This is a genomic window from Algoriphagus chordae, assembly GCF_003254055.1.
GTDB classification, from domain to species: Bacteria; Bacteroidota; Bacteroidia; order Cytophagales; family Cyclobacteriaceae; genus Algoriphagus; species Algoriphagus chordae.
Genome location: NZ_QKZT01000009.1, coordinates 1 through 57671, shown reverse-complemented (window position 1 = coordinate 57671; position 57671 = coordinate 1). Strand labels below are relative to the sequence as shown.

Annotated in this window: 43 protein-coding genes and 1 pseudogene (1 of these 44 running past the window's edge); 23 read left to right on the top strand and 21 right to left on the bottom strand. The window is 41.1% G+C overall.

Annotated features, from left to right (window positions below):
* On the bottom strand, positions 1-43 hold the 5' end (the start) of the coding sequence (locus LV85_RS11305; protein WP_245942268.1) for a glycoside hydrolase family 18 protein. Its footprint begins 1175 nt before the window's first position; the window shows 43 of its 1218 coding nt (coding positions 1-43); it begins with the start codon at positions 41-43; its stop codon lies off the left edge, out of view.
* A gap of 141 nt (positions 44-184) precedes the next feature.
* Positions 185-1354 carry an FG-GAP and VCBS repeat-containing protein gene (locus LV85_RS11300; RefSeq protein WP_111319443.1) on the bottom strand — a complete coding sequence of 390 codons (1170 nt, stop codon included), beginning with the start codon at positions 1352-1354 and terminating at the stop codon, positions 185-187.
* Positions 1355-1749: 395 nt separating this feature from the next.
* Here LV85_RS11300 and LV85_RS11295 point away from each other — a divergent pair, with 395 nt between their 5' ends.
* The 3 genes from LV85_RS11295 (at position 1750) to LV85_RS11285 (ending at position 5928) form a co-directional block, all read left to right on the top strand.
* Positions 1750-2436 carry a head GIN domain-containing protein gene (locus tag LV85_RS11295; protein WP_158531173.1) on the top strand — a complete coding sequence of 229 codons (687 nt, stop codon included), beginning with the start codon at positions 1750-1752 and terminating at the stop codon, positions 2434-2436.
* 168 nt (positions 2437-2604) lie between these two features.
* Complete coding sequence (locus LV85_RS11290; RefSeq protein WP_111319439.1) at positions 2605-5031, top strand: ABC transporter permease; 2427 nt, start codon at positions 2605-2607, stop codon at positions 5029-5031.
* Positions 5032-5232: 201 nt separating this feature from the next.
* On the top strand, positions 5233-5928 hold the full coding sequence (locus LV85_RS11285; protein WP_111319437.1) for a head GIN domain-containing protein: 696 nt from the start codon (positions 5233-5235) through the stop codon (positions 5926-5928).
* Between the two features lie 194 nt (positions 5929-6122).
* Here the strand turns inward: LV85_RS11285 and LV85_RS11280 are convergent, their stop codons facing one another.
* The gene (locus LV85_RS11280) at positions 6123-7109 is read right to left on the bottom strand and encodes a bestrophin family protein (protein WP_111319435.1); all 987 of its coding nucleotides are present in this window, start codon (positions 7107-7109) and stop codon (positions 6123-6125) included.
* A gap of 270 nt (positions 7110-7379) precedes the next feature.
* On the opposite strand from LV85_RS11280, the gene LV85_RS11275 reads away from it, so the two are divergent.
* The 9 genes from LV85_RS11275 to LV85_RS11235 all read left to right on the top strand — a co-directional run bounded on the left by LV85_RS11275 (position 7380) and on the right by LV85_RS11235 (position 24906).
* Complete coding sequence (locus LV85_RS11275; RefSeq protein ID WP_111319433.1) at positions 7380-8711, top strand: cytochrome ubiquinol oxidase subunit I; 1332 nt, start codon at positions 7380-7382, stop codon at positions 8709-8711.
* 9 nt (positions 8712-8720) lie between these two features.
* A complete protein-coding gene (locus LV85_RS11270; RefSeq protein WP_111319431.1) occupies positions 8721-9731 on the top strand; it encodes a cytochrome d ubiquinol oxidase subunit II in 1011 nt (336 codons plus the stop codon).
* A gap of 294 nt (positions 9732-10025) precedes the next feature.
* Complete coding sequence (locus LV85_RS11265) at positions 10026-10958, top strand: DUF4097 family beta strand repeat-containing protein (RefSeq protein ID WP_146260468.1); 933 nt, start codon at positions 10026-10028, stop codon at positions 10956-10958.
* Positions 10959-11142: 184 nt separating this feature from the next.
* Positions 11143-13500, top strand: coding sequence for an ABC transporter permease (locus LV85_RS11260; RefSeq protein WP_111319427.1), 2358 nt, complete (start codon positions 11143-11145; stop codon positions 13498-13500).
* 457 nt (positions 13501-13957) lie between these two features.
* Positions 13958-16384 carry an ABC transporter permease gene (locus LV85_RS11255; RefSeq protein WP_111319425.1) on the top strand — a complete coding sequence of 809 codons (2427 nt, stop codon included), beginning with the start codon at positions 13958-13960 and terminating at the stop codon, positions 16382-16384.
* Between the two features lie 123 nt (positions 16385-16507).
* Complete coding sequence (locus tag LV85_RS11250; RefSeq protein ID WP_111319423.1) at positions 16508-18892, top strand: ABC transporter permease; 2385 nt, start codon at positions 16508-16510, stop codon at positions 18890-18892.
* A gap of 133 nt (positions 18893-19025) precedes the next feature.
* The gene (locus LV85_RS11245; RefSeq protein ID WP_111319421.1) at positions 19026-21434 is read left to right on the top strand and encodes an ABC transporter permease; all 2409 of its coding nucleotides are present in this window, start codon (positions 19026-19028) and stop codon (positions 21432-21434) included.
* A 638-nt stretch (positions 21435-22072) separates the two neighbouring features.
* A complete protein-coding gene (locus tag LV85_RS11240; protein WP_086498493.1) occupies positions 22073-22354 on the top strand; it encodes a hypothetical protein in 282 nt (93 codons plus the stop codon).
* A gap of 137 nt (positions 22355-22491) precedes the next feature.
* A complete protein-coding gene (locus tag LV85_RS11235) occupies positions 22492-24906 on the top strand; it encodes an ABC transporter permease (RefSeq protein WP_111319419.1) in 2415 nt (804 codons plus the stop codon).
* Positions 24907-24973: 67 nt separating this feature from the next.
* Here the strand turns inward: LV85_RS11235 and purN are convergent, their stop codons facing one another.
* From purN to LV85_RS11170, 13 genes are all read right to left on the bottom strand, one after another.
* Positions 24974-25531: a phosphoribosylglycinamide formyltransferase gene (gene purN / locus LV85_RS11230; RefSeq protein ID WP_111319417.1), complete on the bottom strand. Its 558-nt coding sequence runs from the start codon at positions 25529-25531 to the stop codon at positions 24974-24976.
* Positions 25532-25851: 320 nt separating this feature from the next.
* A complete protein-coding gene (locus LV85_RS11225; protein WP_111319415.1) occupies positions 25852-27093 on the bottom strand; it encodes a glutamate-5-semialdehyde dehydrogenase in 1242 nt (413 codons plus the stop codon).
* On the bottom strand, positions 27086-28168 hold the full coding sequence (proB, locus tag LV85_RS11220) for a glutamate 5-kinase (protein ID WP_111319413.1): 1083 nt from the start codon (positions 28166-28168) through the stop codon (positions 27086-27088). Before proB ends, LV85_RS11225 begins: the two co-directional genes overlap by 8 nt.
* Positions 28169-28332: 164 nt before the next feature.
* Positions 28333-29196: a geranylgeranylglycerol-phosphate geranylgeranyltransferase gene (locus LV85_RS11215; protein ID WP_111319411.1), complete on the bottom strand. Its 864-nt coding sequence runs from the start codon at positions 29194-29196 to the stop codon at positions 28333-28335.
* Between the two features lie 177 nt (positions 29197-29373).
* Positions 29374-30024: a tetratricopeptide repeat protein gene (locus LV85_RS11210; RefSeq protein WP_158531172.1), complete on the bottom strand. Its 651-nt coding sequence runs from the start codon at positions 30022-30024 to the stop codon at positions 29374-29376.
* Between the two features lie 140 nt (positions 30025-30164).
* Entirely contained in the window at positions 30165-31127 is a 963-nt protein-coding gene (locus LV85_RS11205; RefSeq protein WP_111319407.1) for a carbon-nitrogen hydrolase family protein, read from the bottom strand.
* 77 nt (positions 31128-31204) lie between these two features.
* The gene (locus tag LV85_RS11200) at positions 31205-31987 is read right to left on the bottom strand and encodes a glycerophosphodiester phosphodiesterase (RefSeq protein ID WP_111319405.1); all 783 of its coding nucleotides are present in this window, start codon (positions 31985-31987) and stop codon (positions 31205-31207) included.
* A 2788-nt stretch (positions 31988-34775) separates the two neighbouring features.
* Complete coding sequence (locus tag LV85_RS11195; RefSeq protein WP_111319403.1) at positions 34776-35306, bottom strand: PRC-barrel domain-containing protein; 531 nt, start codon at positions 35304-35306, stop codon at positions 34776-34778.
* A 77-nt stretch (positions 35307-35383) separates the two neighbouring features.
* A complete protein-coding gene (locus LV85_RS22060; protein ID WP_158531171.1) occupies positions 35384-35527 on the bottom strand; it encodes a hypothetical protein in 144 nt (47 codons plus the stop codon).
* 637 nt (positions 35528-36164) lie between these two features.
* Positions 36165-38828: a DUF7133 domain-containing protein gene (locus tag LV85_RS11185; RefSeq protein WP_111319399.1), complete on the bottom strand. Its 2664-nt coding sequence runs from the start codon at positions 38826-38828 to the stop codon at positions 36165-36167.
* A gap of 183 nt (positions 38829-39011) precedes the next feature.
* The gene (locus LV85_RS11180) at positions 39012-40253 is read right to left on the bottom strand and encodes a hypothetical protein (RefSeq protein WP_111319397.1); all 1242 of its coding nucleotides are present in this window, start codon (positions 40251-40253) and stop codon (positions 39012-39014) included.
* A 39-nt stretch (positions 40254-40292) separates the two neighbouring features.
* Entirely contained in the window at positions 40293-41429 is a 1137-nt protein-coding gene (locus LV85_RS11175; RefSeq protein WP_245942274.1) for an FG-GAP repeat domain-containing protein, read from the bottom strand.
* 116 nt (positions 41430-41545) lie between these two features.
* Entirely contained in the window at positions 41546-42358 is an 813-nt protein-coding gene (locus LV85_RS11170) for a creatininase family protein (RefSeq protein ID WP_111319393.1), read from the bottom strand.
* Positions 42359-42599: 241 nt separating this feature from the next.
* Here LV85_RS11170 and LV85_RS11165 point away from each other — a divergent pair, with 241 nt between their 5' ends.
* Entirely contained in the window at positions 42600-43304 is a 705-nt protein-coding gene (locus LV85_RS11165; RefSeq protein ID WP_111319391.1) for a ferritin-like domain-containing protein, read from the top strand.
* A 25-nt stretch (positions 43305-43329) separates the two neighbouring features.
* Entirely contained in the window at positions 43330-44148 is an 819-nt protein-coding gene (locus LV85_RS11160) for a ferritin-like domain-containing protein (protein ID WP_111319389.1), read from the top strand.
* A 299-nt stretch (positions 44149-44447) separates the two neighbouring features.
* On the opposite strand, the gene LV85_RS11155 is transcribed toward LV85_RS11160, so the two are convergent.
* Positions 44448-45002 carry a GNAT family N-acetyltransferase gene (locus tag LV85_RS11155; protein WP_111319387.1) on the bottom strand — a complete coding sequence of 185 codons (555 nt, stop codon included), beginning with the start codon at positions 45000-45002 and terminating at the stop codon, positions 44448-44450.
* Between the two features lie 163 nt (positions 45003-45165).
* On the opposite strand from LV85_RS11155, the gene LV85_RS11150 reads away from it, so the two are divergent.
* The 5 genes from LV85_RS11150 to LV85_RS11130 all read left to right on the top strand — a co-directional run bounded on the left by LV85_RS11150 (position 45166) and on the right by LV85_RS11130 (position 51527).
* Entirely contained in the window at positions 45166-48480 is a 3315-nt protein-coding gene (locus LV85_RS11150; RefSeq protein WP_111319385.1) for a LamG-like jellyroll fold domain-containing protein, read from the top strand.
* A gap of 265 nt (positions 48481-48745) precedes the next feature.
* Positions 48746-49603 carry an ATP-binding cassette domain-containing protein gene (locus LV85_RS11145; RefSeq protein ID WP_111319383.1) on the top strand — a complete coding sequence of 286 codons (858 nt, stop codon included), beginning with the start codon at positions 48746-48748 and terminating at the stop codon, positions 49601-49603.
* Positions 49600-50421, top strand: coding sequence for a hypothetical protein (locus LV85_RS11140; RefSeq protein ID WP_111319381.1), 822 nt, complete (start codon positions 49600-49602; stop codon positions 50419-50421). Before LV85_RS11145 ends, LV85_RS11140 begins: the two co-directional genes overlap by 4 nt.
* Position 50422: 1 nt before the next feature.
* Entirely contained in the window at positions 50423-50800 is a 378-nt protein-coding gene (locus LV85_RS11135; RefSeq protein ID WP_111319379.1) for a GntR family transcriptional regulator, read from the top strand.
* Positions 50787-51527 carry a hypothetical protein gene (locus LV85_RS11130; protein ID WP_111319377.1) on the top strand — a complete coding sequence of 247 codons (741 nt, stop codon included), beginning with the start codon at positions 50787-50789 and terminating at the stop codon, positions 51525-51527. Before LV85_RS11135 ends, LV85_RS11130 begins: the two co-directional genes overlap by 14 nt.
* A gap of 11 nt (positions 51528-51538) precedes the next feature.
* Here LV85_RS11130 and LV85_RS11125 read toward each other — a convergent pair whose 3' ends face one another.
* Positions 51539-52171 (bottom strand): HPP family protein, encoded by a 633-nt coding sequence (locus LV85_RS11125; RefSeq protein ID WP_111319719.1) that lies wholly within the window; start codon positions 52169-52171, stop codon positions 51539-51541.
* Between the two features lie 176 nt (positions 52172-52347).
* On the bottom strand, positions 52348-52857 hold the full coding sequence (locus tag LV85_RS11120) for a RidA family protein (protein ID WP_111319375.1): 510 nt from the start codon (positions 52855-52857) through the stop codon (positions 52348-52350).
* 74 nt (positions 52858-52931) lie between these two features.
* Here LV85_RS11120 and LV85_RS11115 point away from each other — a divergent pair, with 74 nt between their 5' ends.
* A complete protein-coding gene (locus LV85_RS11115) occupies positions 52932-53393 on the top strand; it encodes a GNAT family N-acetyltransferase (protein ID WP_111319373.1) in 462 nt (153 codons plus the stop codon).
* 92 nt (positions 53394-53485) lie between these two features.
* On the opposite strand, the gene LV85_RS11110 is transcribed toward LV85_RS11115, so the two are convergent.
* Both LV85_RS11110 and LV85_RS11105 read right to left on the bottom strand, forming a co-directional pair.
* Positions 53486-54208, bottom strand: a complete 723-nt coding sequence (locus tag LV85_RS11110) for a DUF4397 domain-containing protein (protein WP_111319371.1) — start codon at positions 54206-54208, stop codon at positions 53486-53488.
* A 186-nt stretch (positions 54209-54394) separates the two neighbouring features.
* Positions 54395-54889, bottom strand: coding sequence for a DinB family protein (locus LV85_RS11105; protein WP_111319369.1), 495 nt, complete (start codon positions 54887-54889; stop codon positions 54395-54397).
* Between the two features lie 137 nt (positions 54890-55026).
* Here LV85_RS11105 and LV85_RS11100 point away from each other — a divergent pair, with 137 nt between their 5' ends.
* The 3 genes and pseudogenes from LV85_RS11100 to LV85_RS11090 form a co-directional block, all read left to right on the top strand.
* Positions 55027-55977 (top strand): helix-turn-helix transcriptional regulator, encoded by a 951-nt coding sequence (locus tag LV85_RS11100; RefSeq protein WP_158531170.1) that lies wholly within the window; start codon positions 55027-55029, stop codon positions 55975-55977.
* A gap of 420 nt (positions 55978-56397) precedes the next feature.
* Positions 56398-57201 carry a hypothetical protein gene (locus LV85_RS11095; protein ID WP_111319365.1) on the top strand — a complete coding sequence of 268 codons (804 nt, stop codon included), beginning with the start codon at positions 56398-56400 and terminating at the stop codon, positions 57199-57201.
* 239 nt (positions 57202-57440) lie between these two features.
* Positions 57441-57671 (top strand): annotated as a pseudogene (locus tag LV85_RS11090) (hypothetical protein); the annotation flags it as partial.

Here is a 57671-nt window from a genome sequence, read left to right as displayed (position 1 = left end):
TCAGTATTATGAGGTAGAGGAAACTAGTGGTTTTGTGGTTCAATTTACTTTCAGTTAGACTTTGATGATAATTTTATTGAAGTTGCAATTACTTAAATTAAAATCTGTTTTAAGAAGGTGGTCAAGAAAAATATTAAAAGCTAAGGGGATTAAGTGCAGGTTTAATAGCCAGAGTCCCCCTTTCTCATCTTTGATTCCAATAGACTTTTAGGTTATTTGTACTCCTGCCCGCTGCAATGATGTCTAATTTTCCATCTGCATTTAGATCTGCGACGGCTAGACTTTCCAAAGCCATTCCATTTTCATCGATCCAGAATTCTTGGAAACTGCTATAGTCTGAATCTAGGGGCTCGTAAAGCTTGATGCCTATTTTCCCTTCCGAATTAGGCACACGCCAGCCAGCTACGATCTGGATCGTTCCAGTTCCCAGAAAATCACCAGTCACAATTCCATGCCCTTCTTTAATGCTTTCATCTAGTAAGCTTCGTTTCAGGTTTTCCAGATTCTGTTCTCGTGAAAGATCAATATAGGCAGTTACTTGATTGCCATGCATGGGTTCGATAGCGGCTAGTAGCAACGTGTTTTCATCAGTTTTTGCGAGACTAAGCTCTCCTACACTATGGTTCTGAATCGGTGATGCTTGAGCTGCTGGCATCCATTTACTATTGCCAAAAACAAAAGATTTCACTCCTTCTTTTCCTCCAATGAAAACTGTCTCCCTAGCTGTATCTTCCATTTGCATGGCTGTCATATTATGAGTTAGGTGCATGGAATTGTCTATTAAATAGGTTTTCCATGTGGCAGTAGGGTCATTGGGTTTTTCGTATCCAATTACTTTTACTCCTTCACCTTCTCCGCCTTTATTTCCCCGACCATGGAGTGGAAGAACTACCAATTGGAAGCTTGCTTCTCCTGTCTTTACCCAATACATTCGGTGGACCGTGGGTTCGTGTGGGAGCTGTACAGGCCTCCAAAGTTGGGTTGGATCAGCTGGCCGAATAAGGTAGTGAACGGAGCCAGACTGTGTTTCATCAGATGTTTCTCCGGGATTCCACTGAGCTCCAACGGCGATTTCTACTTTACCATCTCCGTCAATATCTCGTGCGGCTATGCATACATTATCTCGTTCGCTGATGTTGGCGGCCAATACAAAGCGTTTCCAGTCGCCATTTCGATACCAAACGAATTCTTTTTTGTCAGCCAGGATTAAATCTAGTTTTCCATCTCCATCCACATCACCAGTTACTACCCCATAGCCAATAGACACATTACCATCGATGAGTTGCTCCTTAAAAGCAGGTTCCTTGGTTTGGAACAAAAGAAAAAATAGATAGAAAATAGCTAAATGGTTCATAAGCAGATTATTAATGGTCTATTAAGATAAAAAATTGAATTCATTTATCTGGATTAGTTGGTCACTTAGTTCTGAAGAAAATGGTCTATAGTCTCACTTTTGCAAGTACGGTGGCAGAGAAGAAGATGGTTGGGGCTAATTCCCTGAACGCAAAACACATATTGTATAAGGCTAAGATCATACGTGAACAGACTAAGCCGTACAGCTCCTAACGCTGTAATTGCATTTTAGATAAAAGAGATAAAAGCTGAATAAACGTTCGCCTCCGAACAAAACAGCTCCTGCTCGGACAGGCTGATTATGTGAAATACTGTTAAATCGAGTCCAGAGGCATTTTTTGGCATTGGCACAATCTCTGAAAAGTATTGGTGGAATAGAACTTAATGCAATTCACTATGAACTTCTCAAAAATATATGCTTTTGTCCTGCTGATTTTCCTGATGGGAACTACAGCACAAGCTCAAACTGAAACCCGTACGCCCGGTAAATTCACTGGAGTTAATTCAGAAGGTTCCTGGGATGTGATCATTACCCTAGGAGATAGGGACGAAGTCAAATTGGTATCCAAAGGATTTGACCTGGATGAGGTAATCACAGAAATCGAGGATGGAAACCTCACCATCGAATTGGATGATTCCGATGATAATGCAAATTTCACCGCTTATGTCACTGTTAGAAACCTGGAGAGTTTGGGTTTAAGCGGTTCGGGCAATATGATTATCCGTTCAGATATCAGTGCTAGAGAGTTTAGCATCGGACTAGCTGGTTCTGGAAATATCGAATTGGAGATGCTCACTACCGGTGATTTGAATGTGGGAATGGCTGGATCAGGATATGTATCGATCGCCAGTGGTTCAGCCTCTGATGTCAATATTGGTCAGGCAGGCTCAGGAGATTTCAAAGCAATAGATTTGATGGCCAAAGATGTGAAAATCGGTAAAACCGGTTCTGGAGATACGCATATAGGTGTAGAAGGTGAACTTACCGTCGGTTCCCTAGGCTCAGGATCTGTTTATTACAACGGTGAACCTACAGATATTACGAATGGGAGTTTTGGGTCTGGAAAAGTAGTTAGGAGGTAAGCTTGTTCTTAAAGAAAGCCTAAGGATTTTCTTTAGATAGTCACTTTGAACCGGGTTAGCATTCCTTTCCTCAAGGGAAATCACCAAAGCATAGAGGCCAGGTTTACCAAATAATCTTTAAATATTTCAATCCGCCACAGTGGACAAGTTATTTCAATTTCATTAATCATGCTGAAAAATTACTTCAAAATCGTATTCAGAAATGCACAGAAAAACCCGCTGTATGTTTTTATAAACATCCTGGGACTGGCAATAGGAATGACGGTGAGTATTCTGATTTTTTTATTTGTACAGCATGAGATGAGTTATGATAGCTATCATGCCAATGCTGATAACATCTATAGAGTGTCTCGAAGTTGGAATAACGCTGATGGCTCAGAAAATCTGCATTTGGGCCATTTAGCACCTCCTTTTGGACCTTTGATCAAATCGGATTTTGGAGATCAGGTAGAGGAGGTTGTTCGTTTTTTTAATGCTGATTTATTGGTCAGCTCAGGCGAAAATTCATTTGTGGAGGGAGATTTCTTTTTCGCAGATCCAGAAATTTTCAAGGTGTTTTCATGGGAGATACTTGAAGGTAATCCTGAAAATGCCTTGAATGAGGCTGATGCAGTGCTTATCTCAAAGTCTACCGCTCTGAAATATTTCGGAACTGAGGCAGCCGTAGGGAAGGAGCTTTTGGCGGAAATCCAAGGAATGAAATTGACTTTTCAAGTGCGGGGAGTTTTCGATGATGTGCCCGAAAATTCCCACATGCATCCTCATCTCATCGCATCTATGAACCCAGTTGTTCAATTTTATGGAGGTCAGGAAGCATTTATGAGTAATTATGGATCAAACAATTTCTCCACTTATGTGCTGATGAAACCTGGCTATGATGCGGCCTCGCTTGAATCTAGAATTCCATCAATGATCGATAGAAATATGGGTGAGTCTCAGGCAGGAATTCCTGCATCCAAGACTACAGCTTTGCATCTTATGCCTATCAAAGACATTCATTTGCACTCTAATTTGGATTCGGAAATTGAGGCAAATGGGAATATTGATTACGTGTATGTGTATTTGGCAGTGGCCCTATTTATTCTTTTGATCGCCTGTATCAATTTCATGAATCTATCTACCGCTCGTTCTTCCTTGAGATCTATGGAGGTAGGCCTGCGAAAAGTGATGGGTGCAGATCGTGGCTTGCTAGTACAACAGTTTATGGGTGAGTCATTTGTGATGACCTCTATAGCTATGGTTTTTGCACTAATCTTGACCTATTTCTTCCTTCCAGTTTTTGCGAATTTTACTGGTAAAGAACTCAGTTTTAGTTTTATACAAAATCCCGAATATTTAATAGGACTAGTAGGCTTGGTTGTGGGAGTAGGGCTCTTGTCAGGAAGCTATCCTGCGTTATTTCTCTCAGGATTTTCTCCATCAAGAGTACTCAAAGGAGCTTTTAAAGCTGGAAAAGGTCATGAGAATTTCCGCTCTGTGCTGGTGGTGGGACAGTTTGCTATTTCAGTTATGCTCATAGTTGCCGTCCTAGTGGTGGTTAGTCAGCTGAATTTCATGCAATCCAAAGATCTGGGTTTTGATAAAGAAGATATAGTGGTGCTGCCAAGTAATCCATCAATTAGTGAAAACTACCAAATCATTAAAGATAGATTATTGAACAATCCAGATATCAATGCAGTAGCGATTTCCTCAAGAGTACCCTCTGGAAGATTACTGGATTCACAGGGTGGAAGTGCTGAGGTAAATGGAACACTTTCTCAGCTTGATGTTAGGATAGCTGACATAAGTGTGGGGCATGAGTTTATCAATACCTATGGTATACCTATGGTAGCAGGTAGGGATTTTGACTTTCAAATGGCAAGTGATTCTTCAGAAGCATTTATTCTGAATGAAGCAGCGGTCAGAGAAATAGGCTGGAGTAGTCCAGATGAGGCCATTGGGAAGAAATTCAACTATGGTGGCAGAAATGGGTTTGTCACAGGAGTGATGAAGAACTTTCACTTCGAATCCTTACATCAACCTATTGTGCCTATAGTATTTATGATCAACGCAGATCGCGGGAATGTGATAAGTCTCAAAATCAGTGAGGATAACAAGGAGCAGACATTGGCCTATTTGAAGACAGAATGGGCCGACCTTAATGCGGGTTTTCCCTTTGAACCAATATTTGTAGATGAGGGCTTCAATAGACAATATGAAGCAGAACAACGCGTAAAGACCATCTTTACTTTCTTCTCTGCCTTGGCGGTATTGATCTCGGTGTTGGGACTGTTAGGCTTGATCACCTTTGCTACTCAACAGCGCACAAGAGAAATTGGGATCAGGAAAGTGATGGGAGCAGAGACTGCTAACATTCTGGTATTACTAGGAAAAGACTTTATGAAATTAGTATTGATGGGTTTTTTGATCGCAATACCAATTTCATGGTTTGGCATGTCTAGCTGGCTAGAGGATTTTGCTTACAAAATTGGAATCAGCTGGACTGTGTTCCTTTGGGCGGGATTGATAGCTGGAGCAATAGCAGCGCTTACTGTAATGTCCCAGTCTTTGAAGGCTGCTTGGGAGGATCCTGTGAAAAGTATTAAGAGCGAGTGAGTTGGAAGTGAAAAGTGAAAAGTATTTGGTAAAAAGTATCAAGTAGCTAGAGTCAAGAAAAAAATGAGTTGGTGCAACCTTTAGGATTTGGCTTGCATCTAATAATTGAGACCTAACTATAAATCATGTCCTGAACTTTACCACTTTGCCAGCTTTCAACTATATAAATAATAAATTTTCCAATCATTCAATACGTTAATTATGAAAACCTATACAAAATTATTTACAGTAGCATTGATGCTTTTTGCAATGAGTGCCTGCGTACAAGCTCAATCAACGGAGACTAGAACTCCTGGACATTTCACTAAAGTGCATTCTGGCGGAAGCTGGGAAGTGATCATGACCGAAGGAAACAAGGAAGAAGTGAGAATAGAGGCCAAAGGAGTTGACTTGAGCAAAGTAAAAACAGAAATAGACGGAGATGTTCTGACTGTGGGATTGGTGAAAGGGAGTTATAACAATGTCAAGTTGAAATTCTACATCACTTACAAGGAATTGGAAGGCGTGAAATGTTCCGGTTCGGGTACAATAGAAGTAACTTCCCCAGTGATATCGGACGAGTTTTATGCTGGTCTTTCGGGTTCAGGAGATATTATTATGGACCGACTTGAAGCTGAGGAATTGACAGTTTCTATTTCTGGTTCTGCCGATCTTAAAATCAAAGCAGGAGCTGTAGACGAAGCAGAAATCAAGCAGTCTGGATCTGGAGATTTCAATGGTGAAAACCTAGCTATAGGAGATTTGGAAGTGAGCAAGTCAGGCTCTGGAGATACCCATGTGGGTGATTTGGGAAAAGTATCTGTACGCTCATCAGGATCTGGGGATGTGATTTACTCAGGTTCTCCAAGATTAGGTGATATCAGAACTTCAGGTTCCAGCAGCATCAGAAAAAGATAAGACGGAATTTATTTGCCATTCAGTCCCTCAGGCGAAAGTTTGAGGGATTTTTTGCATTTAACCACAGCTGAAGTAAACGTAGAGAGCGTAAGTTAGAGGCAGAATACTTTTGCAAAACTTTCCTATTCATAAATAAGTGGTCTGATATACTATGTTTCTTACCACACTGTACTTCGAACTGCTAATTCCCTGTCTCACATCAAAAAGCCATTTTCAGAGGCGTAAGGATCAGGGATATTTTTCTCCTCAAGCATTTCTAGCAAATCAATTTCGATGGCTCTGGCAACGGATGAAATCGGCACATCGTTATATCCTCCTTCAAATGGATTTTCGGAATAATCTCCGATTCTATCTACCACAAAGAAGGTCCAGATAATAATAGCCGAAAATGGAATCGTCAGCCAATAATGCAATGCGCTTGACTCTGAAAAGATATCCAGCAACCCGAAGGGAATCAAGCCACAGAATATATATGTGATCCATAAACCTGTGGAGGCATATTGCCTTGGAAAAGGAAAGTTTTTGATCCGCTCAGACATGCCTTGGTTGGTATATAACTTCCCGATCAATTCGTGTAGCCAAATCTGCTTGTGATCAGAGATAAGTCTCTGCTCATTCAACTTTCCTATTTCATTACTTTGATTTTTCAGTAATTGAGAAGGGATATTTGTCAGTTTTTTAATTATTTCTAATTCTTCTTTGGAGAGATATTTTTCGATTTCAGCATAGGGGCCAGCATAGTATTCTTTGATAAAACCGGGTATGAAATTTAGCTTGTTTACAGGTAGATTATGTTCCCAGCTCTTTTCAACTCTCATCGCATGCTTCAGTGCCAAAAGCCAGGCAAGATGCCGATGGATAATTTCTCTTTTACGTTCTGTAGATATAGTAGAACTGCTGAGACTGAGTATGGCGGTGGCAAATGTGCGGCTGTCATTGACTATTGCTCCCCAGATTTTTCGGGCTTCCCAAGTTCGGTCATAAGAACTGTTGTTTTTGAAACCCAGAAAAAAAGCGACCGCAATACCGATTACAGAAATTGGTTGCCAAGGAAGGGAAAAGGGGATATTTGTAATTTCATACAAGACGATGATAATAGAGGAATAAAGTATCCCATAAATGAGAGATAATTTTGACCAGCGAAGGGTCATCCAAAAACTGTAATACCGCTTTACGTACATAAAAATTCTATTTTCGATTAATATCAAAAAGATAAGAAAATTATCTAAATGAGCGTAATAGATTTTATTTCAATTGATTAACGATTTGCCAGCTGTTCTTTTAGTGCTTTTAATGAATAGCTTACTATCTAGACTTCCTACTGACTCATTAATTTTGAATTATTCCTACTGACTGACGAACTAATCTGCTCGTAACTGCGTCAAAGACTAGAGAAGTTTAATCGTTTTCTTGGGAAGAGATTCCTTCAGAAACTAATCGCCAGTTATCCTATGGATGATCTTTTTGCCGCCAGATCTCAGATGGCCCTTTCTCTGGGATTTCATATCATTTTCGCCTGTATAGGTATGGTAATGCCCTTTTTCATGGCTACTTCCCATTACAAATACCTAAAAACCAATAATCCTCTCTACTTGGATTTGACTAAAGCCTGGAGTAAAGGCGTGGCCATTTTCTTTGTTACGGGGGCTGTTTCGGGCACCATGCTCTCTTTCGAACTAGGATTACTTTGGCCAGAATTTATGCTTCATGCAGGACCGATCTTCGGCATGCCATTTTCCTTAGAAGGAACAGCCTTTTTTATAGAGGCAATTGCCTTAGGTTTTTTCTTGTATGGTTGGGGTAAATTCAAACCTTGGTTTCATTGGTTCACAGGCGTAGTAGTGGGTGTCAGTGGATTGGCTTCTGGTATTTTGGTCGTAGCCGCCAATGGCTGGATGAATAGCCCAAGTGGGTTTGATTTTGTGGATGGTAAATATCTAAATATTGATCCAGTTGCAGCCCTGTTCAATGACGCTTGGTTTACACAGGCTTTGCATATGACTTTAGCGGCTTTTACTGCTACTGGTTTTGCGGTGGCGGGAATTCATGCTTATCTGATGCTGAAAGGTAAGTATGTAGATTTTCATCGCAAGGCTTTTACAATCGCCATAGTGTTTGGAGCAGTTGCTGCCTTGCTACAGCCGATTTCGGGAGATATTTCTGCCAAGGATATCGCTGTAAGACAGCCTGCGAAACTAGCTGCTATGGAAGCACATTTTGAAACAAGCAAAACTGCTCCGCTTATCATCGGTGGAATTCCTGATGTAGAAGCGAAGGAAGTTAATTATGCGATTAAGATACCCGGAGCTTTAAGTTTCTTGGCACATGGAGATTTCGAGGCGGAAGTGATTGGCTTGGATCAGTTTCCAGAGGAACATCATCCGCCTGTAGCAGTAGTTCATTATGCATTCCAGATCATGGTGGGACTAGGTATGATCCTGGTTGGATTGAGTTTGCTCTATTTTATTTCCCTATGGAAAAAGAAGAACTGGCAGATTCAGCGCTGGTTTCTATGGCTTTTTGTACTGGCTACACCACTGGGATTTATCGCGCTGGAAGCTGGATGGACAGTTACAGAAGTAGGAAGGCAACCTTGGATTATCTATGAAATCATGCTAACCAAAGATGCTGTGACTCCGATTCCAGGAATAAGGTATTCGTTCTTCATCTTTACCGCGATCTATATTTCCTTGGCAGGAATAGTTTCATTTTTGCTCTATCGACAGATCAAAGCCGTTCCTGCGACGCTGGCTCAAAATTCAAAGACAAATGCTGACTCTTAATCTGAATATATGCTTTACGTCGTAATCATTTTTCTTTGCCTAGCACTTTTGATGTATGTCATTCTAGGAGGTGCTGATTTTGGAGCAGGGATTCTTGAGATATTCACACCTACCCGAATGCGAGCTCAACTCCAAAACACTACTTATAAGACTATCGGGCCGATCTGGGAGGCAAATCACATGTGGCTGATTATTGCCATTGTGATTCTTTTTGTGGGTTTTCCGCCGATTTATACTACGCTTTCTGTTCATCTACATATTCCTTTGGCGCTAATGCTTATCGGGATTATTGGCAGGGGCACAGCTTTTGTTTTTCGTCATTATGATGCTTATCAGGATGATATGCAGAAAGTCTATGATTTCATTTTCACTTATTCCAGCTTTATTACGCCATTCTTTCTGGGATTAATTTTCGGGGCAGCAGTAGGTGGGCAAATAGATCCTGAAGCCATGGGGTTTTATGAGGCATATATTCATCCTTGGTTTAATCTGTTCAGCGTTTCTGTTGGGGTTTTTACTGTTGCAATCTGCGGATTTCTAGCATCTGTATTTCTAGTTGGCGAGGCCAAAAAGGCTGAAGTTAAAATGTTTGTCGTGAGGAAGGCAAAGCTGTTTATAGTATTCACAGTGCTCGCAGGAGGGTTGGTATTTGCTGCTTCGATCATTGATAAAGTACCTTTGGTAGGCTTACTTCTAACGGAGTGGATTACAGTAGGCACCTTAGTGTTGGCTACTCTGGCTATAGTTTTTCTTTGGCTAAAATTGCAAGAAGGCAGTAAAACGCTGGTTCGTTTGCTAAGTGGTTTTGTGGTCAGCGCTATTCTATTGGCTTTTGGCTACCATTATTTCCCTGACTTAATTATTCTAAAATCAGGAGAAAATCTTTCGTTTTTTAACTCTGCAGCAATGGGAAAACCTATTGATACGCTAGCTTGGGCCTTATTGATCGGAAGCTTGTTTATTTTGCCCTCGCTTTTTTACCTATTGTATAGTTTTCAAAAACCGAAGTCGGTAGAATAAAACCCGAGATCAAATTTACTTGAGAAGGTAGAATCTTATTATTTAAGAAATATGAAGGGCGATTTACGAGGTCTACGATAATCCTTAATGATCCTAGTTTTTCAAATTTTCAAATACTCAATCCTACCACTTTTCCTCTCTCTAGCTTTTGCCCACCAGCGAACAAAACTGTCCGAGAAATACAGCTAAATATGGGGTAATGGCCATTTTGAGCCAAATTGAGGAGTTTTTTTTAGTGGCATACAAATGGGAATAAGAGACTTCCAGTCAACACTGAATCTTAACCCAACACTCATGAAACTCCTAAAATTATCTCCAGCCTTCTTACTTCTTGTATTGCTTTCCGTGCAATTCTCCGCAATCGCTTCTGAAGTTAAAGCAGATCCCTACCTGACTAAACAATTCACTTTGAACGGTTCTGGTAACCTCAAAGTAGAAACCTCTGGAGCTTCAGTGGCTGTCACCGGAGCAAATGGAAACGACGTGATCGTCAATATGTATGTGAAGCTGAATGGTCGAGAGGTAGAACTGGAAGATGCAGAAGTTGAACGAGAACTGGACAACTATAACCTGGATATCAGTCAAAGTGGCAACACGATTTCGGTGCTCGTGAAGAAGAGAAACAATAGCGGTAGAAGCAAATTGAATCTCTCATTTAAGGTACAAGTGCCAACCGAAATGTCTTCTAAGTTCCAATCCAGTGGAGGGTCAATTTCCGTGGATGGAATAAATGGAGAGCAGGAAATCGCTACCAGCGGAGGTAGCATACAGGTGATCAATAGTAGCGGCTATGTGAATACACACAGTTCAGGAGGCTCACTGAGAGTTGAAAATTTCGAAGGAGATATAGATGTACAGAGTAGTGGCGGATCGGTAAAAGTCAATCAGCTTACTGGTGACCTTAATGTAAATACTTCTGGTGGCAGCGTGAACTTGGCCGATATCAATGGAAGTATTACAGCAAGTACTAGCGGTGGATCTATCCGCGCTCAGCTTTCCAATGTAGAGAAAGAATTGACGATGAAAAGCAGCGGTGGATCTATCTCTGCGGTAGTTCCGGAGGGTCTGGGACTCGACCTCGATCTTAGTGGAGGACGAGTGAATTCCAAACTTTCCAATTTCAGCGGAGAAGTAAAAAAGGATAGAATCATAGGCAAAATCAATGGCGGAGGAATTCCGGTGACCATGCAGAGCTCCGGCGGAAGCATCAATCTGGAGTTTAATTAATAGAGAGTACTAAGTAGTAAGACGTAAGTAGTAGGACATAAGTATCAAGATAAAGGAGCCAAGAAAAGGGAAGATAAGGAGAACAATTATTCTGGGAAGTGGGCTTTCCAACCTTAAAACTTTGCCACTGCTTTACGCCAAATCTTTCAATCTTAAAATCTTCTAATTTTCCAATCCTCAAGAAATGCTCAAAAACTATATAAAAATCGCCTGGAGAAACCTGCGCAATAACAAAGTTTTTTCGCTAATCAATATTCTTGGTCTTGCATTGGGGATGGCTTGTAGCCTATTGATACTTCTCTGGGTTCAGGATGAAACCAATATGGACAAGTTTCATGAAAATAATTCCAGGATTTATAAAGTAATGGAAAACCAGTATTACTCTGGTATTCCCAATACCTATGAATCCACACCTGGAGTGTTGGCGGAGAATATTGTTTTGGACTTTCCTGAAATTGAGTTGGCAAGCCAGATACTCTGGGAGGAAGAGCCACTTTTTACCGTAGGGGAGGTTTTTGAAAAGGAGAAAGGAAGATACGTGCAGGGAGATTTCCTGAACATGTTTTCCTTCGAACTATCTTCAGGAGATGCATTCACTGCATTGAAACGACCTGACGGTGTGGTGATTTCCCAAAAGCTTGCTGATAAATATTTCAAAGGAGAGGATCCCGTAGGGCAGTTGATTATCGTGGATAATGAGGATGATATGATGGTCACAGGCGTTCTGAAAGAAATTCCAGAAAGCTCTTCCTTGAAATTTGATTTTTTGATGAGCTACGAACGCTGGCAAGATGACAATGAATGGGCAAAGGACTGGGGGAACAATGGTCCTAGATGCTATGTGATGCTGGCGCCCAATGTGGATGTAGATGTGGTCAATGAAAAATTGAAAGGCTATATACTTTCCAAAAATGAGGGGAGCAACGTAGAAATTTTCCTCACGAACTTTTCTGATTCCTACTTGAATTCGAAGTGGGAACATGGAATTCAAACAGGTGGTAGGATCGAGTATGTGCGTATTTTCTCTGTGGTTGCGATTTTTATCCTAATTATTGCTTGTGTCAATTTTATGAATTTGGCGACTGCTCGATCTGTGAAGCGAGCTAAGGAGATAGGAATTCGTAAAGCAGTAGGCGCGAATCGAGCTTTGCTGATCGGGCAGTTTTACGGAGAGGCAATCCTGATCACAGTTATATCGCTGCTATTCTCCGTGATATTAGTTTTCATCTTACTTCCAGGCTTCAATAGTCTCACCAACAAAGAGCTGTTATTGAATCTGATGGACCCATCTATTTTAGGGATTCTACTTAGTTTGGCACTTGTAACTGCCGTACTTGCCGGTTCTTATCCAGCCTTATTTATGTCATCTTTGAAGCCAGTGGTAGTGCTCAAAGGGGCGCTGAAATTCAAGCCTAGTGCTACTTATTTCAGAAAAGGTCTGGTGGTGTTTCAGTTTGGATTATCTATTATCCTGATTCTGGGGATGATTGTGATATACAACCAGATCTCCTATATACAAAACAAAAACCTGGGGTTTGATCGCGAAAATCTAATCTATCTTCCTATAGAAGGAGAGTTGACCAAGACTTTTACTTCTTTCAAAAATGAGTTGCTCACCATGCCAGGGATTCAATCCGTTGCAGCGTCGCAGGCGGATCCTTTACAAGTGGGGAGCTCTACATCAAGTGTGAGTTGGGCAGGAAAGGATACTACTGATATTTTGCTATTCTCCCAAAATCCGGTAAGCTATGATTACCTCGCGACGATGGGGATAGAATTGCTGGACGGTAGAGATTTAGATATTCAATATGGGATGGATTCTGCCAGTTATTTGGTCAATGAGGCGGCAGCCAAAACTATGGGATTTGATAATCCTGTGGGCGAGGAAATCACTTTTTGGGAAACCAAAGGTCCAATTGTAGGGCTGATGAAAGATTATCATTATGCGAGTTTCCATGAGGCTATTGCCCCGATTATCGTTCGCTTGCTTCCTAAAGATGAATTTTGGGGATATGTACTGGTTCGAACTCAGGCCGGACAAACGAGTGAGGCTCTTGCAAGCATGGAAAAGGCCTACAATCGTTTTAATCCCAAATTCCCATTTACCTATCAGTTTGCAGATCAGGAGTTTGGGAATCGGTATAAATCCGAGACAACCATAGGAAGCCTGGCAACCTACTTCGCTACCCTTGCAATATTCATCTCCTGCCTGGGCTTGTTTGGTTTAGCAGCATTTACGGCCGAGCAGCGCACGAAGGAAATTGGTATCCGAAAAGTGATGGGCGCGAGTGTCAATAGTTTGGTAGCCATGCTGTCCAAAGACTTTGTGGTTTTGGTGTTGATTTCATCGGTGATTGCTATGCCTCTTGCTTGGTACTTTTTGCAAGGCTGGCTAGAAAACTATGAATATCGGGTTGATTTAGAATGGTGGTATTTTGCCTTGGCTGTGGTATCAGCTGTACTGATAGCCTTGTTTACTATTAGTTTTCAGGCAATCAAAGCTGCCTTAATCAATCCAGTTAGAAGTCTGAAAAGTGAATGATTCATTAGGTCAATAGAAAAAAAAAACGGAGCTCGAAAGTGATCAGAATCAAAATGTTTCAGCTTCGTAGAATGTAAATAGGTATATAGATAGGAATAGATTTAACCTAAGGAAATAGAGTTACATACTCGCTGGTGGATTGATAGATTATGAAAATAGTGGCGGGGCTTCTGCCACTTTTTTTGTGAGAGCATTTCTGAATATAGATTTATGGGTGAAGTGGAGGTGCCAAGCTGGATTGCCCGAGAGCGAACAAAAATGTCCGAGGATTAGGATAATAAATATTGAGATGTGCCTTATTAAGTGTTTTTAGAGGCTTTTTGCTGGCATAAAAGTGGAAATACTATTAAAGGCTTATCCAGAGCGTCTAGATCAAGTTTTCTGATTCAGACTTTAATATCGAAAAAAGAATGGTTCATATCATGAGATCTGAACTAAAAGCCCAACACAAAACATCATGCTGAAAAACTATCTAAAAATCGCTTGGAGGAATCTATTGAAGAAGAAGGTTTATTCCTTTATCAATATTATTGGTTTAGGTATAGGTATGGCCTGCTGTGTACTCATTTTTATGTTTGTGCAGGATGAGCTTTCTTATGATAATTACCATGAGAATGGAGATCATATCTACCGTGTACTTCACGGCGAGACTTCTACGGATGGAGTGGAGGATGGAAATTCTACGGAGGATTATTGGGTTTGGGGAAATGCACCTATTGGTCCAGCTCTCCAACTTGATTTTCCTGAGATTGAAAAAGTTATTCAGTTTTCTGGAAGAGCTGATATACTTTTTACAGTGGGAGATGAGACCCAGCAGGAAGATGGTGTTTTTTTCATGGACTCTACTGCCTTTGATGTATTCAGTTGGGAGATGCTGGAGGGGAATCCCAAGACTGCTTTAGTCGCTCCCTACAGTGTGGTTCTTACCGAGTCAACAGCCAGAAAATACTTTGGGAGTGAAAGTGCGCTAGGAAAAAGCATGAAAGGCAGTGAAGCTGCAGGAAGATCTAATCCTGGTGATTATACCGTAACCGGAATTGTCAAAGATTTGCCTTCTAATTCCCATTTCAAATTCAACACGCTTTTATCGCTTAGCACTTTTAAGCAATCCAGACCGGAAGTATTCAATGCCTGGGGATATGTGGATACTTATACCTATTTCTTGGCAAAGGAAGAATTTGATAAAGCAAATTTTGAAGCCAAAATACCTGATTTTATCAAAGAGAGAGCAGGCGAGAATAACGGTCCAAATTATACTATTGCAATAGAACCGCTGAAGGATGTGTATCTAAGGACGGAAGCTCAACGCCAGCCTGGAGAGACAGGATCTCTTTCCAATATCTATGTGTTCTCTATCATTGGCTTGTTTATCTTGGCCATAGCCATTATCAATTTTATGAATCTGTCCACAGCTAGATCCATGGAGCGAGCAAAGGAAGTGGGGATCAGAAAATCTATTGGTGCAGATAGGAATAGTCTAGTATTCCAGTTTTTGGGAGAATCCTTAATAATCGTAATTCTCTCGGCTATAGTTTCTGTAATTTTCGTGTCATTGGCACTTCCGATGATGAATAATCTTACAGGAAAAGTCCTTGAGGTAAATCGTCTGATTAATTGGGAGACCATCCCTTTATTTTTTGCAATAGTAGTAGTTATCGGTCTTTTGGCGGGATCTTACCCAGCATTTGTACTTTCTAGCTTCAGGCCAGTTTCGATTTTGAAAGGAATCAATAAGTCAGATGCCCGTGGAGTGAATTTGCGAAAAGGCTTGGTTGTATTCCAATTCAGTCTTTCCATTGCCCTAATCGCTGGGACCATCATCGTGTATTCCCAGATGAGTCATTTGTTGGATAAGGACATGGGTTTCGATAAGGAGCAGATGGTCGTGGTGGATTACAATTACGATGAACAGGTGAATTTCGTCTCATCATCTTTGGAAAGTGAGCTGGAGAAAAACCCTAATATTCTATCAGTTGCTTTTTCAAGAAGCGTCCCAGGAAGTCACTTCCCAAATGCAGGAACAACGATAGAAAATCCCGATGGAGAAATGATCATGGATGGTCAGGCAATCTTCCAAGTAGGCTTGGATTTCATTGATCATTATGGTTTGGAGTTAATTGCTGGCAGATCCTATTCCAGAGATTATCCCTCAGATTCTACTTCCGCACTTGTGATAAATGAAGCAGCCGCCAGGCAATATGGCTATGCAAATCCTGCAGATGTCGTGGGGAAAAAGTTTGATCAGTGGGGAAGAGGTGGTGAGGTGATCGGAGTGGTCAAAGACTTTAATTATATCTCATTACACAATAAAGTTGAACCTTTGACTTTGCCTTTTGAGGCGTATGCGAGTCGGTATATGAGCTTGAAAGTAAAAGGTGAAAACTTACCTGCAACTCTTACACAGATTGAGGGAGTTTGGAAAGACTTGGCTCCACATAGACCATTCATTTACAGCTTTCTCGATGAGGATTTTAATAAGCAATATGAGTCTGACTTCAGGTTTAGACAGATTTTCACTACGTTTTCCATACTAGCTATACTCATAGCCTGTTTGGGATTATTGGGTTTGGCAACTTACACCGCGGAGCAAAGGACGAAAGAAATAGGCATCCGAAAAGTGCTGGGTGCAGATATTGGGAGCATAGTGGGATTATTGTCCAAAGACTTTATCAAACTGGTTTTGGTGGCGATAGTAGTAGCTACCCCTCTGGCTTGGTATGCTATGAATAAATGGTTGGAAGGATTCGCATATCAGGTGCCAGTTCATTGGTGGGTATTCTTGATTTCTGGAGTTCTGGCGGTTATTGTGGCCTTGGTTACAATCAGTTTCCAAGCGGTAAAAGCCGCCATGATGAACCCAGTGAATAGCTTGAAGAGCGAATAAAGTAGCTAGTAGCAAGACATAAGTATCAAGAGTTAAGCAAGAGTGGAATAGCGGAAACAAAGTTTTCCAATCCGCCACGGTGGACAAGTTATTTCAATTTTAGAATATTTCAATCTATACACAATGATCAAAACCTACCTCAAAATAGCTTGGCGAAGTATTATTAAAAATAGGCGTACTAGCATAATTAATATTGGTGGGTTAACTGTCGGGCTTGCTACTGCAATTCTAATAGGATTGTGGATTTATGATGAGATTTCATTCGATCGCAATTTTGAAAATTATGAGAATATAGCTCAGGTTAGGTTGAATCAAACCTACGATGGGGAGATTAGAACTGGTGAAAATCAGGCTTTGCAGCTAGGAGATGTTCTACGCAATGATTTCGGAGAGAATTTTAAGCATGTCGTCATGTCTTCAGGTATTCGAACTCCAGTTTTTTCATTTGAGTCTAAGCCCATAATCACCTCAGGTGCTTATATGGAAGCTTCAGCACCTGAACTTTTATCATTGGAAATGAGCAATGGAAGTCGGGAAGGTTTACAAAATATCAATGGTATTCTGTTTTCAGAATCAGCAGCTTTGAATTTGTTCGGAGATCAGAACCCTCTTGGCAAAACGGTGAAAGTTGATAATAAACTTGAGCTGGAAGTGACTGGTGTTTACAAGGATTTACCTCCAAATTCTTTCAATGAGCTCGATTTTATTGCCTCCTGGGATATGATGGTGAAAGGCGAAAACTTAAAAGAAAGAGTTGGCTGGGGAAATAACTGGTTTTTCACTTATGTACAATTGAATGAGCAAGTGGATATTAATCATGTTTCGCTAGCAATAAAGGATATCAAAAGAAACCATATTGATCTGGAAACAGCTGATAGAATCCAGCCTGAACTCTTTCTTAATCCTATGAATAATTGGCATCTATATTCCAAGTTTGAGAATGGGGTAAGTGTAGGAGGAAGGATTGATTTTGTGTATCTCTTTGGTGTTATTGGAGCTTTTGTGCTTTTCTTGGCCTGCATCAATTTTATGAACTTGAGCACGGCGAGTTCAGCCAAAAGGGCACAAGAAGTTGGATTGAGAAAGGTGGTAGGATCTAGTAGAGCACAGCTGATTGCTCAGTTTATGAGTGAATCTATATTGGTCAGCTTATTTGCATTTTTAGGATCATTACTCGTGGTTCAACTAGCTCTGCCTTGGTTCAATGAGGTTTCTGACAAGCAAATTTCTATACCTTGGACTAGTGTTACTTTTTTGCTGGCTGGAATAGGTTTCACGATATTCACTGGTATCGTTGCGGGCAGTTATCCAGCATTTTATTTATCATCTTTTCGACCGATCCGTGTTCTAAAAGGAGCATTTATAGCAGGTAGATTTGCAGCTATTCCTAGAAAAGCGCTAGTAGTTGTTCAATTTGTGGTATCAGTTATCTTGATCATAGGCACTCTTATCGTTCAGCAGCAAATAAATTTTGCAAAGGACAGACCGGTAGGATATGAGAAAGAAGGATTGATGACTGTAGAGATCAGAACAGAAGATTTAAAGGATCATTTCGAGGCTCTTCGTCAAGAATTGAAAGCAACCGGAGCAGTTGAGGAGATATCGCTTTCGCAGCAACAGATTACTGATGTTTGGAATAATAACAGTGGCTTTGATTGGGAGGGGAAGGATCCCGCCATGCAGGATGTAGTGTATACCAGTGCAGTCAATCATGAGTTTGGAAAAACCGTGGGATGGGAAATCATTGAAGGGAGAGACTTCTCACGCGACTATGCTTCTGATACCGCGGGATTTATTTTGAACCGTGCGGCAGTGGAATACATGGGATTTGGGGATGATCCAATTGGCAAAACAATCAAAGCTTTTGATAGAACTTATGCTGTGATCGGAGTAGTAGAAAATACAGTGAGTAAATCCCTTTATGAATCGAATCAACAGACCGCATTTTACATAGATAGTTTTGATAGATCTGGGATAATCAATGTGAAATTGAATTCTGCGGTAGGTATTTCAACAGCACTGGCCGAGGTCGAGGCTGTTTTCAAGAAATACGATCCGGGCTCTCCTTTTGAATTTAGCTTTGCCAGTGAAGATTTCGCCAAGAAATACGCATTTGAGGAAAGGATCGGCAAGTTGACAGGGGCTTTTACTATCATAGCTTTATTAATCTCGTGCCTAGGTTTATTCGCGCTTGCCTCATTCGTAGCAGAGCAGCGGACCAAAGAACTGGGAATTCGCAAAGTGCTCGGTGCATCCACCGTTCATCTTTGGGAAATGCTAACAAAGGAGTTTGTGCTATTAGTGCTTATTTCTTGTGCCATAGCTATCCCTATTTCCTATAGGTATTTGTCTGGATGGTTGGAACAGTTTCAATATAGAACTCCGCTGTATTGGTGGGTTTTTGTGGGCGCTGGAGCCGGAGCGATGGGGATTACTTTGCTGACTGTCAGTTTCCAGTCGATCAAAGCTGCACTGATGAATCCGGTGAAGAGCTTGAAGAGCGAATAGTAAGTATTTAGTATCAAGATAAAAGAGTTAATAGTTAAGCAACAGTGGAATAGCGGAAACAGAGTTTTCCAATCCGCCACGGCGGACAAGTTCTTTCAATTTTAGAATATTTCAATCCTTCAATACAAATCTCATGTGGATTAACTACCTAAAAATCGCCTTTCGAAATCTGAGAAAAAATAAGCTTTTCTCCTTTCTAAATATTGCCGGTCTTTCCATTGGGATGGCTGTCTGCATATTGATCCTATTGTTTGTGAATTATGAGCGGGATTTTGATTCCCTTCACACTAAAAATATTTACAGACTGAATGAGGTTCAGAACTGGGAAGGGATGGTAGCTCCACAAAAGGTGGCTTTATCCATGTATCCAATGGCCCCCACCTTACTGGACGAATTCCCTGAGGTCACTAACTTTACTCGTGTGACAGGTAGAGGTGAAATGCGGTTGAGATATGATCAAAAGCAGGTTGTGTTGGCTACATCACTCGCAGCTGATTCGACTTTCTTTGAAATTTTTGATTTCAAAATGATAGCAGGAGATCCGGTCACGGCCTTGAAAGAACCAAATAGTCTTGTGCTGACTACCGAAAGTGCGGAAAAGATTTTTGGAAACGATACAGCACTAGGAAAGGTGCTTTCCGTAGCAAATCAGGATAGTACTTTTTTCACAGTTACAGGAGTTATAGACAATATCCCGGATAATTCACATCTACAATTTGAAGGATTAGTATCCCTTGGCACCTTTGCAGGTCCAGCGGCTATGGACAACTGGGGCGGCAATTGGCTAACGACCTATCTTGAACTTGGCGAAGACTCTGATATTGACGCTATGGAAGCGAGATTTCCTGATTACCTGACTTCGCACATGGGGGAAGATGGTGCAGCTGGCTATGAACTGTTTCTTCAGCCCTTAAGTGATGTACATGCCAATTCTACTGACATCACACATGATTACATCAACTTCCAGAAATTTGACGGAGCCTACACTCGAATATTTTTCTACATAGCTCTGATTGTTCTCTTTATCGCTGCGATAAACTTCGTGAATCTGTCTTCCGCCAAATCCATCAGTAGGGCCATGGAGATCGGTGTGCGAAAAGCTTCAGGAGCTTCCAAAACTCAATTATACTTGCAGTTTATCGGGGAGTCAATACTGATAAGTCTGATCGCTATGGCTTTTGCAGCCATTTTTGTGTCACTGGCACTGCCATTTCTCAATCAATTTTCTCAGCGACAGTTGGAGTTCCCTTTGTTTAGGGAGCCTTTATTTCTTGGGGGAATGCTAATAGGAGCTATAATAGTAGGAGTACTTTCAGGTCTGTATCCTGCACTTTATCTTTCTAGTTTTAATCCGGTGAAAGTATTGAAAGGTTCTCCTGTGACAGGGAAGAGGAAAGCTGATTTCAGAAATGTACTGGTAGTTGTTCAGTTTAGCTGTGCTATTTTTCTAATTATTTCTACCCTCTTTGCTTCTCGTCAAGTGAGATTTATGCAGGAAAAAGACCTTGGATTTACCCATGAGCAAATTATTACTATTCCATTTGGGCGAAACTACACTGATCGATATGAAACGCTGAAACAGGAATTGCTTGGCAGTTCGCAGGTACAGGAAGTATCTGCTTCTGGTCAGCGATTGGGAAATAACCTTCATCAGACAGGAATTACATTTCATGGGACAGGACCAGCCGTAAATTTGGCTACATCACAAGTAGTAGTGGATCCCAATTTTCTAGATGTGTATGAGATCGAATTGATAGCGGGACGAAATTTTAACGACAGTGAAGGAGATAATGGAAATACTTATCTGATCAACGAATCTTTAGCGAAGGAGCTTATTCTAAAGGATGGTTCAGACAGGGATATCGAGTCCTTGATTGGTTCTCAATTTGGGTTTAGTGGAATGGACTCGGCTGGGAGGATAGTAGGAGTAGTAAAGGATTTCAACTTTAATTCCCTGCATCATAAAATAGAGACCTTGACCATTTTTAATCAGCGCAATTGGGGCTATGAGGAGTTGTCCGTGAAATTAAGTGGGGAAAATGTACCAGAGGCACTGGCTCAAATTGAGTCTATTTGGAATACGCAGATCCCAGAGCGGGAATTTGAATATCAGTTTTTGGATGATCATTTCACCGAATTATACCGAGCTGATCAGACAGTAAATACTATTGTAGGGATGCTGACACTGCTTTCGATATTGATTTCTTGCCTGGGACTTTTCGGCTTGGTGTCATTCACCATGGAGCAGCGGGTCAAAGAGATTGGTATCCGAAAGGTTTTGGGAGCTTCAGTCGCTACCGTTGTGGCGATACTTTCTAAGGATTTTATTAAACTGGTGTTGATCGCAATCCTGATTGCAATTCCTATTTCCTGGTATGTAGTGGATCGTTGGATTCAGGATTTCGCCTATCGTATTGATATCGAATGGTGGGTATTTGCCATTTCAGGTTTGGTAGCAATCCTGATTGCACTCGCTACGGTGAGTTCACAGGCATTTCGAGCAGCCCTGATGAATCCAGTGAAGAGCTTGAAGAGTGAGTGAGAAAGGAGTGTCAACTAGCAGATTAAAGGTTGTAAGTTTTAAGTAAAGAGGACTGTTCTGACCTACATCATTGAGAATATATTCAATTGCAATAGTAAGCCGCTTAAAATCAGAATTATTATGTTCAGAACCTTCCATGCTTTCTGCGAATCCTTCAGACTCATAACGCAGAAAACAAGCGATAGCGTGCAGAAAAGGATGCTGAGCAGGGTTGTACTCCATCTTCCATGAAGAAATTCGGGAAAGTAACTGTGGAAAATAGCCACTCTCTCGGCTTGTGTAGATCCTAAATCAATCACGTTAAGCCAAAGAACATAGATCGAAACTGGGATAGTTAAGCATGCCAATCCAAAAAGGGTGAAAATCTTGGAGCGGCTTTGATATGGACTTGTCATGATTGAGGCAGAAAGTATTCTCAGTTTCTGAGTATGAACAGGCTTGAAGGTAGGGATTTAGATTCTGTTGACCTTTGCCCATTGGCGGACAAAATTGTTCGTTGGATGTGCTGAATTTAGAGGTTTATGCCTGCATTTAGGCTATTTGAGGGCTTTTTGAATGGCATTGAAATGGTATATAGAAATAATTTGAAAACCAACCCACAATAAATGAATTCACTCTTACCCTAAACACACAAACCCATGAGCCATATAGCCATTCCTATTCCAAACCTCCCTGGCAAACAAAACATAGATATCCAGGTCATCATCAACAATGAGGTAAAGTCACTTCATTACAAAGTGGAATTGTTTTACTGGGACGATTGCCAAAACCCAACTGCACACCGGGCAGATTGCATTTCCGAAATGCTTACTAAGCACGATCCAAACTGGACAGTTTATTACATCGGCGCTCCTACGGATAAGTTTGTGCCGATCACCTTTGTGGATCGTGAGAGTAAAAAGTGGATGCAGGTCAGATGATTCTTCGACTTCGATAATAGCAGGTTTGGGATTTTGGGTTTTGAAAATCAGAAAACATCAAGAATAAGGATTGGGTATTTTTCAATCCGCCAAGGCGGACGAGTTTTCCAATCTTTCAATTTTAGAATTTTATCAAAATGTGGCGAAATATTATAAAAATATCCCTTAGGAATCTGAAAAAGCATAAATCACTTACGGTGATCAATGTGCTGGGAATGGCGGTTGGTCTGGCGGCATGTCTACTGATTGGCTTGTTTATTTTTGATGAATTGGCTTATGATCAGAACATCAAAGACGGTGACCGGATATATCGAGTGGCCTTAGAAACTTCAGAATCAGGCTGGGCGGGAAGTCCTGGTCCGCTGGCGGAAGGATTGAAGAATGACTTTGCCGAAGTGGAGAGTTCTACCCGGATCATGAAGTTCCCAGAGCTCGACCAAATGCTTCTGAAGAGAGAAAGCAATGGGGAAATAACCCAATTTTATGAGACCAAAGGCTACTATGTAGATTCTACTTTTTTAGATGTAATAGACTATGAATTGGTAAGCGGTGTTCCATCTACTGCCTTGAAAGCCCCGAATTCTGTGGTTCTCTCAGCCTCACTTGCCAAGAAGTTTTTTGGAGAAGCTGACCCTTTGAATCAGCCGATTACAATTGGTTTGCCTTTTGGAGATTTTGATTATACCATTACAGGTGTATTTGAAGATAAAAATAGACAGTCACATATAGATGCGAATTTTTTCCTTTCCATGGAAAATAATGACATCGGAAATGCCGTAAAGCGCATGACTAGTTGGGCGGCCAACAATATCTTTTACACCTATGTGAAGCTAAAGCCAAATACAGAATCCACTGTGTTTGAAGCCAAACTACCGGGATTTTTTGACAAGCATGGAGCGGCTGATTTGAAAGCGATGGGAGTGGAGAAAAGCCTGTTTCTACAGCCTATTAAGGATATTTATCTTCATTCAAATGTGGAATATGAACTAGGTACAACTGGCAATATCACGACGCTGTACGTCTTTGGATCTGTGGCAGGATTTATCCTACTAATCGCCTGTATCAACTTCATGAATTTGGCAACGGCTCGTTCTGAAAAGCGATCCAAAGAAGTGGGGATTCGGAAATTGCTTGGAGCAAATAAAAGTGGCTTGGTTCGACAGTTTTTGGGAGAATCCATGCTTATTTCCTTGCTAGGGCTGATTATAGCTTTTCTACTTGCTTCGCTATTGATGCCTTATTTCAATCAATTAACGGGAAAAGAACTCGATTTATATCAAGATACTTATCCTTTGATTGCGATCTTCTTGTTAGCAATTGCCGCAGGTTTGCTTGCTGGTACTTATCCTGCTTTTTTCCTCTCAGCTTTTACTCCAAGTTCTGTTTTGAAAGGAAAATTCAGAGGGAAACTGTCAGGATTTTCACTTCGTCAGGTATTGGTTGTTTTTCAGTTTGCCATCTCGGCTTGTTTGATTTTGATGGTCTTTGTAATCAAAAATCAATTGAGTTTTGTCCAAAGTCAGGACCTTGGATTTTCTAAGGATCAACAACTTATCATTCCGCTTCAGAGTGAAGAAGCTGCTGGGAAATATGAGATTCTCAAGGCAGGATTACTTCAAAATACCAATGTGAATTCGGTGACCATTGCCACTACTTATCCAGGGATCGAGAGTATAGAAAGTATGATGTACTATGCCGATGGACAGCCTAAGGATAGGTTAGTCAATATCACGAATGCCTATGTGGGCGATGACTATTTGGAGACACTAGGATTTACCTTGCTAGAGGGCAGAAGCTTCACGCAAGATTACACTTCAGAATATCCAATGATGATTTTGAATGAGGCAGCGGTAAAGGCTTTGGGTTATCAAGTGGCCGATGTAGTTGGCAAGAAAGCTAATTTCGACTGGAGAGGAAAATTGAATAGTTTGGAGATTGTGGGGGTAGTGAAGGATTTCAATTTCCAAAGTCTGCACAAAGAAATTCAGCCTTATGCCTTTATCAAAGGGAATAATGGAGGTTACCTGATCGCTAATTTTTCAGGAACTAACACCAATGATGTTTTGGCGAATGCGGAATCAGTTTGGCAAAAATCTGATCTCTCAGAGCCATTTGTTTATTCCTTTTTGGATCAGGATTTTCAGCGAAATTATGAGAAGGAAGAGCGAATTGGGAATATTATTATCGCTTTTGCTATGCTCGCGATTTTTATCGCTTGCCTTGGCTTGTATGGTTTGACAGCTTTTATGACAGAGCAGCGCACCAAGGAAATTGGGATTCGCAAAACGATGGGAGCGAGCAATTGGAGGATAGTTACTTTGCTCTCGAGGGATTTTGGCAAGACAGTCTTGCTGGCAATTCTGCTTTCTGTTCCGCTTAGTCTTTACCTGTCCAATGCTTGGTTGGAGAACTTCGCCTTCAAAATCGAATTGAAATGGTGGTACTTTGTACTGACTGGTCTGGTTGCCTTAATGATCGCTATGATTACCGTAAGCTTTCAATCTATCCGAACAGCGCTGATGAATCCTGTGGAGAGCCTGAAGAGTGAGTAAGAAGACACGGTGGTTAGTCTACTGTTTCCACTCTTCTTATTATAGCAAATTAAAGGAGTACGGATACTTATAGTAACCCTTCAATCACCTCAGGAAAATGCTTGTGCTCCAATGCATGTACTTTATCTGCGATAGAATCAGGAGTATCCTCTGAAGTAAGAGGAGTGGAGGCTTGGAAAACGATTCTTCCCTCATCGTAATTTTCATTGACCAAGTGGATAGTGATACCAGTTTCGCTGTCTCCGGCAGCTTTTACAGCTTCATGGACGAAGCTACCGTACATTCCCTTTCCTCCATATTTTGGCAATAATGCAGGATGTATATTTACCATTCGATCTGGAAAAGCTCTGGTCAACTCAACTGGGATTTTCAGTAAAAAGCCAGCCAGAATCACCCAATCAATGTTTTCTTCCTGTAGTTTTTCTAAGAGAACACCAGCGTCCATTTCCTTTCGGGAAAAAGTAAATGTTGGAACCTCGAATTTCTTTGCCCGCTCCAGTACAAAAGCATCAGCCTTATTGGAGGCAACCAATGCAATTTCTGCTATTTCGGAATTCTGGAAATGTTCCATGATTTTTTCAGCATTGCTGCCAGATCCTGAGGCTAAGATTGCGAGACGTTTCAAGGGAATATGTGATTTTGGTGGTCTGATGCGAAATTAAGGCTTATCTCCCGGATAGGTAAATAACCTATGAGGTTTTTTCTGTCAGCGAAGTTTTAATATTCATTTGGTGAATTAGGTTAATTGTCCACAGTCGACAGTCCACATACAACAGAGATCCCATTTTAATTATATAGCCAGATTACCAAAATTGGTTTAGTTTCTATTTGTTAATTTTTGAATCTTCCAATTTTTCAATCTTCAAATCCTTTAATATCGAATGTCCAATGATGAATATTAAACATCGAAGTAGAAAACCAACAACCAAAAACCAGCAACTAATCTCAGCTCCTCACTTGTCCATCACCTCTCACGATCCACTTATAGCTACAAAGTTCTTTCAGCGCCATCGGCCCGCGAGCGTGAAGTTTCTGGGTACTGATACCGATTTCCGCTCCAAGTCCGAATTGGGCTCCGTCGGTGAAAGCTGTAGAAGCATTTGCGTAAACAGCCGCAGCATCTACTTCCAGTAAGAATCGATCAATGGTTTCTTGGTTTTTTGCGACAATTGCCTCAGAATGCTTGGAGGAATAAGTTGCAATATGATCAAGTGCCTCATCGAGATTTGCCACAGTTTTGATGGCTAGTTTGAGTCCGAGAAATTCTGTTCCAAAATGTGATTCGTCAGCTTTTGAAATCAATTTATTGGAATCCAAAGCAGCAAAAGCTTTTTCATCTGCATAAACCTGAACCTTGCTTTCCAGCATAGGTTGGATTAAATCATTTAAGGCTGATAGTTGACTTTCATGAATCACCAGGCAATCCAGTGAGTTGCAGACACTCGGTCTTCGAGTTTTGGCATTGAAGGCAATTTCTTTGGCTTTTTCCAAATCCGCAGATTCATCCACATAAGTATGTACGATTCCTGCTCCTGTTTCTATCACAGGCACTTTTGCATTTTCTCTCACGAAATTGATCAATCCCTGAGAACCACGAGGAATAATTACATCCACAAAACCAACTGCTTCCAACAGTGCTTTGGTCGCTGCTCGATCAGCAGGTAATAGTTGGAAAGCTGAAGTCGGCAATTCATTAAGCTCAAGTACCTGATGGATCAAACTCATAATTGCCCGATTGGAGAAATCAGCATCCGAACCGCCCTTCAGCACGAGTCCGTTACCGGATTTTAGCGCCAGCGTGAATACATCAAAAGTTACATTTGGTCTAGCCTCGTAGATAATTCCTACCACGCCAAGTGGGACGGTAGTTTTCTCCAGAGAAAGTCCGTTTTCCAGGGTTTTGCTTTCCAGTACATGATGCAGAGGACTTGGCAAAGCACTCACTTGAATGATTTCCCCAGCGATATTTTGGATTCGTTCTTCAGTGAGCAATAACCTATCATACATAGGATTATCCTGCTCCATGCGATCCAGGTCTTTTTGGTTTTCTTCTAGGAGAAAATAGGTGTTTTCAACTGCCAAAATAGCCAGATTATGCAAGACCTGGTTGACTTTTTCATTGCTGAGTCCAGTCAGTTTTCTAGCTCCTTTTTTTACTCCTTCAAATATATGTTGGTACTCAGTCATGATCGAAAATATAGAGGTAATCGTAGTGTATTAATGCTTTTTGATTTTTTTGGCCAATGCGCTCATTGGCTACTTTGGAGGAATACTCCGCACGACCTAGCCCGATTTTGTGTTCAGATTCATCGCGTATCAATAAGATGTCGCCCTTGGAGAACTCTCCTTCGAGTTTAATAATTCCTATTGGCAAAAGACTTCGGATCACTTCGGCAGTTAGTGAGCTTTTCGCACCTTCATTGATTGTAACTTCCCCCACGTAATACTGTTCACCGTGAGCTAGCCATTTCTTCGCACCATGCTTAGCTTTCTGTGGTTCAAACCAAGTGCATCGCAAGATTTTGTCAGCAAATTCTTTCAAAACATTCTCTCGCTTGCCATTGGCGATAATCACTTGTATGCCAAGATCAGCCGATTTCTTAGCCATAGCGTATTTGGTGAGCATGCCTCCTCGCCCGAAAGAAGACTTGGAAGCTGATATGTATTTGGAGACTTCTGGCATCTTTGAAGCCACTTTTTGTATGAGTTCCGAGCTAGGATCAGCAGGGTTTCCAGTGAAAATACCATCCACATTTGTCAGCAACATCATCGTGTCTGCATTGATCATCGCAGCGGCTAGACTTGCCAGTTCATCGTTATCGGTGAACATCAGTTCCGTGATCGTGACTGTGTCATTTTCATTGATGATGGGCAAAATACCCTGTGAAAGCAAAGCCTGCACACAGTTTTTCATGTTCAGAAAATGCTTTCGGTCACGAAAATCCTCTTTGGTTACCAGGATTTGTGCGACGGGTTGGTTATGCGTTTCGAAGAAGTTTTGGTATTGATTGATCAGGCGGATTTGCCCTGTGGAAGCCCAGATCTGTTTTTTGATTACAGGATTGAGTTTCTCTGGAAGTGGGATGGCTTGTCTCCCAAAAGCTACTGCTCCTGAGCTTACAAGCACTACTTTCTTTCCATGCGAAATCAAAAACTGTATTTGTTCCACAAGTTTTTCCATGCGCTCCAAATCAGGAAGTCCATTTTCCTGAGTCAGAACATTCGACCCGATCTTGATTACAAGTAATTTGCTGTCTAGCATGATTGAAAAATTTGGGTGAAAATAGGCAAGATGGGGTGGAATAGCTAAAAATGAACGATGAAGTACAGTTTATGGTGCGAACTTCTTCATTCATTATTTCTCATTCGTCATTCGATATTTAATTTTAATAATGAATGATGAACGTGTAATGTCGAATAATGAAGTTAAAGGAGCCCCATACTGATCGTTCCCACAAGCATCAAGACCTTAGCCATGGTGCTGAGTTTAGTGAAATGATCTTTGCGATCAGCCATATAGATTCGGTACATGAAATAGCTGAAAAAGATACCCAATCCTCCAAAATAGATAAAAATCATGGGGCGATTTAATTTGAAGGTCACCACTAATATTGCGCATACGAATATTGCAGCAATTAGGAAAATAACCGCTTTAGTCTTGCGGAAACCAAGTACAATTGGGAGTGTACGACAACCGTGTTTTCTGTCTCCTTGTCGATCTTCTATGTCTTTGATGATCTCACGGATTAGGTTGAGGAAAAAGGCGAATATGGCGTAAGTCAGCACTAGGAGTTCTGATTTTTGAAAATAATACCCAATCAAGTAAATGGAAATGCCCGTGAGTAATGCCACGGTGAAATTCCCTATAAATGGCTCTCTTTTGAGTTGGTTGCTGTAGAGCCAAAGTAGAAAGGCTGCGACGAAATTGATTAAAGCAATGCTTGGACTTACAAGCAGGCCTAGTCCGATGGCTGTAAAATTCAGAACAGTATGTAGAAATATGACTACACGTCTTTTGATGCCTTTGCCTACTACCACATTCTGAGGTCGATTGACATAGTCGATTTTGACATCGTAATAGTCATTGATCATATAACCAGCTGCGGTGATCAGCATGGTAGAAAATACAATCAAATAAAGCTTATAATCCTGAAGAGCTGGTAAACCTGAATTGGTAGTTCCGACCAAAAAATAGGCCGTCATCAACTGCGCGAATCCCACCATCAGCAGATTGATGGGTCTACTGATCCGAAATAGTCCCCGAATGGATATGGTTCTTTCCGCAGTCATGGTATGCATACGTCAAAAATAGATTCAATTCCTTTCACATCTAGGGAAATAGCTAGGTATGTGCGAATTAAAAGGTTTTTTAAGATACAGTTTTAACCGCGGTGGGCACGAAGGTTGTGCGGAGGGCGCTAGTTTTTTGAAGAGCAATTACCTGAAATGCCAGTTTAGTAATTCAAATTAATTACAAAAATCATCTATCAAAATGGAAGCCTGATTCATACCTAGTTCTACTGCCAATTTCCAATCCTCACAGGCCAATTTTAGATTACCTCTTCTATAGAAACTTCCGCCTCTGTGTACAAAAGCAGATCCAGTCAGGACATCATCGTCTATTGAATTATCAATCACAAATGTGTAATCGTTAATGGCATTTTCGTAATCAAATTCATCATAATAAATATCACCCCTTGTATTATAAGCTTCAATGTAGTTGGGGTTGATCTGAATAGCCTTGTTAATGTCCGAAAGGGCAGAATCATATAAAGCCAACTTCATATAAGATTTTGCGCTACTCTCATAGACTTCTTCAGGGTTTTGATTGTTTTGAATAGAAAGGTTGTAATAAAATGATGAAGAGTCTAGCTGACTTAGTCCATGAAATATTTCGGCCTTTTTTAAATAGTATAAACCCATCTTGTCAGTAAATTCTATTCCTAGGTTAATAGCTTGCAGAGCTTCTTGAAATTGCTCTAATCTAATTAAGTAATTTGCTTTTTTATAAAATAACCTACTATTGGTTGGAGTTAAAACAATAGCATTATCAAGGTGTAAAATAGCCAAATCAAAATCCCCTCTATTACCTTCTAAATCTGATTGACCCTCCTGCATTTTTGACCTTTTTACAGTACAAGAAACTAGAAGTATAGAAAATGATAAGATCAGAATATTCTTTAATGGCATGGGGGTAGTGCAGTTATAAGTGATAGAAATTGAATATATAAAGCTCAAGATAGTCTTCATTTCATGGATTAGTGTTGATTTTCATACTTCACACTCGACTGCCTCTCTCGATTGACATTCAATTGCAACACATCTGGCCGTGAATAATGCCCAACAGCATCAAAGTTTTGCCGCTCTTCCAGCACCCGATTGAAATCCAAGGTCTCTATCAAAAGACCTTCGGTATTTGCGACAGGTTCTAGGATCCACTTACCATCCGGTCCGGCAATGCAGGAACCTCCATCGGCCAAGACTTCAGGAGCATTTTCAAGAATTACATCTAAATGTGGGGTGTCGGCTGGAAAGTCTGATTTACGCATCAAACTGGAAACTGAAATCACAAAAGACCTGCTTTCCTGAGCAATCATACGGGTGATATTTTCTGTATTTCTCACAGCTCCTGGCCAAACTGCGATATGCAGATTTTCGCCCAAACCATACAGTGCTGTCCTTGCTAGTGGCATCCAGTTCTCCCAGCAATTCAAACCTCCGACGGTAAAATCCTTCAGCGGATGAACTTGTAATCCATTTCCGTCTCCTGGAGCCCAAGTCAATCGCTCTTCGAAGGTGGGTTGCAGTTTTCGGTGAACGGATTTAATTTCTCCCTCGGAATTGATATATACCAAAGAGCAATAAATGCTGTGTGCACCTCTGTCAATTGGTCTTTCAATAATTCCCAAGTAGATAGCGATTTTGAGCTTTTTGGCCATGTCCTGAATCTCAAGCAAATCACCACTTTCGATCTGAATGGCATTTCTTAGGTAATGCGCGTGGATTTCCTTTTGAATTTTATTATCCCAAGCAGTACCATTCGTCATCGACAGCCAAAATGGATAACCCGGCACTAAACCTTCTCCGAAAACAACCAGTTCACAACCTTGAGCTGCTGCTTCTGTAATGCTTGTTTTTACTTTTTCCAGTGTGGCAGCCTTGTCCAGCCAAACGGGTGAAATTTGGGCCAGTGCGACTTTCAGAAGATTGGAGGAGTTCATGGGATTCAAGTTTGATCGGAAATTACCAGAAAGAGGTATCCAATCAAAATCGAGCTCCTGCAGAGGTAGCAGCTTTTTTACTTGCGTTCCTCGATAAGCTTAAATAATAGCTCAGGCTCATCGGTAGTGATGAAATCTGGGTTTTGATCTAAAAGCCAGTTCAAATCTTCAACCGAATTTACCGTCCAAGCATTTACAGTCAAGCCCATTTCTTGTGCTTCTTTGATCCATTGTGGATTCTTTTTGAGTAGATTGATATTGTAGTCAAAGCCAAAAAAACCAGCTTCCTTCAATTCAGCAGGTGTTTTGTTGCCAGTGAGGTAAGCTACATTCGCTTTTGGATCCATTTCGATTACTTTCAAACCTCCTTCGTAGCTGAAGGTAATGTAGTCCACCCACTTTTCAGCTTTCATTTTTTTTACCGCCTGTACTGATTTTTCTGCAACTTCCACACTTCGCTCAACAGATATTTTGGAAGGTTTGATTTCGAAAATCAGCTTTGTTCCTTTTTGTTTTTTACCGGCTTTGAGGTATTCTTCAACTGTAGAGAGCTTTTCACCATTTTCATGTTTCTTAGTCAAAAGCTCCTCGTAGGTGGAGGTTTCTACGTCCATTCCTTCGAAGTCAGCATCGTGATTCACAACTAACACCCCATCAGAAGTCATCCACACATCAAACTCAGAACCTTCACAGCCTAGGTCTACGGCTTCCTTCAGTGAGGCTATGGAATTCTGGGGATGGGCTTGAGCTTTCCATGCACCACGGTGGGCAATTACTTTATTCTTGTCAAAAGACTTTTGCGCAAAAGAAGCTGTGCTGACTAATAAAAAAGTAACAAGAGTGACGAGAAGGCTTTTCATTATGTAGGGGTTTAGTATGATAACTAGCTTTTCAAAAATAAAAAATCGAGTGGTATGAACTGTCCCGTTTGTAAGAATTCATGAAAACATAATCACTAAGGCAGGGGATGCGGTGGGAATTGGCTCGCTACGACGCAACGAAAAAGGTTTTTTGCCTTGGTCATTGAATTTGAAAATTGGTCATTGATTATTGTTTCTCCCGCCAGGCGCAAAGTCTCAAAGAAATACGCCAGGGCTTCCCTTTAAAGGTTCATCGCCTAAACTTTACGGAACCCTTCTTTAACACATTTGAAGTTTTGTCCCAGCGGGACAACTGGTCTGTAGGTAATAATCATAGAAGAATGTTTCCTCGTTCCGAAGGAACGAATGCTGGTCTTTTATCATGAGACGTTCTTATGGAACGTGGCATCTTTATTTATTCCACAATGCTACAAACGAATCGTTCCTACGGAACGGTAATGTTTAGGACACTGAACTCGAACACCGTTGATTGATCATTTTTTAGCACCGTCCAGCTTCTGGAGAAGCAGGACAACTCTAGCTTGTGGCCTCCTGCGTTAACCTCCGTGTCCTCTGTGGTATTAAAAAAACCTAGGAATAGATAAAGATTTGTCCTAGCGGGACAACTGGTCTGTAGCTAATAATCATAGAAGAATGTTTCCTCGTTCCGTAGGAACGAATGGTGACCTATTATGACGAGACGTTCTTATGGAACGAGGCCTCTTTATTTATTCCACAATGCTACAAACGAATCGTTCCTACGGACCGAAAATGCTTAGGATACTGAGCTCGAACACCGTTGATTGATCATTTTTTAGCACCGTCCAGCTTCTGGAGAAGCAGGACAACTCTAGCTTGTGGCCTCTGCGTTAACCTCCGTGTCCTCTGTGGTATTAAAAAAACCTAGGAATAGATAAAGATTTGTCCCAGCGGGACAACTGGTATGAAGCTGATTATCGTAGAAGAATGTTTCCTCGTTCCGAGGGAACAGATGATGGCTTTTTATCATGAGACGTTCCTATGGAACGAGGCATCTTTATTTATTCCATCATTTTACATACGAATCGTTCCTATGGAACGGTAATTCTTAGGACACTGAGCTCAACACCTTTGATTGATCATTTTTCAGCACCGTCCAGCTTCTGGAGAAGCAGGACAACTTTAGCTTGTGGCTTCTGCGTTAACCTTCCTGTCCTCCGCGGTATTAAAAAAACCTTGGAATAGAGAAGGTTTTGTCCCAGCGGGACAACTGGTATGAAGCTGATTATCGTAGAAGATTGTTTCCTCGTTCCGTAGGAATGGATGGTGGCCTATTATCACGAGACGTTCCTATGGAACGAGGCATCTTTATTAATTCCACAATGCTACAAACGAATCGTTCCTACGGACCGAAAATGCTTAGGATACTGAGCTCGAACACCAATGATTGATCATTTTTTAGCACCGTCCAGCTTCTGGAGAAGCAGGACAACTCTAGTTTGTGGCCTCTGCGTTAACCTCCGTGTCCTCTGTGGTATTAAAAAAACCTTGGAATAGAGAAGGTTTTGTCCCAGCGGGACAACTGGTCTGTAGCTGATTATCGTAGAAGAATGTTTCCTCGTTCTGTAGGAACGAATGGTGACCTATTATGACGAGACGTTCTTATGGAACGAGGCATCTTTATTTATTCCACAATCCTACAAACGAATCGTTCCTTCGGAACGGAAATGCTTAGGATACTGAGCTCGAACACCTTTGATTGATCATTCATTAGCACCGTCCAGCTTCTGGAGAAGCAGGATAACTCTAGCTTGTGGCCTCTGTGTCAACCTCTATGTCCTCCGCGGTATTAAATAAAATCATGGAATAGAGGAGGTTTTGTCCCAGCGGGACAACTGGTTTATAGATGATTTTCGAAAGTTTATTTCATCGTTCCATAGGAACGAATGGTGGTCTTTTATCACGAGACTTTCCTATGGAACGAGGCATCTTTATTTATGCCACAGTGCTACAAACGAATCATATCTACTGAACGGAAATGCTTAGGATACTGAGCTCGAACATCGTTGATTGATCATTTTTTAGCACCGTCCAGCTTCTGGAGAAGCAGGACAACTCTAGCTTGTGGCCTTCTGCGTTAACCTCCGTGTCCTCTGTGGTATCAAAAAAACCTTGGAATAGAGAAGGTTTTGTCCTAGCGGGACAACTTGTCTGTAGCGAATAATTATAGAAGAATGTTTCCTCGTTCCGAAGGAACGGATGGTGGCTTTTATCATGAGACGTTCCTATGGAACGAGGCATCTTTATTTATTCCACAATGCTACAAACGAATCGTTCCTACGGAACGGTAATTCTTAGGACACTGAACTCGAACACCGTTGATTGATCATTTTTTAGCACCGTCCAGCTTCTGGAGAAGCAGGACAACTCTAGCTTGTGGCCTCTGCGTTAACCTCCATGTCCTCTGTGGTATTAAAAAAACCTAGAATTGATAAAGATTTGTCCCAGCGGGACAACTGGTCTGTAGCTAATAATCATAGAAGAATGTTTCCTCGTTCCGAAGGAACGAATGCTGGTCTTTTATCATGAGACGTTCCTATGGAACGAGGCATCTTTATTTATTCCACAATGCTACAAACGAATCGTTCCTACGGACCGAAAATTCTATTGGTCTAGCGTAGGACTCCCCGGATTTCGCACCTGTGAGGTGATAGGGCAACTGTTCTTTAGCAGAATTCAAAAGACCTAATTCTAACAAAAAAGGCTAACCCCTGTCGGATTAGCCTTGATGGTTTTTGTTGGTTTGATCTTATAATAGTGGGTTACCGCCTCTACGAATGTCGGACTGCCTATCGCCACGGTGATCTGCTTCTAAGAAACCATCACCATATCTCTCGTCCCGTATACGTTGAGAATCTACATCGAAACGATCTTGATCATCGTAATATGCTCTTTTTTCCAAATCGTATCTTCCGTATAAGCTGCGATCTTCTGCACTGTAATAGCTACGTACTGTATGAACGAATTCGCCTTGAGGGGTAGTTGGCCATTGATCACTGTCAAAGCCAGGAGCATTTTCCAAGGTTTCTTTCGTTTCCTTCACCATGATTACATCGTCCTGGTGGGGATGGAAATTAAAGGATTCTGCAGGTAAAGCCAGAAGCTTAGAGCCTAGGTTTAGAAATCCTTCATCGACCTTTAGCACCACATAATCAATTTGAAATGTGGATGTGTTAAGTACAATGTCTTTAATGGAGCCTACAGATTCGTCCCTTGCAGTTTTTACTTTGTAAGATATTGCATCTGAGACACTAAGCTGATAATTATTTGAAATGTTCATGTTGATAGTTGGTTAAGTGAGTTAATCATTTGACTTATATTATCCCAGATTTGTGCCAAGTCATTATATCGCCCTCATCATACTTTAAAGCTATTTTGGTGCTCTATGTCTGTGAAAACCTTCCCCTTTGGTAGAATGAATTTCCATAAGTTGGGTAATGCATTGATGATTTTTCTGGTAAGGTTTTCAGCAAACCTGCAGAGTTCTTCTTCCTTGATCATTGAAATTGGTTTGTGGCTGATTGTGGGAAGTTTAATTCATCGTTCCATAGGAACGAATGGTGGTCTTTTATCACGAGACGTTCCTATGGAACGAGGCATCTTTATTTATGCCACAATGCTACAAACGAATCGTTCCTACGGAACGGTAATGTTTAGGACACTGAGCTCGAACACCTTTGATGATCATTTTTTAGCTCATCCAGCTTCTTGAGAAGCAGGACAACTTTAGCTTGTGGCCTCTGCGTTAACCTTCGTATCCTCCGCGGAATCATGGAATGGAGGAGGTTTTGTCCCAGCGGGACAACTGGTTTGTAGCTGATTTTCGAAAGTTTATTTCATCGTTCCATAGGAACGAATGGTGGTCTTTTATCACGAGACGTTCCTATGGAACGAGGCATCTTTATTTATGCCACAATGCTACAAACGAATCGTTCCTACGGAACGGTAATGCTTAGGACACTGAGCTCGAACATCGTGATTGATCATTTTTTAGCTCAGTCCAGCTTCTGGAGAAGCAGGACAACTTTAGCTTGTGGCCTCTGCGTCAACCTCCGTGTCCTCCGCGGAATTAAAAAAAAAACACCTTGAGATTCTATAATCCCAAGGTGTTTTGATATGCTGAAAAACTCGTTGCTCCTTACTTCTGCTGTTGCAAATAGGTAATCAAGGATGCAAGTTCTTCATAAGAAAGTGAATTAACCAAGCCTGGAGGCATCATGGAGGTTTCCATAATCTTACGGGTTTTGATCGTGCTTTTGTCCAGTTTGGTAGCTGTACCCGTGATGTCCTGAAGAACTACTTCGTCGGCAGTCTCTGCAGTCACGAAGCCCATATAGCTCTTGTCGTCATTAGTGCCAATCAATACAGAAGCAAATCCCTGTGAGATAGAAGCGTTTGGCTTCAGGATAGACTCGGTGATCTGGGAACGGTTCATGATCGAGCCGATCTGACCCATAAATGGACCTTTCAGCGGCTGACCTTTCTCAATACTGTGACAAGCCACACAACCTTGGCTAGTGAAAAGCGCTTTTCCTTTGATCGGATCTCCTTTGAGATCTTGCACTGCGATCATCACATCTTCGATAGAGGAAGCACCAACCTGCCCTTTTTTGCTCTTGATTTTCTCCAAATCAACTTCAGTTTCTTGGATTACCAAGTTGGATTGTTCTTCACCAAATTCCTCGATATCCATTCTATTTCGCTCGTTAAGCTCAGCGAAGAATTGTCTTTTCGTAGGGTCATCTTGCGCATTACGCTCACCTACCAAGAAGTCTTTGATCTTGTCAGAAGATTCCCAAGTGATGGCTTTGTAATAAGGGCCATGCGTGTCTGGGCGAGTTCCCCACCACCATGAACCGTCATAAGGAGCTTCCTTCTTGTACAACCTAGAAAGTGTACCCAAGATCTCTGCTTTCAACTTCATGTTATCCGTGGCGCCATAAGCTTTGATCAATCCATCTACAGCTTTTGCATCATGCATGTAGCGCAAAGTCCAAAGGGCGATTTTTGAGTTATCAGTACCAATAGCATCCACTGCAGCATCTACTGCATTCAATGAAACCAAAGATTTCACAGCTATGTGTGGAAGAATGATAGCGGAATTAGGGGTAGCATGTGGTCCTTCAGTGCCTTTTTCTGGCTGCTTGAAAGAATTAGGAACGCTAACTTTTAATAACTCTTCAGCTGCTTCTGGATTTCCGATTCTTCCCAAAGCCACAATCGCTGCAGATTTAACCCTATCATTGGGATCAGTCACACCTTCGATAAATGGATCAAGAGGAACTCCCTGAAGACAGGTTTTGCGATCTGCTAAAGCGCGTAATGCAAATTCTCTGATTTTTTCCTCCTGGCTCAATTTTACCAATTCACCATTACCGCTTTCGCAGGTAGCCTGTGCATAGGTATAAATACCAGCTACTCTTGCTTCTAATGATAATGTTTTGTCAGTTGCCACAGAAAGAGCTGCTGCCCCAGCTTCGTCCGGGAAGCGGGTAAGTAATTCTCGTTGTGCGTGGAAACGCGAAACTGAATTATTAGCTTTTAGCAAGGCTGTCAATTCTTCAACAGTTGCAGTTTTCAAGTCAGGGAAAGCTTCGTAAGTCCAGTCCTTAGGAACTACGCGAACTACGTAGCCTTTTTCTTCACTACCAAAATATCCAGCGCCATCCCAAGCAGCAAGAAACATACGACCAGAGCCATCCACATCTAGATCTGAGATCTGTGGAAGTTTGATGAATTCCTCGTCCTGCTGCGTAAAGCCAGGGCCGTCCATAGTGACACGATGGATGTATAACTGGCTTCTGCCCCAATCTGCCATCATTGGCACATGATTGTATTTGGCTGGCCAGCGGTCATCATCCATGAAGTAACTACCGGTACCGGATCCTCCTCCCACATCTACTAGAGCTGGGATGATTTCTTCGGTGAAGTTTTTGAAATAATTTGGATAACCGTACTCCCCAGATTGTGTATAATGAATGAAACGAATGTTCCAGCCACCACCATCATTGGTATTGCCACGGGTATAAATATTCATAAATGGATCAATAGCCACATCATAGATGTTTCTTGTTCCATGGATATACTCTTCCATTTCGGTGCCATCAGGGCGAACACGGACAATACCGCCACCTAGCATGGTCATATGCGTACCGTCTCTATCCACAGCATCTGGGAATCCAAAATCACCTACAGCAATATAGATCCAGCCATCGATACCCATTCGTATACCATTAGTAGAGTGATCGGTACCACGAGAGCGGATAGACTCTGGAGAGGAAATTCCTTCGATCAACATTTTGGCAGGGCCATCAGCGACACCGTCGTTATCCTTATCTTCATAAACTACCAAATTCATTCCTTCTGCTACGCCTGTTTCATCCGAAAATTGAGTGTGTAGCACATAAACCTGGTCTCTCACGGCGATGATGCCACGTGGATTATCCACTTTGACAAACTCGGTATGAGAATCCAACTCCCCGTCATTATTACTATCTACTAGTCGGACAATTGCTCCTTTTCCAGGCTCCTTACCTAGAGAACCCATCATATCAACTCCTACGAATACATTTCCGTTGGGAGAAACTGCCAATGCTGCTGGACTAGGAACGATGTCCGGTCCGGCAAAATTGGTCATGATAAGCTCTGTACTGTCAGCACCATGCTTGGCAGTGTCTAGAGGGTACTGAGGATAGTAATTTGTTAGCTCTTCTAAATCGGCTTTTCTGTTGTCGGGACTTGAGCATCCAACCGCCAGAAAAGAACCAACTAAGGCTAATATTGGGAGTGATATTTTAGACATGCTAAAAATGAAATTATAGGTTTACTTTGTTAGGGTCGCAGTTTGCGCCTCCAAATATATCAGATTCTCTTTTTTAGGAGCATGTTTTTGGCTATTCCTTTGTTCATAGGAATAATTCATTGATAAATGGTGGAAGAAAGTCGATTTGACTTTAGTCCACAATGGATATTGGCATAAAGATTCTTAACGATTAAACGGATATTCATTTACCCAATTAAAGCCGCGCTGCATCAGTAAGTAGTCTGATTTCAGCTTTCTGGTAGTGGTGATATCCATTTTCGTGTCACCCATGGTTACCAGCAATTGATATTCACCTTCAGGATTCTTATGGATCTTAAGGAGGTAAGGATCTTCTTGTTTGCCCCTGCGCACAAAGAATATTTCCCCTTTTTCATTCACGTCCTCTATGGTATAGTAGTGAGAATTTTTACCTGAGGTTTTTACATCCAAACGATTTTGGTCGATCATGATATTTGTCCAGTATACTCCTGTGCTATCGGGAAAATTGTTTTGGGAAAAAGTGTAAGCTCCTTCCCATTCATTTGCCTTTTTCCTCATAAAAGATTGCGACATAAAATGCCCAGTTATCATTAGAATTGGTAACAAACCAGCGAAGAATAACTTTCCTGCGAGCCATAACTTACGTTGTGTTTTTGTTTTCCAGTTAATTCCAGGAGTGAGAAGTCTTGTGGGTTTTTGGAAGATAAAAAAGTCCATCAATACTTTAGCCGAAGGCAAAAGAATCAGGATGGAAAAGAATAGCAGGTGTGAGGACATGAGTTTCACAGGCACATCAAAGCTGAAATTCACCAGCACAATATTCGTAGTGACGGCGATTGCCATCATTGCGCCAAGCACAGTTGTTCTTCGAAATAGCAATAGTAAACCTGCTGTAACCTCTGAAAGTCCCATGAAAATCTTATAGGTATCCGAATAACCAAAGAACCGCCATGCCAATCCCATCGGAGAAGATTCTCCGAAAGTTTGCTCCAAGGAATAAATCCCAGGGCTAGGGAACTGTCCAATCATAAATTTGGATACTCCATAGGATATCAAAATCAATCCTACATAATACCTGGCATAAATCAGTGACCAAGAAAAGAGTTTAGTGACCCAAGGTTTTTTTCTAAAAATGACTAGGACTAAAATAGTTAGAATAAGAGCAATTATGGGAAAACTCAACAGTTCTACATAATTATATGAGGTGTCTCCACTGCCATTCATTTGTGGCTTTTCAAAGTCAGTTTGACCTAATAATTTTTTTCCGATCAGAATGGTGAATTCATCTCTAATCGCCACGAAATATTTCAGAACCAATTCATTGAGATAAGGAATATAGTGGAAAGGAGATGGGAACGAATAGACTACAATGTAAAAAGCGATCCATGTTTTGAGAAGGAGCTTTGGGTTGAAAGTAGACTTCATAGGAGCTAGGTATGAGGTGTGTTGAAAAAGGTAAGGGTTCTATTTTATTTGATTTTCGAAGAGGAAAACCCCATTCTTATTTGCGATGATGATGTCAGGTTTGCCATCCTTATTCATGTCTTCTATCGCGATATTTAGCCCCGCTCCTGAGTCATTGTCTATAATGTGCTCGCGGAAAAATGGCCCTATCATTGGCGTGAATTCTATATAGAACAAATAGGGCGTATCATCATCCCCAGCATCATTACCGTTATGTGCCAAGTATCTTTTGCCAGAAATCATTTCCAGATCACCATCACCATTTAGATCAGCCATTATCGTAGCATGGGTTTGTGAAGTCAGATTGGTGATCAGGTGGGTTTTGAAAGTAGAATCATTTAGTTGCTCCTGCCACCACACGCCCATAGAATGAGCTGAGGCAGAAACCACGTCATTTTTCATATCACCATTTACATCCAATACCTGCATATGCGAAGCTGGTTCGGAAATAAGGACAGGATGGAAAATCCAGTCGGCGGATTTCTGATCTGCTTTACCTTCAAACCAACCTTCCGCGATTACTACATCATTGATTTTGTCGCCATTGATGTCTCCATAACCGAGACCATGTGAAAAGCGGTCTGTTCCCGGGACATTTTCCTCAGAAAGAGCAAAGCGTTTCCATTCCGTTTCTCCTGGTTGGGTAGGAGCTTGAAGCCAGATGATCTGCCTGGTAGCGTAGTCTCCGCATAGGATGTCCAATCTTCCATCTCCATCGATATCGACAAATGCCGGTGATTCAATAGATATCCCAACGGAATCGGCTATGATATGCTTCTGCCAATTGCTGCTCTCTGTTTTTGGGTTTTCAAACCAATAGGCTGGTGTTCCGGGATAGTCAATAATCACTACATCATCCCAGCCATCCAAATTGACATCCATTCCTAAATTCAGGAAGGAATTTGAGTATTCCTCTCTAGGTTTAAATGCCCTAGAAGGCGAGATCTCATGTCTTGTCCAATGGGGAGCTTCAAACCAAAAATATCCTGCAACGATATCCATCTGACCATCCTTATTCAAGTCAGCGACTGCTACTCCTTCGGAAAGAAAGTCACGCGTGATTACAGTTTTTTTAAAATCGGACTTATGTTGATTTTGGCTAAGAGCTGGCTTCGAAAAGACTGAAAGAGCTATCATGCCAATCAATCCTCTGCCAATAATATTAAAAATAGTGCTTTTCATGCTGCTGCGTATTTTAGGTTAAAAATGCTAGAGTGTTCTTGGGTTAAACTTGGAATGTTAATTAATGAAAATTAAAGTCCAGCCATATCCCATTTTCGAATAGTGTCTTTAATCAACTTCAGGATTTTAGCATTTACCTTCTCAAAATATTCTTTAGCCTGAGCTTCATCGAAATTGGGATAACCTTGTCCTTCTTCATAAAGCCCTATGGAAGATGGGAAAGGACTGGCTGACCATGTTCCTTCGGTTGGATAAGCCGTTGCCATCTCAGGACTGTATCTTTCTTTGTGTACCAGAGTTGGGTCAATGGCCTGGATATAGGCCGTTTCATTCAAGCCAGCATGTCCACCGTTTTCATCGAAGACCTCAAAAGTCACATCTGAGGCAACTGACCACCAATTGATTACTAAAGTTCTTACGCCTAGCTCGGTTGCTACCTCGGCTGCAACCTCTTGCAAGACCTTGGTTTGCCCTCCGCCGTGACCATTTAATAGGATAATGTTTTTAAACCCATTTTTCGCAAGCCCTTTTAGAATATCCCTTATGAAAGGGCGGTAAGCTTCTTCGCTGATGTGAAAAGCGCCTGGGAATGCGGCCATACTTCCGGTGATTCCATAATTCAGCGTAGGAGCGATAAGTGCGTTAAGCTCATCGGCCATGTCTTTGGCCATAGCTTCAGGTGCTGTATTGTCTGCACCATTATTTACCACTCCATGAGGCTCAAGGGTACCAGTAGGCAATAGCACGGTACTTATTTTCTCAGGAACAAATTCGGCAAATTCCATCCAATTGATGCGATTCATTTCGCGGGTTGAAATTTTTTCTTGGGCTTTGATCTGAAAAAATGATAGCAAGAGAATAGAAAGTAAAAGTGGCTTTTTCATGACTAAAGGGTTTAAAAAGAAAGGTTTATGAAAGTTTGTTCACCAGTAGAACAAAGACTCCAAGTTCAAAATACCAATCAATTTTTGATTTATCTCAAAAAACTTTGGGCTTTACTAAATCCAGTTGGCGGGAGGCCTTCGTAATTGTCTTTAAAGTAGCAGATCGATCAAATAGGGTACTGCTAGTAACAACACTTTATGAAAACCATAACCGGATTATTTTAACCTAAACACTCAGAAAATGAAAAATGAACTAATTAAGCCTCAGGGACTGATCAAAAATGCGAATCGCAGACAGTTCCTCAAAACAGGCTCACTCTCGGTAGCCGCCGCCGGATTGATCATGGTGGGCTGTAAAGATGTAGAAGAAATTAATCCAATGCCTCCAATGGGAGACGGCGTGATGCTAGGATCAGGAGATATAGGGATTTTGAATTATGCGTATGCACTGGAGCAGTTGGAAGCAGCCTTTTATGGTGCGGTAATCCAAGGAGGGTATTTCGCAAATGCGAGTGCGGAAGAGAAGACTATTATGGGGGATCTGGAAAAGCATGAGAGAGCACACAAGGAGTTTTTCAAAGCAGCACTTGGTGATGCGGCGATTGCAGATTTGGAAGTGGATTTCTCTGCGATAAATTTTGGAGATAGAATGTCAGTACTGAATGCTGCGAAGACTTTTGAAGACTTAGGAGTAGCAGCTTACAATGGTGCTGGCCAGTATATCGAGAATGTAGATTACTTATTGATTGCGGGGAAAATTGTTTCAGTAGAAGCGAGACATGCTGCAGCGATCAGAGATTTGCTCAATCCAGGTTCTGCTGATTTTGCAGGAGATGATTTGATAGATGAAAATGGCTTAGAGCGCACGCTGAATTTCTCTCAGGTATTGACAGCTGCTAGTGCCTATGTCACCACACCAATTGACTTCAGTCAGTTGCCTTCATAAACCACCACTTTAAACTACATAAGACATGAACTTATTAAAATTGTTAGATAAAATGTGCCCGGAGACAAATAGTCCGGAAGAGAAAGATATGTTTTTCTCCAGAAGAGAGGCTTTTCGCCAGTTTGGAGATATGAGTAAGAAAGTAGCCATGGCTGCTGTGCCATTGGGGATTCTGTCGGCTTTACCTAAAGTAGCAAAGGCAGATACTGCAAGTTTGATCGGTGTATTGAATTTCGCCTTAACCTTAGAGCATTTGGAGTATAGATATTATCAGATGGGTATTGAGTCAGGAGTTATTGACGGAGCGGATTCAGCGATTTTTATGAAAATCAGAGATCATGAATTGGCACACGTAAATTTCTTAACAGAAGTAGTTGGAAATGTATTGGGCGGTACGCCAGTTGCTGAGCCAGATTTTGATTTTACTGCAGGAGGCAACTTTATGCCATTCGAAGATTATGGTCAGTTTTTGGCACTTTCTCAGGCATTCGAAGATACTGGAGTTAGAGCTTACAAAGGTCAGGCAGGAAATGTAATGGAGAATGATGTAGTCTTGACAGCTGCCCTTTCCATTCATTCTGTGGAGGCAAGACATGCCTCTATGGTGAGAAGATTACGGACTAAGAAAGGTCAGGATGATGTAAAGGGCTGGATCACTAATGGTTCCAACGGAACTCTTCCGGCTGCAACACAGGCAATCTATGCCGGCGAAGAAAACGTCTCACATGGGGGTGTAAACGTCGTTGATTTGACCGGAATAGATGCTGGTGCTGTATCCGAAGGATGGGATGAGCCGCTTAACAAAGATCAAGTTTTGGGAATTGCATCCTTATTCCTAGCCTAAGAAACTATTAATTAGTTGGGGTTGAGTGGTTTGATGTCACTTCCATTTGGAGGTGGCATCTTTTTTTTGTTTAACCACTAAGTACACAGAGGATTACACAGAGAACGCAGCAGCCTGTTATCTTTATCAAGCTTTTTTAAATGTATGATCTCTTGCAACGGCAATATGTCAGCATTACTTAGCATTTTCAGAAACTGGAATTTTGCTGAATATTTCCCACAGATAGGCGCAATAAAAGTCGCAGATTTCCTCAGATTTTTCTCCTCTCACTACTAATCTCCTTTAAAACTTACCATCTGCTAAAAAGCAATCTTATACAAGCTACAAGGCTGTAATCGCGGGTATTTCTTCAAGTCGGGATGCTCAAAGTCATACTGATAACTCATACCGATTTTTTGCATCACTCGAGTAGAGGCTACATTCTTAGAAGATGCTAAAGAGTACAGTTCTGAAATACCTAATTCCTTTGCAAACTCGATACATCGCTGGGCTCCTTCAGTTGCGTAGCCCTGATTCCAAAACTTTCTTTGAATCCTCCAGCCGATGTCTATACAGGGAGTGAAGGGAGCGATGAAGGATTTGATGCCCAATCCGATCATGCCGAGAAATTCTTCGCTTTCCAAAAGCTCAACAGCAAAATAACAATGACCTCGATCAGCGTAAAGTTTATTCATTCTATCCATCAAAGCTTGTGATTCAGCTATGGGAAGGGCTTTTTGGAAATACGTCATTGTTTCCTTATCTGCATTCATTTTGCTGAAAGCATCCAAGTCAGTGACATGCCAGCAGCGAAACCCTAGTCGCTCGCTGGCGAATAGGATCGGAGGCTTAGGAACTAAGGGTTGATCAGGCATTTTGACTTAGGGGTGATTACTGCAATAAATTATTTTGATTCAAGTAATTATTGCAAATATTAGAGTTGTAAGTGATTTACATTGAGCTGTTTAAATTTTATATTGAAGGTACTTAGGTTTTGCCTAATGAATCAAAAAAATTATCATTTAAACACTTTTTATCATGTCTACAAAAATTATTGATTATCAACTCAATTCTCTGGATGTTAAGAATCCAGATGAAAGTAAGAAGGCAACAGTGAAAAACTGTCAACTGGTCGATGGTCCTGGGAATGTTACCGGCTGGGGAAAATTTACACATGCACTGCAGTTTAATGGGACGAGTGTAATCAAGTCATCGGTTCAAAAATCAGAGTATAATTTTAAGCAGTTTACAGTTCGGACGATTTTTAAGGTGAGTAGTAGAGTCACCAGTCGTGTCAACTTGTTTGAAACTAATTCTTTGCCCATTGCCATTTTCTTTTTGCCAGGATCCAATGCGAACTCCTATTACCTCAATGTGTCTGTGAATTCTCCGCATTATGGATGGACTGGTCCAAATACAAAGTTCGATAAGGAATTGACCTTGAATAAGTGGACTAGGCTAGAAGTAGCTTATGATATGGATACGATCGCTGTATTTGTGGATGGAGGGCAAGTGATGACTTATGCATTACCTGTTGGTACGCTCAAGGCGGGAACTGGAGGTACAGCCTTTATTGGAGCTTGGGTGGATGGAGCCAAATATCCATTTATAGGTGATATGGCACTCTTTGAATTGCATGATGGAATTCCTAGCATTCTTGAAAATAGATTGGATGCTAGTAGGGCATCTGAACAATGGCATATTTCTTACAAGTTTGAGGAATTTCGAAAAGATAGACATTTGGGCACTCCCACCGCAAAATTGAGTAGGGAAACCAATGGTGGGTATATTCAGACTTATACTGGAGGGGCTATTTTGTACAATAGGTATTTTGGGGCCTTTGCCATGTATGGAGCTATTTATGCCTACTACAAGACATTATCTACTGCTCTTAAGAGAGAGTTGGGAGAATTGATTTCAGATGAACAAGCTGGAAACTCCTCAAGCGTACGAAAAAATGTTTTCAGATCTGGGGCCATTTATTGGTCTTCAGCCACAGGAGCCCGTGCCGTCACTGGGCAAATTTATGTTGATTACTGTGATTTGGGTGAGGATGCCTCAGTGATGAGATTGCCTACTGGGGTAGCAGGAAGAGTTTCTTCGGGAAAGCAGCAGGTATTTCAAGGAGGTAGAATGTATTATAAAAATGGAGCAGCCAGAGCTTTTGAAGTTCATGGATCTATTTTGGCAAGATTCCTGGCAATTGGTGGCCCTTCCAAATTTGGCTTCCCACTGACTGATGAAAAGGATGTGAAGAACGGTTCGAGAACTGTAGGTAAGCTAAGTGAATTTGAAAACTGCTCTATTTACTGGGCTGGTTCAATTGGTGCTTTTGAAGTACACGGAGCAATCAGAGATAAGTATCATAGTATAGGGGGAGCGATAGGTAGTTTGGGATTTCCTACCTCCAATGAAAGTAATGTGCCAGGATCTTCAGGGTCGAAAATGAATTCTTTCCAAAACGGTTCTATAGTTTGGTTTGGATCTGGTGGTACTTTCATCTGCTATCCTTTCGAAATTCATATCACCAGAATTCGTGTGCGTGATGCAGATTCGGATATTATTTTCAAAGACGATAGCGATATCTATGCTAAAATCATTGCCAAAGAAAATGGTCATCAGGTGTTCAGTTCGGTGATTCCTCAGAATGGCACCTATTCCAATACGACTGAAAAAACAGTCAATTATACCTTGAACAAGACCTTTACGCCTAATAATATCAATAAAAAGGTACTATTTGATTTTCAGGCATGGGATAGTGACAATGGAAGGCCATTCGGTGGAGGTGATGATAACTTGGGGAGATTCAGTTTGGAGCTAAATGCAGCCAATGCCTGGGGTATGAAAGGTAATAATGGAATATTTAATAGCTCAAATGGCTCTCATAGCTTGAAATTAGACTGGTCTGTACGTCCTAAAATTAGGCAGGGGGCCATGTCGGATAGGGATTACTATTTCTGGGGAGTTGCAAATAAAGGGACGAATCTCATAAGCTGGAATACCTATGCGGCGGCTTTTAGAGATGTGACTACCGGAGCAAACTTTTTTGATCATGCGTCCCTAAAATCCACATTTTATGAACTTGCTGTGAAAGAGTTGGCTGCTGGGGGGAATTGCTTTGGAATGTCCCTTGAGGGAATATATGCTAGGAAGTGCCTGAGTAGATTTGGAAAACCTCTGAATCGATTTACTTGGAATCAGACCGAACGAGAATTTAATATCAAGCATCAGTATCAAGTGGGTGCAGCAGCGATTTGGTGGTTTGTAGGTCAGTTTATCTCAGGAAATACCCATGATCCGGTTGGTGTATTTGAGGAGTCTCAGCACAACTATAACTGTGGAAATAACCCAGTCATCTGTATCTCTCAGAATTATGACTTCAGTGGTGCTCCGCATTGTATTTTGCCTCATCAGTGGAAAAAGAATGGAGACAATTGGGAGATAGTATGTTTTGATCCAAATGTCACCTCTGGAACTCGATCCATATTAATAAATCGTCGAACCAATTCTTACAGTTATAATAACGGAAGAGCATATAGCGGAACTGCTTGGTCTGGTGGAAGGCTTCAGTATATGCCATGGAATGTGCTGAATAGGGAGCCAAGAACACCAGTTTGGGATATCATTTTACTGGTTTTGGCAGGCACTGTGTTGATTTTTGCAGATAGTGGAGAGACGGAGTCCTTGACAGATTCTCGAGGACGAAATTTGGATGGAGGAAGTCTTGCCCAGAATCAAGCTTCACAAAGAGCTAATATGTTTGTTCCTGTAAGTGGCTTCGATTCGAGGGCTAATGGTCAGTCCTATTTCCAAAAAGGGAATGCCTTTTCCAATGATTTTATTCATAAGATCAAAGGGACTAAAAATGCGAAATTCGACTATTCAGTGAAAAACTTAACTGGTGAATTTAAAATTCACAGCCCAATTCTTAGAGGAGAATCCGAAACCTATGATGTGAGGGGATTGGGAGAAGGAAATAATTCGGTAACCGTGTTAAGCAAAAATCATAAAACCTATGATCTGGAATTTAGCCAGAAAATAGGTAAGGAGACTATTCAGTATAGAATGGAGAAAGTGCCAGCAGATACAAATAAGGATCTTAAAATCCAGTTCAAACCAGGTAAAGAAGGTATTGATCTGATTTCTTCGGGAGGATCTACCAATGCTCGATTCATCACGAAGGTTTTTGATGAAAACCAAAAGCTGAAGCAGGATAAGCAATTTATTCTGCCTTTGGAAGGTGGTATAAGACTTCGTCCTACGACTGTTTTGTCAACTGGTGATTTGCTGACTTCTAAGATCGATGTCATAGGAGGAAGCATACTTGGTTCTTCGATAATCAAACCAAAATGATAGCATGATTTGAGTAGGATTCTAATTAAATGGTCCGAGGCTAGCCGAATTTTGGCTAGCCTTTTTTTGGAAAGCATAGCTAAGACAGTGGATGTTTTCTTCTAATCAAAATTGGTTTGGATTATCTATTTAAATTATTTCGCCTAGATATTCAGGTGTTTGTAGAATGTTTTTCCCCGTGTCAAAAGATTTTTTCTAAAGAAGTATTTGATTTCAAAATCATTGCATACTTTAGTGTCATAATACACTATGACAGTATAACACTATGATCGTTTCAGTCAAAGATTTAAATTTTTCCTACCGCAAGAAACCTCTACTCTTTGATGGGCTGCAATGGTCCGTTCCAGAAGGTTCGGTGGTGGGGCTGCTTGGGAAAAACGGCGCAGGCAAGTCCACCTTGCTTCACTTGCTTTCCGGATTACTTTTTCCTAAAAGTGGCATGATAGCTCTGGGTTCACATAATCCAAAAGATAGGAAACCAGCTTTCTTGGAAGATATTTTCTTTCTCGCAGATGATATAGCCTATCCTTCTACCATGAGTATTAGTAAATACGAAAAAGTAATGGGAGCATTTTATCCAGAATTTGATTCATCTCAGTTTGATCAGATTTTGGCTGATTTCGGTTTGGACAAAGAAGTCAAGCTGAAGGAGCTTTCTCTGGGAGAGCGAAAGAAGGTGTTTTTAACCTTTGGGCTGAGTACGAATTGCAGGTTTTTGCTTTTCGATGAGCCGACTAACGGGCTGGATATTCCTTCCAAAAGTGTCTTTCGCAAAGTAGTGGCCGGTAATCTGTCTGATGAGCAAACCTTGATAATTTCCACGCACTTGGTAGCTGATGTAGAGAAGTTGATAGATCGAGTGGCGATTTTGAATAATGGAAAGATACAGCTGGATGCAGATGTGTTGGAATTGTCTGACCGCTGGGTATTTGGCACTTCCTCAAACCGTCCTGATGAAGCTTTGCATGCAGAAAAAGTTGGGACAGGCTACCAATTTATCAGGTCTAGAAAAGTGCAAGAGGCTCAGACTCCTGTCAGTTTGGAATTGCTTTTCTCTGCAGTTCTACACAACAGCCTCAACGAGAATGCGATTCTTCAAACTCAAAATTCCGAAGTCCTATGAATGCTAACTCAATCAGTTTACAGCGTCTAAAAAACCTATTCCGATATGAGTGGGCGATGGACAAGAGGTTTTATCTGCTAGGAACAATTGGGGTCTTTATGATTTCTTTTGGCATTTTTTTGACCATCTGGTTTAATAATATTGAAGGATTCGTATGGGGTACTATGGATTATAGTTCAATCTTTTTCAGTGGATTTGTCTTTCTTTCTGTGTTTGGAATTAGTCAGAGTTTTATTGATTTGAGAGAGAAAAATACTGCTATACGCTACCTGACTCTACCAGGAAGCACAATGGAAAAGTTTCTAGTGCAGGTTGTTTTGCGCATGATCTTTCCATGGGTACTTTACCATATTGTGTTTTGGCTAGGGGCGAACTTTTCCGTAGATGTATATTATTTTATTCAACAATCTCTATTAGGTAAAACTGCACTTCCTGAGATATATAAGTTAGAGCTTCTAAGTCTATTTAGGCTCACTGGTACCATTGATATTGGCTATTGGATACTTATTGGCTTGATAGCTTCACTTCCTGTGCTGATGTTTATGGGCGGAATTGTTTTTGGCAAGTGGAGTTTTATAGCTATGCCAATCGCCATAATTCTTTTTGCGGGATTAATGTTTGGAAGTTATTATGCTTTAAGCTGGTTAATCTATCCCGCAATTAGCAGCTCTGGTAGCGTTGTTGGTATCCCAATAGGTAATCCTGAGGTATTTGATGGTGTTCCCTTATTTATTCTAGTATGCCTAATCCTTATTTGGTTTGCTGTTTTTCTGCCCTTTGTGATCACTTATTTAAAGCTCAAAGAGCGAGAGGTTTAAGATGGAGTTTAACGAAACAAAAAACATCTTTCTCCAGATCCGGGACTGGGTAGCTGACCAGATTCTGCAGGGGAAAATTGTGTCTGGAGAGAAGATACCTTCTGTGCGTGAACTGGCGGTAGATATGGAGGTAAACCGCAACACAGTAATGCGAAGTTACGCGCTGATGGAGGAGGAGGGAATCATCGAAAATAAGCGTGGTATAGGTTTTTTCGTAGCTGCTGATGCCAAGCGAAATCTGCTCAAGATGCAAAAGCAAACCTTTCTGAATAATGAGCTGCCCTCGATTCTACACCAGATAGAAGTGCTCAAACTCAATTCCGAGGATTTACAAACCCTGATTCAAACCATTCAATCCAACGACCATGAAAACAAGTAATAAAATTATCGTTTACTTTTTGACTTTTGCTTGGCTGAGTATCATGGCTTCGCTAATCGTTTCTAGCGGTTTTGCATCCAAGCTGCTTATTTCTAAAGGTCTTGGGTCTATGAAATTGAAAATATCTAAAACAGATGTGAGGAATGAAACTACTGTCTTACAGGATTTCTCTGTAATCCATATTAAGGAAGCATCGACCCTTCGAGTTTTTTCTGGAGATACTAATCAATTGGAATACGATGAAGTAAGTGGAGGGAAGATTAAGCCACCTAAGACCGAACAAATTCAAGATTTTATAGTGAAAAATGATACTCTTTTCATCAAAAATCTTCGCAATGCAAGAAATGGTGGGTACACTTTAAGAGTAAGTAATCTGCAGCATTTGATAGTTAAGAATACCTATAATATTGATTTGATAGGGTTTTCTCAAGATTCTCTTTTTATCACTTCAGAAAACAGCAACGTAACTATTTCTAAAAATTCTGAGTTTTCATTTCTGCACCTAAAATCAGGGCCAAAATTCGATCTGACTTTTAAATCTGTGAAAGCGTTTAGTCTGTCACAAACGGAGGATAATTGTAATGTTTTTGGTGATATCGAGGAGATTTCAGGAACAATTGGGAATTATGCTGGACTCGATATTCCTAGAAAAACAGAGAAAGTGTATGTTGATACTTCTGAGAACGGGAAATTAACTTATACAGAACCTAAAGAAGTGGATCAATAATATTGGTGTCTTTAGTTGATTTGAGAAGTTGGTGTTTTCCTCATTCTTTTTCTAAAGAACTTCTTCTTCCTTAATAACTTCAAAGTTCTCCTGAAAGACCGATGGGATGGATATTTTCGATGCGAAGTAATGTTGTTGAAAACCAAAGCCACTACCAGCAGAATCAGGGAGCCAGTCAATACAGGCGAAACGACATACATATATCCCAAGGCTTTCACCTTTTCCGAACCGATCACGGCTATCAAAGCAGTTGCACCACCTGGAGGATGTAGGGTAAGGGTCATCTGCATCATGACTATCGACAGCGCAACAGCCAATGGAGCTGCGATCCATAATGTGTTTGGGAAAATCAAATTCACCGTAACTCCCACCAAAGCAGAAACTACATGCCCTCCTACGAGATTCCTAGGCTGAGCAAGAGGACTTCCGATCAATCCATAAACAAGCACGCTAGAAGCACCGAAAGATCCGATTAAAAATAGATTTTCATACTCGTTCAGGGTGTTACTGTGAAAGAAGGTGATCAGACCTATTCCTACGAAAGCGCCTACAAAGGACCAAAAGTGCTCCTTGGCATCTACCAAGGTTTCCTTGTAAAAAACGTAGCGGGAAACTCGGATTCCACGCTGTATCTGCTTCTTCATCAGGATGAAAATCGAAAAATCAGTTTTTAAATAAAATCGCAAAAACCACATGGAAAATCTAATAATTATCAGATTTTATGTGGTTTGATGCAAAAATATGGCAAATTTTTTAAGAATTTGATTAAAAACGAGGAATAATTGTAACGCAGATAATTTTTTAAAAATGGCGTTTTGTCTTATTCTATCTCCACGATCACTTCTATTTCCACCGCCATATTATTTGGCAATGCCGCAACTCCCACAGCAGAGCGGGCATGCTTTCCTTTTTCACCGAAGACTTCTACCATCAAATCCGAGAAACCATTGATCACCGCTGGCTGCTTGGAGAAATCTGGGTCAGAATTCACCATTCCCAGGACCTTTACGAATTGCTTGATCCTGCTAAGATCTCCTCCAGTAGCCAGTTTCAACACGGCGATGATTTCCAACCCTGTCTCTCTAGCTGCTTGATAGCCTTCCTCTACGCTTAATTCAGCACCGACTTTCCCGAATACATCAGGGCCTGTGCCTGATAAATAAAGCATATTATCCACCTGCTTCCATTTTACATAATTGGCGATGGGGGCAGTGATCTCTGGAAGTGAGAGTCCTAGTTCTTTTAACTTTGCCTCAGGGCTTTGGGCAAAAGATAAAAGAGGAAGTAAAGTGATAAGGCTTAGTGTTAATAAGTAGTTTTTTAATTTCATAGCGGACTTGTTTTAGCTTTCCTAAGCTAGCAGATTCTTTTTACTTTTGAAGCCAAATATTAAAAGTTGTTCTGATGGATCAAATCGAAATATTACCCTATTCCCCTGAATTAAATCCTTTTTTCAAATCAATAAACCAAGCTTGGGTGGAGAGTCTTTTTTCTATTGAACCTTTTGATCAGGCTCAGCTTGATAACCCGGAGGAAATAATAGTGAAGCCTGGAGGTACTATACTCTATGCCAGAATAGGCAAGGAAATTATAGGGACAGTAGGCCTTCACAAAGTATCCGATGAAGTATATGAACTCATCAAAATGGGTGTAGCAGCTAGTGCAAAGGGGAAAGGTGTGGGCATGATTCTCGCAAAGTCTGCATTACAAAAAGCCAAAGATATGGGAGGGAAGAAAGTGATCCTATATACTCACTCCAAACTCGCGTCAGCCTTAAGGATATATGAAAAATTGGGTTTTAAGGAAGTCGAACTTGAAGAGGGGAAATATTGTAGATGTGATCTGAAAATGGAATTAGACTTGTAGTATCCTGCACTATGAAATAATCCCAGTCTTTAGGACAAAAAAAATCCCAACCTAAGTTAGATCGGGATTTTTGAATATCAATTAAGCAATGATTAATAGTCTATATAGTTGGTCAGTAATTGCAAATCAAGCTTTTTGGACGGGTCAGTTGACAATTCATATCCTCTTAATACAAGAGTATAGACTCTGCTTCCCTTCAGATCCACATTGGTCGCAGAAGCAAGGACTTCCCCGCTGCTAGAAACAACAGTCAAATTGTAAGTGTTGTTATCCAAGCTCTCAAATTCTGAGTTAGCTTTGAAAGCCAGATCAGTAAACATTGGAGTTTCTACCTCGTCGATCATAAGTGAAACTGATCCCGCATCAGGAGAGAGGTTTACCATTCTCAATTGCGCTTCTCCATCCGTTGGTTCTGACCAATCATCATCTACCAATACTGCATCCATTTCCCCCGCAGCTTCTACTATAAACATAGAGTAAACAGAATCTACTTTGATTTCAAATTGCTTTTCCAAAAGAGAAGTCAAAGAATTCGCTTCCGAAAACTTGAAGAGTCTGTCTCCAGGGAAGAAGTTTTTGTAAGATAAAACATCAGAATACTTCAGTGGGAAATCGTTTACCCTGTTTTGGTCCGCATATACAATCATAGCTGGGCTACTTGGAGCACCATTGTAAATAGAAATATAACCTGCGTCAGGATAATCATACGGATCGTTGTCATTCATACAACTGGTCAACCCCATTACCCCCGCCACTAAGGCTAGGAAAGCCAGAGATTTAAGATTCGTGTTCGCAAATGATTTAAGACTCATCATATGTAATTGTTAGTTTTAGTTTTTAATCATAACCAAGACGCATATGATGTCTGATTCGCTACAGTAAGGATAATATTTTGTGTAAGGAGTTTATTTCTAAATAGTTAAAGTTTGTAGCCGAGCTTTGTACCATCACAGAATGCTATAAAATGGTCAATGATGAAACAAACCTCGACCGGATGAAGATTAATACTGCTCCCAGAAGTTTGGAGGAGTGATACCTAAGGCTCGCAGATACACGAAACCCTGGCCTCGGTGGTGAATTTCATTGTCTATGATGTAGAATAATATGCTGTAACCTGTGCCATCATATTGTCCAAAGGCTTTTATTTGCTTCTGGAATTCCTCCATAGTAATATCCTTCCAGTATCCCTGGATTTCTTCTGTGGATTTATCCCAACTAGCCAGAAGTTCAGCTTTTGTAGTTAGTTCAGCTTTTTCCTCGTCAAGAGCCTCCCAAGTTGACGTGGCCAAGCCTCTAGCAGTCGTGCTATCCATTGCCAGCATTTCTTTTATTAGCTGCGCAAAAGTCCGCATTCCGCCTATGCTGAATTCGAACAATTCTTTCTCAGGAAAAGCTTCCAGAGTTCTGCGGGTGACTTTACGATGTCCTAGCCAGTGTGTGAGCAATTGATCTTTGTCGATGATTTGAGCGCTTGTCGATGATGTTGTCGTTTCCATTGTACGTATGTTTTGTTTAAGAATACTCAAATTAACAACCGGATAGTGTCAGCCCTATGTCAGTAGGATTTTAGGAAATGAAAGATTTTCTGAATTTTTTCAACTTTCTTTACTTTGAAGCTCCACATGTATTTTTCATGAACAGAATAGACCGACTTACCGCCATACTTACCCATCTGCAATCCAAGCGAAGGGTGCGAGCATCTGAGCTTGCTGCACGTTTTGAGGTGAGTTTGCGGACGATCTATAGAGATGTAAGATCTCTGGAAGAGTCAGGAGTTCCTATCATCGGAGAAGCTGGGCAGGGATATTCGTTGGTGGAGGGTTATCGACTTCCGCCTATCATGTTTAGCAGAGAGGAGGCCTTGGCACTTTTGGTTGCTGAGAAGATGGTGGAAAAATCACTTGATGCCCAGAATAGCAAATCTTTTAAAGAAGCCTTGATCAAAATCAAGGCTGTGCTGAAATCCACCGAGAAGGATTTTCTGGTAGAAGTGGAGGATACAATTAAGGTACTGAAGACGAATTCCTCAAGATCGATGAATATGTCCAGCAAGGCTTTTCAACTTGTCTTGCAGGCTATTTCGGAGAAAAAAGTGATAGCTAGTACCTACGTTACCTTTGATCCTGAACATACGACCCATAGAGAACTAGAGCCTGTCGGTTTGTTTCATTCCTATGAACAGTGGTATTTGATGGCCTATTGCCGATTGAGAAAGGATTACCGTACTTTTCGCTTAGATAGATTTACTGTGCTTGATATCACGGATATTTCCTATTCTACAGCAAAGCATCCATCGCTACAGTCCTATTTGGACAAAATAGCCAGTGAGCAAAAGCTATATCAAATCATCTTGGAAGTGCCTGATGGATCTTTGAAATACATAGCTAATTCCAAATATAACAATGGTTTCGTGTCAGAGAAGAGGGTTGATAAACTGACGGAAATGACTTTTATGAGTTCCTCCATTGAAGGTTTTGTGCGCTGGATAATTTCACTGGGAGATATGGTATTGGTCAAGGAGCCGCCTTTGTTGCGTGCTAGACTAGCTGAACTGATAGGAGAGATCAAGGAAATGCAGGGCTGAGGATTTTGTTGTCAATGGATTAATACGCAGAATGAAGGATTGGAGCCTGCATCAGGTGTTTTTGGGATAATAGCCATATTTTTAGAAGCTCGGATTCTTGGGGGATATTTTCCCCAATAGAGGGCATTAAGGCACATGACTAGCATCAGATTTTTACTTTCTGAAAGTCTGGCTTATTAAAATTATATTAATGTAGCTCTGGATTACAGCTTCAGATGAATTACAGAAACTAGCTGAAATCTGGCTTATACTAAGTCTCTTGACCTATTTCGACTGATTTTGGAGGGAAATCAATCGCTGAAATAGGTGAATTTAATTTTGAGTTGAATAACTTCGCGTTCTCAAGTTTTTCCAACTAGCGATGGAATGGCATTTGAGACTAAGAGATATTGAAAACACAATCATCAAAAACTGAAAATTATGAATGTTAAAATATTAGGTACGGCTGCTGCGGCATTGTTGATAGCAGTAAGTTGTCAACCGAAAAAAGCGGAAAATGAAGAACTAGTGGTAATGGAGACAGAAGTGGCCGCTCCTGCAGAGATTTCGATTGAGAAATTCAGCGATTCTCCAGCTTATTTGAGTTCCTCTTTGACTTTGAAAAAACCAACCAGCACTACAATTGCGAAAGCAGGTGAAGTTGATTTTTCATTTGATGTGAAGGACTACAACTTGGGCGAAGTAACTGAGCGTACGGGTATGGCCGAGAACTTGGCTAATTCCGACAAAGGTCAACACATTCATTTTATTTTGGATAATGAGCCTTATTCTGCTCACTACGAGCCTGAATTTAAGCGTGAGATGCCAGAAGGAACACATTACTTGGTAGCATTCTTGAGTAGATCTTACCATGAGTCAGTGAAGAATGATCAATCTTTCATTGCCAAAAAATTTGTGGTTGGTGCAGCTAGTGATGATAAGAATGTAGATCTCGATAAGCCTACTATGATCTATAGTCGTCCAAAAGGTGAGTATAGCGGAGCAGATACTGAAAACTTATTGCTTGATTTCTTCTTGCTAAACACCACACTTTCTGAAGATGGAAATAAAGTAAGAGCAACTATCAACGGTCAGGAATTTATGATCACTGAATGGGCTCCTTATGTAATCAAAGGCCTTCCTAAAGGTGAAGTAACTGTCAAATTGGAATTGCTTGATTCAAACGGAACTTTGATCCCAGGTGGATTTAACGACGTAACTAGAACAGTAACTTTGAAGGATTAATCTAAAAGCCATTAAGTCTGACACTTAAAACTCCGTGTGATTGATTTCACACGGAGTTTTTTTGTAATCTAATCTTTCGCAACGACGCGGCGTTTTGATAACCTTTGAGATTTTCAAAACATCAATTGGTTTCCTACTGTTCTTAAACCCCAATTATGCAATAGGAATAGTAAAGTGATCCAAAATCTTTGAAAGGGAATAGAAAACCACGATTTTTAATAGAATTAAATCTCACCAAAATGGTTAATCTGCCGATTGAGTATTCCGACAAGCCAGTCACACCCTTTGGGGGAATGAGTTTGATGAAGCGTTTTGTAGATCAGATTGGAATCGAGGAGTATCTCAGCTCCCTTGATTTACCTCAGCCGGGATCTAACAGAGGCTATGATCCGGCAGATATTGTGACTTCATTTTGGCTAAGCATCTGGACTGGGGCTAGCCGTTATATTCATTGTGACTGGCTGCGTTAT

Bases quoted from the DNA above. Each gene is read 5' to 3' on its own strand.
- LV85_RS11300 (WP_111319443.1), bottom strand. From the start codon at position 1,354: ATGAACCATTTAGCTATTTTCTATCTATTTTTTCTTTTGTTCCAAACC.
- LV85_RS11295 (WP_158531173.1), top strand. From the start codon at position 1,750: ATGAACTTCTCAAAAATATATGCTTTTGTCCTGCTGATTTTCCTGATG.
- LV85_RS11290 (WP_111319439.1), top strand. From the start codon at position 2,605: ATGCTGAAAAATTACTTCAAAATCGTATTCAGAAATGCACAGAAAAAC.
- LV85_RS11285 (WP_111319437.1), top strand. From the start codon at position 5,233: ATGAAAACCTATACAAAATTATTTACAGTAGCATTGATGCTTTTTGCA.
- LV85_RS11280 (WP_111319435.1), bottom strand. From the start codon at position 7,109: ATGTACGTAAAGCGGTATTACAGTTTTTGGATGACCCTTCGCTGGTCA.
- LV85_RS11275 (WP_111319433.1), top strand. From the start codon at position 7,380: ATGGATGATCTTTTTGCCGCCAGATCTCAGATGGCCCTTTCTCTGGGA.
- LV85_RS11270 (WP_111319431.1), top strand. From the start codon at position 8,721: ATGCTTTACGTCGTAATCATTTTTCTTTGCCTAGCACTTTTGATGTAT.
- LV85_RS11265 (WP_146260468.1), top strand. From the start codon at position 10,026: ATGAAACTCCTAAAATTATCTCCAGCCTTCTTACTTCTTGTATTGCTT.
- LV85_RS11260 (WP_111319427.1), top strand. From the start codon at position 11,143: ATGCTCAAAAACTATATAAAAATCGCCTGGAGAAACCTGCGCAATAAC.
- LV85_RS11255 (WP_111319425.1), top strand. From the start codon at position 13,958: ATGCTGAAAAACTATCTAAAAATCGCTTGGAGGAATCTATTGAAGAAG.
- LV85_RS11250 (WP_111319423.1), top strand. From the start codon at position 16,508: ATGATCAAAACCTACCTCAAAATAGCTTGGCGAAGTATTATTAAAAAT.
- LV85_RS11245 (WP_111319421.1), top strand. From the start codon at position 19,026: ATGTGGATTAACTACCTAAAAATCGCCTTTCGAAATCTGAGAAAAAAT.
- LV85_RS11240 (WP_086498493.1), top strand. From the start codon at position 22,073: ATGAGCCATATAGCCATTCCTATTCCAAACCTCCCTGGCAAACAAAAC.
- LV85_RS11235 (WP_111319419.1), top strand. From the start codon at position 22,492: ATGTGGCGAAATATTATAAAAATATCCCTTAGGAATCTGAAAAAGCAT.
- LV85_RS11225 (WP_111319415.1), bottom strand. From the start codon at position 27,093: ATGACTGAGTACCAACATATATTTGAAGGAGTAAAAAAAGGAGCTAGA.
- proB (WP_111319413.1), bottom strand. From the start codon at position 28,168: ATGCTAGACAGCAAATTACTTGTAATCAAGATCGGGTCGAATGTTCTG.
- LV85_RS11215 (WP_111319411.1), bottom strand. From the start codon at position 29,196: ATGACTGCGGAAAGAACCATATCCATTCGGGGACTATTTCGGATCAGT.
- LV85_RS11210 (WP_158531172.1), bottom strand. From the start codon at position 30,024: ATGCAGGAGGGTCAATCAGATTTAGAAGGTAATAGAGGGGATTTTGAT.
- LV85_RS11205 (WP_111319407.1), bottom strand. From the start codon at position 31,127: ATGAACTCCTCCAATCTTCTGAAAGTCGCACTGGCCCAAATTTCACCC.
- LV85_RS11200 (WP_111319405.1), bottom strand. From the start codon at position 31,987: ATGAAAAGCCTTCTCGTCACTCTTGTTACTTTTTTATTAGTCAGCACA.
- LV85_RS11195 (WP_111319403.1), bottom strand. From the start codon at position 35,306: ATGAACATTTCAAATAATTATCAGCTTAGTGTCTCAGATGCAATATCT.
- LV85_RS22060 (WP_158531171.1), bottom strand. From the start codon at position 35,527: ATGATCAAGGAAGAAGAACTCTGCAGGTTTGCTGAAAACCTTACCAGA.
- LV85_RS11185 (WP_111319399.1), bottom strand. From the start codon at position 38,828: ATGTCTAAAATATCACTCCCAATATTAGCCTTAGTTGGTTCTTTTCTG.
- LV85_RS11180 (WP_111319397.1), bottom strand. From the start codon at position 40,253: ATGAAGTCTACTTTCAACCCAAAGCTCCTTCTCAAAACATGGATCGCT.
- LV85_RS11175 (WP_245942274.1), bottom strand. From the start codon at position 41,429: ATGATAGCTCTTTCAGTCTTTTCGAAGCCAGCTCTTAGCCAAAATCAA.
- LV85_RS11170 (WP_111319393.1), bottom strand. From the start codon at position 42,358: ATGAAAAAGCCACTTTTACTTTCTATTCTCTTGCTATCATTTTTTCAG.
- LV85_RS11165 (WP_111319391.1), top strand. From the start codon at position 42,600: ATGAAAAATGAACTAATTAAGCCTCAGGGACTGATCAAAAATGCGAAT.
- LV85_RS11160 (WP_111319389.1), top strand. From the start codon at position 43,330: ATGAACTTATTAAAATTGTTAGATAAAATGTGCCCGGAGACAAATAGT.
- LV85_RS11155 (WP_111319387.1), bottom strand. From the start codon at position 45,002: ATGCCTGATCAACCCTTAGTTCCTAAGCCTCCGATCCTATTCGCCAGC.
- LV85_RS11150 (WP_111319385.1), top strand. From the start codon at position 45,166: ATGTCTACAAAAATTATTGATTATCAACTCAATTCTCTGGATGTTAAG.
- LV85_RS11145 (WP_111319383.1), top strand. From the start codon at position 48,746: ATGATCGTTTCAGTCAAAGATTTAAATTTTTCCTACCGCAAGAAACCT.
- LV85_RS11140 (WP_111319381.1), top strand. From the start codon at position 49,600: ATGAATGCTAACTCAATCAGTTTACAGCGTCTAAAAAACCTATTCCGA.
- LV85_RS11135 (WP_111319379.1), top strand. From the start codon at position 50,423: ATGGAGTTTAACGAAACAAAAAACATCTTTCTCCAGATCCGGGACTGG.
- LV85_RS11130 (WP_111319377.1), top strand. From the start codon at position 50,787: ATGAAAACAAGTAATAAAATTATCGTTTACTTTTTGACTTTTGCTTGG.
- LV85_RS11125 (WP_111319719.1), bottom strand. From the start codon at position 52,171: ATGAAGAAGCAGATACAGCGTGGAATCCGAGTTTCCCGCTACGTTTTT.
- LV85_RS11120 (WP_111319375.1), bottom strand. From the start codon at position 52,857: ATGAAATTAAAAAACTACTTATTAACACTAAGCCTTATCACTTTACTT.
- LV85_RS11115 (WP_111319373.1), top strand. From the start codon at position 52,932: ATGGATCAAATCGAAATATTACCCTATTCCCCTGAATTAAATCCTTTT.
- LV85_RS11110 (WP_111319371.1), bottom strand. From the start codon at position 54,208: ATGATGAGTCTTAAATCATTTGCGAACACGAATCTTAAATCTCTGGCT.
- LV85_RS11105 (WP_111319369.1), bottom strand. From the start codon at position 54,889: ATGGAAACGACAACATCATCGACAAGCGCTCAAATCATCGACAAAGAT.
- LV85_RS11100 (WP_158531170.1), top strand. From the start codon at position 55,027: ATGAACAGAATAGACCGACTTACCGCCATACTTACCCATCTGCAATCC.
- LV85_RS11095 (WP_111319365.1), top strand. From the start codon at position 56,398: ATGAATGTTAAAATATTAGGTACGGCTGCTGCGGCATTGTTGATAGCA.